This is a genomic window from Acetobacter zythi (genome assembly GCF_963921165.1).
Classification (GTDB): Bacteria; Pseudomonadota; Alphaproteobacteria; order Acetobacterales; family Acetobacteraceae; genus Acetobacter.
This window is the reverse complement of record NZ_CAWUEO010000003.1, coordinates 1-55,144: the sequence shown is the minus strand read 5'-3', so window position 1 is coordinate 55,144 and position 55,144 is coordinate 1. Positions and strand designations below refer to the sequence as shown.

Annotated in this window: 61 protein-coding genes, 1 tRNA gene and 1 riboswitch; of the genes, 52 read left to right on the top strand and 10 right to left on the bottom strand. The window is 61.6% G+C overall.

The features are described 5' to 3' along the window. Positions 1-47: 47 nt before the first annotated feature. Complete coding sequence (locus tag AABE20_RS04365) at positions 48-245, bottom strand: YqaE/Pmp3 family membrane protein (protein WP_086647029.1); 198 nt, start codon at positions 243-245, stop codon at positions 48-50. Between the two features lie 234 nt (positions 246-479). Between AABE20_RS04365 and gyrA the strand changes: the two genes are divergently transcribed. The 4 genes from gyrA (at position 480) to AABE20_RS04345 (ending at position 4,619) form a co-directional block, all read left to right on the top strand. Continuing rightward, complete coding sequence (gene gyrA, locus AABE20_RS04360; protein ID WP_338332024.1) at positions 480-3,284, top strand: DNA gyrase subunit A; 2,805 nt, start codon at positions 480-482, stop codon at positions 3,282-3,284. Then, positions 3,281-3,808, top strand: coding sequence for a pantetheine-phosphate adenylyltransferase (coaD, locus tag AABE20_RS04355; RefSeq protein WP_338332023.1), 528 nt, complete (start codon positions 3,281-3,283; stop codon positions 3,806-3,808). Before gyrA ends, coaD begins: the two co-directional genes overlap by 4 nt. Before the next feature lie 43 nt (positions 3,809-3,851). Continuing rightward, positions 3,852-4,343, top strand: a complete 492-nt coding sequence (locus tag AABE20_RS04350; protein ID WP_338332022.1) for a peptidylprolyl isomerase — start codon at positions 3,852-3,854, stop codon at positions 4,341-4,343. A gap of 200 nt (positions 4,344-4,543) precedes the next feature. Continuing rightward, positions 4,544-4,619, top strand: a tRNA-Lys gene (locus AABE20_RS04345). A gap of 139 nt (positions 4,620-4,758) precedes the next feature. On the opposite strand, the gene AABE20_RS04340 is transcribed toward AABE20_RS04345, so the two are convergent. Further along, entirely contained in the window at positions 4,759-6,288 is a 1,530-nt protein-coding gene (locus AABE20_RS04340; RefSeq protein WP_338332021.1) for a restriction endonuclease, read from the bottom strand. Between the two features lie 382 nt (positions 6,289-6,670). Between AABE20_RS04340 and AABE20_RS04335 the strand changes: the two genes are divergently transcribed. The 5 genes from AABE20_RS04335 to AABE20_RS04315 all read left to right on the top strand — a co-directional run bounded on the left by AABE20_RS04335 (position 6,671) and on the right by AABE20_RS04315 (position 9,255). Continuing rightward, entirely contained in the window at positions 6,671-7,717 is a 1,047-nt protein-coding gene (locus AABE20_RS04335) for a diguanylate cyclase domain-containing protein (protein WP_338332020.1), read from the top strand. A gap of 322 nt (positions 7,718-8,039) precedes the next feature. Continuing rightward, positions 8,040-8,411: a hypothetical protein gene (locus tag AABE20_RS04330; RefSeq protein ID WP_338332019.1), complete on the top strand. Its 372-nt coding sequence runs from the start codon at positions 8,040-8,042 to the stop codon at positions 8,409-8,411. A gap of 26 nt (positions 8,412-8,437) precedes the next feature. Then, positions 8,438-8,917: a hypothetical protein gene (locus AABE20_RS04325; RefSeq protein WP_338332018.1), complete on the top strand. Its 480-nt coding sequence runs from the start codon at positions 8,438-8,440 to the stop codon at positions 8,915-8,917. 3 nt (positions 8,918-8,920) lie between these two features. Then, positions 8,921-9,121, top strand: coding sequence for a hypothetical protein (locus AABE20_RS04320; RefSeq protein WP_338332017.1), 201 nt, complete (start codon positions 8,921-8,923; stop codon positions 9,119-9,121). After that, positions 9,118-9,255: a hypothetical protein gene (locus tag AABE20_RS04315; RefSeq protein ID WP_338332016.1), complete on the top strand. Its 138-nt coding sequence runs from the start codon at positions 9,118-9,120 to the stop codon at positions 9,253-9,255. Before AABE20_RS04320 ends, AABE20_RS04315 begins: the two co-directional genes overlap by 4 nt. Positions 9,256-9,337: 82 nt before the next feature. On the opposite strand, the gene AABE20_RS04310 is transcribed toward AABE20_RS04315, so the two are convergent. Both AABE20_RS04310 and AABE20_RS04305 read right to left on the bottom strand, forming a co-directional pair. After that, entirely contained in the window at positions 9,338-9,652 is a 315-nt protein-coding gene (locus tag AABE20_RS04310; protein ID WP_338332015.1) for a hypothetical protein, read from the bottom strand. A 111-nt stretch (positions 9,653-9,763) separates the two neighbouring features. Beyond that, positions 9,764-10,576, bottom strand: a complete 813-nt coding sequence (locus tag AABE20_RS04305; protein ID WP_338332014.1) for a LexA family transcriptional regulator — start codon at positions 10,574-10,576, stop codon at positions 9,764-9,766. Between the two features lie 54 nt (positions 10,577-10,630). On the opposite strand from AABE20_RS04305, the gene AABE20_RS04300 reads away from it, so the two are divergent. The 31 genes from AABE20_RS04300 to AABE20_RS04150 all read left to right on the top strand — a co-directional run bounded on the left by AABE20_RS04300 (position 10,631) and on the right by AABE20_RS04150 (position 35,278). Next, positions 10,631-11,368: a DUF1376 domain-containing protein gene (locus AABE20_RS04300; protein WP_338332013.1), complete on the top strand. Its 738-nt coding sequence runs from the start codon at positions 10,631-10,633 to the stop codon at positions 11,366-11,368. Then, positions 11,365-11,931: a hypothetical protein gene (locus AABE20_RS04295; protein ID WP_338332012.1), complete on the top strand. Its 567-nt coding sequence runs from the start codon at positions 11,365-11,367 to the stop codon at positions 11,929-11,931. Before AABE20_RS04300 ends, AABE20_RS04295 begins: the two co-directional genes overlap by 4 nt. 88 nt (positions 11,932-12,019) lie before the next feature. Next, positions 12,020-12,625: a hypothetical protein gene (locus AABE20_RS04290; protein ID WP_338332011.1), complete on the top strand. Its 606-nt coding sequence runs from the start codon at positions 12,020-12,022 to the stop codon at positions 12,623-12,625. A gap of 207 nt (positions 12,626-12,832) precedes the next feature. Then, positions 12,833-13,252, top strand: coding sequence for a hypothetical protein (locus tag AABE20_RS04285; protein WP_338332010.1), 420 nt, complete (start codon positions 12,833-12,835; stop codon positions 13,250-13,252). After that, positions 13,188-13,649: a terminase small subunit-like protein gene (locus tag AABE20_RS04280; protein WP_338332009.1), complete on the top strand. Its 462-nt coding sequence runs from the start codon at positions 13,188-13,190 to the stop codon at positions 13,647-13,649. The genes AABE20_RS04285 and AABE20_RS04280 overlap by 65 nt, the downstream gene beginning before the upstream one ends. After that, a complete protein-coding gene (locus AABE20_RS04275) occupies positions 13,646-14,908 on the top strand; it encodes a PBSX family phage terminase large subunit (protein WP_338332008.1) in 1,263 nt (420 codons plus the stop codon). Before AABE20_RS04280 ends, AABE20_RS04275 begins: the two co-directional genes overlap by 4 nt. Next, the gene (locus tag AABE20_RS04270) at positions 14,905-16,542 is read left to right on the top strand and encodes a phage portal protein (protein WP_338332007.1); all 1,638 of its coding nucleotides are present in this window, start codon (positions 14,905-14,907) and stop codon (positions 16,540-16,542) included. The genes AABE20_RS04275 and AABE20_RS04270 overlap by 4 nt, the downstream gene beginning before the upstream one ends. Continuing rightward, positions 16,535-17,755 carry a DUF2213 domain-containing protein gene (locus tag AABE20_RS04265; protein ID WP_338332006.1) on the top strand — a complete coding sequence of 407 codons (1,221 nt, stop codon included), beginning with the start codon at positions 16,535-16,537 and terminating at the stop codon, positions 17,753-17,755. The genes AABE20_RS04270 and AABE20_RS04265 overlap by 8 nt, the downstream gene beginning before the upstream one ends. 18 nt (positions 17,756-17,773) lie before the next feature. After that, positions 17,774-18,316 carry a structural cement protein Gp24 gene (locus tag AABE20_RS04260; RefSeq protein ID WP_338332005.1) on the top strand — a complete coding sequence of 181 codons (543 nt, stop codon included), beginning with the start codon at positions 17,774-17,776 and terminating at the stop codon, positions 18,314-18,316. Between the two features lie 6 nt (positions 18,317-18,322). Further along, positions 18,323-19,384: a DUF2184 domain-containing protein gene (locus tag AABE20_RS04255; protein WP_338332004.1), complete on the top strand. Its 1,062-nt coding sequence runs from the start codon at positions 18,323-18,325 to the stop codon at positions 19,382-19,384. A 5-nt stretch (positions 19,385-19,389) separates the two neighbouring features. Beyond that, on the top strand, positions 19,390-19,833 hold the full coding sequence (locus tag AABE20_RS04250) for a hypothetical protein (protein ID WP_338332003.1): 444 nt from the start codon (positions 19,390-19,392) through the stop codon (positions 19,831-19,833). Continuing rightward, on the top strand, positions 19,833-20,315 hold the full coding sequence (locus AABE20_RS04245; protein WP_338332002.1) for a DUF4054 domain-containing protein: 483 nt from the start codon (positions 19,833-19,835) through the stop codon (positions 20,313-20,315). Before AABE20_RS04250 ends, AABE20_RS04245 begins: the two co-directional genes overlap by 1 nt. 26 nt (positions 20,316-20,341) lie before the next feature. Further along, a complete protein-coding gene (locus AABE20_RS04240) occupies positions 20,342-20,722 on the top strand; it encodes a hypothetical protein (protein ID WP_338332001.1) in 381 nt (126 codons plus the stop codon). Next, a complete protein-coding gene (locus tag AABE20_RS04235) occupies positions 20,677-21,237 on the top strand; it encodes a phage neck terminator protein (RefSeq protein WP_338332000.1) in 561 nt (186 codons plus the stop codon). Before AABE20_RS04240 ends, AABE20_RS04235 begins: the two co-directional genes overlap by 46 nt. 4 nt (positions 21,238-21,241) lie before the next feature. Beyond that, positions 21,242-22,405 carry a DUF3383 family protein gene (locus tag AABE20_RS04230; protein ID WP_338331999.1) on the top strand — a complete coding sequence of 388 codons (1,164 nt, stop codon included), beginning with the start codon at positions 21,242-21,244 and terminating at the stop codon, positions 22,403-22,405. Between the two features lie 2 nt (positions 22,406-22,407). After that, the gene (locus tag AABE20_RS04225; RefSeq protein WP_338331998.1) at positions 22,408-22,842 is read left to right on the top strand and encodes a phage tail fiber protein; all 435 of its coding nucleotides are present in this window, start codon (positions 22,408-22,410) and stop codon (positions 22,840-22,842) included. Position 22,843: 1 nt separating this feature from the next. Beyond that, the gene (locus AABE20_RS04220) at positions 22,844-23,314 is read left to right on the top strand and encodes a hypothetical protein (RefSeq protein ID WP_338331997.1); all 471 of its coding nucleotides are present in this window, start codon (positions 22,844-22,846) and stop codon (positions 23,312-23,314) included. 130 nt (positions 23,315-23,444) lie between these two features. Continuing rightward, complete coding sequence (locus AABE20_RS04215) at positions 23,445-24,497, top strand: hypothetical protein (protein WP_338331996.1); 1,053 nt, start codon at positions 23,445-23,447, stop codon at positions 24,495-24,497. Positions 24,498-24,573: 76 nt separating this feature from the next. Continuing rightward, entirely contained in the window at positions 24,574-25,329 is a 756-nt protein-coding gene (locus AABE20_RS04210; protein ID WP_338331995.1) for a DNA/RNA non-specific endonuclease, read from the top strand. Between the two features lie 168 nt (positions 25,330-25,497). Then, on the top strand, positions 25,498-26,211 hold the full coding sequence (locus tag AABE20_RS04205; protein ID WP_338331994.1) for a hypothetical protein: 714 nt from the start codon (positions 25,498-25,500) through the stop codon (positions 26,209-26,211). Next, a complete protein-coding gene (locus tag AABE20_RS04200; protein ID WP_338331993.1) occupies positions 26,211-26,513 on the top strand; it encodes a phage baseplate plug family protein in 303 nt (100 codons plus the stop codon). Before AABE20_RS04205 ends, AABE20_RS04200 begins: the two co-directional genes overlap by 1 nt. After that, a complete protein-coding gene (locus AABE20_RS04195) occupies positions 26,506-27,549 on the top strand; it encodes a baseplate hub protein (RefSeq protein WP_338331992.1) in 1,044 nt (347 codons plus the stop codon). The genes AABE20_RS04200 and AABE20_RS04195 overlap by 8 nt, the downstream gene beginning before the upstream one ends. Then, positions 27,539-28,180: a Gp138 family membrane-puncturing spike protein gene (locus AABE20_RS04190; RefSeq protein WP_338331991.1), complete on the top strand. Its 642-nt coding sequence runs from the start codon at positions 27,539-27,541 to the stop codon at positions 28,178-28,180. The genes AABE20_RS04195 and AABE20_RS04190 overlap by 11 nt, the downstream gene beginning before the upstream one ends. An 80-nt stretch (positions 28,181-28,260) precedes the next feature. After that, positions 28,261-28,614 (top strand): hypothetical protein, encoded by a 354-nt coding sequence (locus AABE20_RS04185; RefSeq protein ID WP_338331990.1) that lies wholly within the window; start codon positions 28,261-28,263, stop codon positions 28,612-28,614. Continuing rightward, the gene (locus tag AABE20_RS04180; protein WP_338331989.1) at positions 28,601-29,827 is read left to right on the top strand and encodes a baseplate J/gp47 family protein; all 1,227 of its coding nucleotides are present in this window, start codon (positions 28,601-28,603) and stop codon (positions 29,825-29,827) included. Before AABE20_RS04185 ends, AABE20_RS04180 begins: the two co-directional genes overlap by 14 nt. Further along, complete coding sequence (locus tag AABE20_RS04175) at positions 29,827-30,399, top strand: DUF2612 domain-containing protein (protein WP_338331988.1); 573 nt, start codon at positions 29,827-29,829, stop codon at positions 30,397-30,399. The genes AABE20_RS04180 and AABE20_RS04175 overlap by 1 nt, the downstream gene beginning before the upstream one ends. A gap of 2 nt (positions 30,400-30,401) precedes the next feature. Then, positions 30,402-31,445 carry a hypothetical protein gene (locus AABE20_RS04170; protein ID WP_338331987.1) on the top strand — a complete coding sequence of 348 codons (1,044 nt, stop codon included), beginning with the start codon at positions 30,402-30,404 and terminating at the stop codon, positions 31,443-31,445. After that, entirely contained in the window at positions 31,445-31,879 is a 435-nt protein-coding gene (locus tag AABE20_RS04165; protein ID WP_338331986.1) for a hypothetical protein, read from the top strand. The genes AABE20_RS04170 and AABE20_RS04165 overlap by 1 nt, the downstream gene beginning before the upstream one ends. Before the next feature lie 68 nt (positions 31,880-31,947). After that, positions 31,948-32,415, top strand: a complete 468-nt coding sequence (locus tag AABE20_RS04160) for a hypothetical protein (RefSeq protein WP_338331985.1) — start codon at positions 31,948-31,950, stop codon at positions 32,413-32,415. After that, positions 32,402-32,881 (top strand): hypothetical protein, encoded by a 480-nt coding sequence (locus AABE20_RS04155; protein ID WP_338331984.1) that lies wholly within the window; start codon positions 32,402-32,404, stop codon positions 32,879-32,881. The genes AABE20_RS04160 and AABE20_RS04155 overlap by 14 nt, the downstream gene beginning before the upstream one ends. 243 nt (positions 32,882-33,124) lie before the next feature. Further along, entirely contained in the window at positions 33,125-35,278 is a 2,154-nt protein-coding gene (locus AABE20_RS04150; RefSeq protein WP_338331983.1) for an EAL domain-containing protein, read from the top strand. Between the two features lie 105 nt (positions 35,279-35,383). Here the strand turns inward: AABE20_RS04150 and AABE20_RS04145 are convergent, their stop codons facing one another. Both AABE20_RS04145 and AABE20_RS04140 read right to left on the bottom strand, forming a co-directional pair. Then, positions 35,384-36,247: an NmrA family NAD(P)-binding protein gene (locus tag AABE20_RS04145; RefSeq protein ID WP_338331982.1), complete on the bottom strand. Its 864-nt coding sequence runs from the start codon at positions 36,245-36,247 to the stop codon at positions 35,384-35,386. Positions 36,248-36,260: 13 nt separating this feature from the next. After that, entirely contained in the window at positions 36,261-37,190 is a 930-nt protein-coding gene (locus AABE20_RS04140; RefSeq protein ID WP_338331981.1) for a LysR family transcriptional regulator, read from the bottom strand. Between the two features lie 196 nt (positions 37,191-37,386). On the opposite strand from AABE20_RS04140, the gene AABE20_RS04135 reads away from it, so the two are divergent. From AABE20_RS04135 to AABE20_RS04100, 8 genes are all read left to right on the top strand, one after another. Next, positions 37,387-40,347 carry a tetratricopeptide repeat protein gene (locus tag AABE20_RS04135; RefSeq protein WP_338331980.1) on the top strand — a complete coding sequence of 987 codons (2,961 nt, stop codon included), beginning with the start codon at positions 37,387-37,389 and terminating at the stop codon, positions 40,345-40,347. Positions 40,348-40,449: 102 nt separating this feature from the next. Next, a complete protein-coding gene (gene speD, locus AABE20_RS04130; protein WP_165992801.1) occupies positions 40,450-40,917 on the top strand; it encodes an adenosylmethionine decarboxylase in 468 nt (155 codons plus the stop codon). A 106-nt stretch (positions 40,918-41,023) separates the two neighbouring features. Beyond that, positions 41,024-41,896, top strand: coding sequence for a polyamine aminopropyltransferase (speE, locus tag AABE20_RS04125; protein WP_338331979.1), 873 nt, complete (start codon positions 41,024-41,026; stop codon positions 41,894-41,896). Positions 41,897-41,946: 50 nt separating this feature from the next. Next, a riboswitch (glycine riboswitch) is annotated at positions 41,947-42,037 on the top strand. A gap of 165 nt (positions 42,038-42,202) precedes the next feature. Then, complete coding sequence (gene gcvT, locus AABE20_RS04120) at positions 42,203-43,339, top strand: glycine cleavage system aminomethyltransferase GcvT (protein ID WP_338331978.1); 1,137 nt, start codon at positions 42,203-42,205, stop codon at positions 43,337-43,339. Positions 43,340-43,411: 72 nt separating this feature from the next. After that, positions 43,412-43,777: a glycine cleavage system protein GcvH gene (gcvH, locus tag AABE20_RS04115; protein WP_338331977.1), complete on the top strand. Its 366-nt coding sequence runs from the start codon at positions 43,412-43,414 to the stop codon at positions 43,775-43,777. A gap of 165 nt (positions 43,778-43,942) precedes the next feature. Continuing rightward, positions 43,943-46,828: an aminomethyl-transferring glycine dehydrogenase gene (gcvP, locus tag AABE20_RS04110; RefSeq protein ID WP_338331976.1), complete on the top strand. Its 2,886-nt coding sequence runs from the start codon at positions 43,943-43,945 to the stop codon at positions 46,826-46,828. Between the two features lie 555 nt (positions 46,829-47,383). Further along, on the top strand, positions 47,384-47,884 hold the full coding sequence (locus AABE20_RS04105; RefSeq protein ID WP_338331975.1) for a hypothetical protein: 501 nt from the start codon (positions 47,384-47,386) through the stop codon (positions 47,882-47,884). A 133-nt stretch (positions 47,885-48,017) separates the two neighbouring features. Next, positions 48,018-48,683, top strand: a complete 666-nt coding sequence (locus tag AABE20_RS04100; protein WP_338331974.1) for a TetR/AcrR family transcriptional regulator — start codon at positions 48,018-48,020, stop codon at positions 48,681-48,683. 91 nt (positions 48,684-48,774) lie between these two features. On the opposite strand, the gene AABE20_RS04095 is transcribed toward AABE20_RS04100, so the two are convergent. The 4 genes from AABE20_RS04095 to AABE20_RS04080 form a co-directional block, all read right to left on the bottom strand. After that, positions 48,775-49,428, bottom strand: coding sequence for a CHAP domain-containing protein (locus AABE20_RS04095; protein WP_338331973.1), 654 nt, complete (start codon positions 49,426-49,428; stop codon positions 48,775-48,777). A 313-nt stretch (positions 49,429-49,741) separates the two neighbouring features. After that, a complete protein-coding gene (locus AABE20_RS04090) occupies positions 49,742-50,092 on the bottom strand; it encodes a RidA family protein (RefSeq protein WP_165992817.1) in 351 nt (116 codons plus the stop codon). Between the two features lie 95 nt (positions 50,093-50,187). After that, positions 50,188-50,823: a nucleotidyltransferase family protein gene (locus AABE20_RS04085; RefSeq protein ID WP_338331972.1), complete on the bottom strand. Its 636-nt coding sequence runs from the start codon at positions 50,821-50,823 to the stop codon at positions 50,188-50,190. Beyond that, entirely contained in the window at positions 50,823-51,932 is a 1,110-nt protein-coding gene (locus tag AABE20_RS04080) for an XdhC family protein (protein WP_338331971.1), read from the bottom strand. Before AABE20_RS04080 ends, AABE20_RS04085 begins: the two co-directional genes overlap by 1 nt. A gap of 123 nt (positions 51,933-52,055) precedes the next feature. Between AABE20_RS04080 and AABE20_RS04075 the strand changes: the two genes are divergently transcribed. From AABE20_RS04075 to AABE20_RS04060, 4 genes are all read left to right on the top strand, one after another. Continuing rightward, positions 52,056-52,469 (top strand): baeRF12 domain-containing protein, encoded by a 414-nt coding sequence (locus AABE20_RS04075; RefSeq protein WP_338331970.1) that lies wholly within the window; start codon positions 52,056-52,058, stop codon positions 52,467-52,469. A 102-nt stretch (positions 52,470-52,571) separates the two neighbouring features. After that, positions 52,572-53,249, top strand: a complete 678-nt coding sequence (locus AABE20_RS04070; protein WP_338331969.1) for an MBL fold metallo-hydrolase — start codon at positions 52,572-52,574, stop codon at positions 53,247-53,249. Between the two features lie 49 nt (positions 53,250-53,298). After that, positions 53,299-53,817, top strand: coding sequence for a DUF192 domain-containing protein (locus tag AABE20_RS04065; RefSeq protein ID WP_338332056.1), 519 nt, complete (start codon positions 53,299-53,301; stop codon positions 53,815-53,817). Positions 53,818-53,902: 85 nt separating this feature from the next. Then, positions 53,903-54,895, top strand: coding sequence for an NAD-dependent epimerase/dehydratase family protein (locus AABE20_RS04060; RefSeq protein WP_338331968.1), 993 nt, complete (start codon positions 53,903-53,905; stop codon positions 54,893-54,895). Positions 54,896-55,144 lie beyond the last annotated feature (249 nt).

Below are 55,144 nucleotides of genomic sequence, written 5' to 3'. Positions count from 1 at the left end.
TGCGCGCAACGGGTGCTGCGCAACGCATGGCGGGCTGGCCGCCGGGCCTAGCTGCGTGAGGCGCGGCTCATGCGGGCGATTTTCTGGTCCGTTGTGTACTGGCTCAGGGCGTAAACCGACCAGATGGTAGCCGGAATCCAGCCAATAAGCGTGATTTGCAACACAAGGCAGGTTATCCCCGCAAAGGGGCGGCCAATGGTAAAAAACTGCAACCACGGCACAAGCAGGGCAAGGATAAGGCGCATTCGTCGTAAACTCCCATGTTATTGGCCATGATGGCCATAGCTGGCCCCCGGGGGCAAGGCAATCCGCACCACATGCGGGCTTTTTATGCCCCCCACAACCCCGGCCAGCGCTAGGAGTTTGCCGGGTTTGGTGCTAGAAAATACCCAGCACCGCGGCAACCGGTGTTCAGGTGGATTTGGCGCGGAGTGCAGGCAGCAGCCCAGCCCCGCGCAGCATGACAGAACGGATGAACCTTGACCGAGATTTCTGACCAGACCGGATCACCGCAGCCTTCAGACCTTGTGCCCGTGACCATTGAGGAGGAGATGCGCTCCTCCTACCTTGCGTATGCGATGTCGGTCATTGTCAGCCGTGCGTTGCCCGATGTGCGGGATGGCCTCAAACCCGTGCACAGGCGCATTCTGTACGCCATGCACGAAAGCGGGTTTACGCACGACAAGCCCTACCGCAAGTCCGCCCGTGCGGTGGGTGAGGTCATGGGTAAATATCACCCCCATGGCGATAGCTCCATTTACGAGGCCATGGTGCGTATGGCCCAGTCGTGGTCCATGCGTGTCAAGCTGATTGACGGGCAGGGCAACTTTGGCTCGGTGGATGGGGACAGCCCCGCCGCCATGCGTTACACCGAAGCGCGTCTGGCCCGCTCCTCCACCTTTTTGCTGGGTGATATTGACCGCGATACGGTCGATTTTCAGCCTAACTATGATGAGAGCGAGAGCGAACCCACGGTTCTGCCAGCTGCTTTCCCCAATCTGCTGATCAATGGCGCCACCGGCATTGCCGTGGGTATGGCCACCAACATTCCCACCCACAACCCCGGCGAGGTGGTGGACGCAACGCTGGCCCTGATCGCCAACCCGGCCATGACGCTTGAAGAGCTGATGGAAATTGTGCCGGGGCCGGACTTCCCCACCGGTGGCACCATTCTGGGCCGCTCTGGCATTCGCAGCGCCTATGCTACGGGCCGTGGCTCCGTAATCATTCGCGCCAAGGCCGATATTGAGGAAATTCGTAAGGACCGCAAAGCCATTGTGGTGACCGAAATCCCCTATCAGGTCAACAAGGCCACCTTGCAGGAACGCATTGCCGATCTGGTGCGCTCCAAGCAGGTGGAAGGCATTGCCGATATCCGCGACGAATCCGACCGCTCAGGCATGCGCGTGGTGATCGAAATCAAGCGCGATGCAACGCCTGAGGTGGTGCTGAACCAGCTTTACCGCTTTACCCAGCTCCAGACCTCCTTTGGCGTGAACATGCTCGCACTCGATGCAGGCAAACCCCGCCTGATGGGCCTGAAGGACGTGCTGGAGGCGTTTATTGCCTTCCGCGAGGAAGTTATTCTGCGCCGCTCGCGCCATGACCTGAACAAAGCGCGCGACCGCGCCCATATTCTGGTCGGGCTGGTTATTGCCGTTGCGAATATTGATGCCGTTATTGCGCTCATTCGCGCAGCGCCCGATGCCGCCACCGCGCGTGAATCGCTTATGACCGCGGAATGGAACGCCGCCGATGTGGAACCGCTGCTGGCCCTGATCCACGATGAAGGCAACGTGGTGGTGGACGGTAAGGTCCGCCTGACCGAGGCACAGGCGCGCGGCATTCTGGAACTGCGCCTGCAACGCCTGACCGGGCTTGAGCGCGACAAAATCCAGAACGAACTGTCTGACGTGGCGGTGCGGATTAACGAACTGCTCGAAATTATTCGTAGCCGCCCCCGCCGGATGGACGTGCTGTGCGAGGAACTGAGCCTTGCCCGCGCCGAACTGGTGACCCCCCGTGTGACCGACATTGCCGATTACGACGGCGATCAGGATGATGAAAGCCTGATCGAACCCGGCCAGATGGTTGTGACCATCACGCGCGAAGGCTTTATCAAACGCACGCCGCTCGATGTCTTCCGCGCACAGAACCGGGGTGGCCGTGGCCGCACCGGGGCCGGTACGCGTGGGGATGATATTGTGGTGCGCTCCTTTAACGCGCACACGCACCAGTGGGTCATGTTCTTCTCCTCCGGTGGCAAGGTGTACCGCCAGAAGGTGTGGCGTCTGCCAGAGGCAGGCCCCGCCGCCAAGGGCCGCGCGCTGGTCAACCTGCTGCCCGACCTTGGGTCGGATACCATTACCGCCGTGCTGCCTTTGCCGCAGGATGAGGAACTGTGGGAAAGCCTGCACCTTGTGTTCGCCACCGCCAGTGGGGGTGTGCGCCGCAACAGGCTGAGTGACTTCCGCAACATTCGCGTTTCCGGCATGATCGCCATGAAGCTGGATGAAGGCGACAGCCTGATTGGCGTTGCCACCTGCCGCGATGGTCAGGACGTGTTCCTTGCCACCCGCAAGGCGCGCTGCATCCGCTTCCAGATTACGGATGACACGGTGCGTGTGTTCGCCGGGCGCGGGTCGTCTGGTGTGCGCGGCATCCGTCTGGCCGAGGGCGACCGGGTGATCAGCCTTGCCGTGCTCAACCATGTTGAGGCCACGGTGGAAGAACGCTCGGCCTACCTGCGTATGGCCAACGCCAAACGCCGGGCCGAAAACGCGGCCGACACCGAGGATGATGCCGAAATTGCGGTGGTTGATGGGGATGAGGATGAAGGTGCAACCGGCACCGAGGCCCTGACCCCCGAACGCTTCGCCCAGCTTGAAGCCGCCGAAGAAGTGCTGCTGATTGTGAGCGATGGTGGGTTTGGCCGCCGCTCCTCCGCCTATGATTACCGCGTAAGCGGGCGTGGCGGGCTTGGCATTACCAACATGACCTTCTCTGCCAACAAGCGCGGGACGGAAGTCTCGGCGACCCTGCCGGTGCTGCCGGGTACGGATGTCATGCTGGTGACCGATGCAGGCCGCCTGATCCGCGTGCCGGTTGATCAGGTGCGGATTATGGCGCGTCAGGCCAGTGGGGTCACACTCCTGCGCCTGAACGATGCCGAACGCATTACCAGCGTGTTCCCGGTCATGGATGATGGCGAGGACGGCGCGGGCGAGGCAGAAGATGCAGCCCCCCAGCCGTCTGCGGATGATGGTGCCGGTCCAGCCGCATGAGCAGCCCTGCTGCCGCACCCAGACGTGTCGGGCTGTATGCTGGTACGTTTGACCCGGTAACAGTCGGCCATCTGGATGTGATCGAGCGGGCCAGCAGGTTGGTGGACCGGCTGATTATCGGGGTTGCCCGCAACCCCGGTAAAAGCCCGCTTATGCCGCTGGAAGAGCGGATCGAATGTGTGCAGGAAGCATTGCCCGCCATCAAGGCGCGGACGGGGGGGGATATGGCGGTTGTCTCCTTCCATTCGCTTTTGGTGGAGGCGGTGCGGAGCAATGGGGCCACGCTTATTTTCCGTGGCCTGCGCGTTCTGTCCGACTTTGATTACGAAGTGCAGATGTCGGGCGTAAACCGCAGGCTGGATAGCGGGATAGAAACCGTGTTCCTTATGGCCTCGGAGCGCACGCAGTTTATTTCCTCCCGTATGGTGAAGGAAATTGCCAGTTATCATGGCGATATTTCGGAGTTTGTAACACCCTATACCCAGGCGCGCCTGCTGGCCCGTCTGGCCGAACGCACGGGCTGAACCGCGTGTTTGGTCGGGTGTTGCCTTAACAGGAGAGTTTCTGATGTCTACAGAAGATAAAAAAGACCTGATTTACATGCATGTGCCCGCAGGCCGCGTGGTCATCCGCCTGCGCCCTGATCTGGCCCCCAAGGCCGCCGAGCGCCTGCGCACGCTGGCCGAGCAGGGTTTTTACGACAACGTGGCCTTCCACCGCGTGATCCCCGGCTTTATGGCTCAGGGTGGGGACCCCACGGGCACGGGCATGCACGGCTCCGACCTGCCGGACCTGCCCGCCGAATTCACGCGGGAAGCCAAGTTTGAACGTGGCACCATTGGCATGGCCCGCACGGCCAACCCCAATAGCGCCAACAGCCAGTTCTTCATCATGTTCGAACCTTCCCCCCATCTGGATGGCCAGTACACCATTGTGGGTGAAGTGATTGAAGGCATGGAGAACGTGGACAAGATCAAACGCGGTTCCGGCTCCTCGGGTGTGGTGAACGAACCAGACCGTATTGCCAGGATGGTTCCTGCGGACAAGGCGGAAGCCTGATCCCACGCAAACGGCCCGCCCTAACCCGGCGGGCCGTTTTTGTATGCACACCCCACCCCAGTGCGGGCTTATTGGCCCAGGTGTTCAACCGGGTGCACAAAGGTGCCGAAAAATGCCTTTGTATGCTTGACGCACGTCCCTAATCCAGTTAGGAACAGCCCCATCACGCACGGTCCCTGACCCCGCGTGACCCCATGTGTGAGCCGGTAGCTCAGCTGGTAGAGCATTCGACTTTTAATCGAATGGTCGAGGGTTCGAGTCCCTCCCGGCTCACCATTCTTTCCTTAAAAAACAGATGTCTGAGAGTGTTGGCAGAGCCTGTTCGGCCCGTATTCTGCTGTTATGCCCTGTTCAGGCCCATGTTCGGGCTGGTAGCCCCCGCGCTGTAATGGCGAGGGGGGCGAGGCATTGTGCCCTAAAGGAATGGGTGGGTCTGGGCTGCGTGGCGGTAGAGGTCTTCTGCGGCACCACAGAGTTGTGTGTGATGGACCAGCAGAACACCCGTTGCGGCTGCCGCCTGCCGTGCGGACTGCGAAAACGTGGAGTTTGTGGCAACAATTGCGCCCTGCGCACCTTGGAACTTTTGGGCGGCAAAGGCTTGCTGGACGGCATCATTCCCAACGGTTCCCGCATACAGCTTGCATTGGACAACAATCCGCACATTGCCTTTGCGGGCTATAACATCTGCCCCCTGATCTCCACTTTTCTGCGTTGCGTGTGCATCCCACCCAGAGTGTTTGAGAAGTAAGGCGCAGTGCTGTTCGTAATCAAAAGGGTTCATACGGATATCAAAAACCGTAGGGTCGCTTACATAAGGATTGATGGGAACATGGACCGGTAATGGGTCGGCGGAAACCTGCTCAACAAGGTTTATGGCATAGGCCCGCAGTTGTGCGCGGTCTTTTACGTTTGATATTTTGGCGTTTATAAGCCCGTCTATTCTGGTCTGGATAAAATACCCGATCTCCCTGACCCATAGATCTGTTTTAAGTGTGCCGTAGATATCTTGTGTTATCTTCTGGTTTCTCGATATTTGCAGGTTCAGTTTCTGTTTGAATATTTCATCAGAAACAAGGGACCGTGTTTCATCGAACAGTTTGTTTTGCTTTGTTTTTTTATAATAAAAAAATCCGCCAGAAACTAAAGCAGCAAAAAGTATAAGCCACATTGAACTGTTGCTTTGGTTGTTGGGGTGTGAGGTGGCACCGGCCGATTGAGGGGTGGGTTCGGCCTGTTGCTGGCCCACAGGCGGTGGCAGTTTTGCCGCCATGGAGGCAATCTGCTCTGCATCTGCATCAGAAATAAAGCCATCTGCGGGGGAGGTGGTGTTGGCCTGCTGCCATTTGGTAATGGCGGCGCGTGTTCCTTCGCCATAAACGCCATCAGCACGTTGGGCCTGTGTAAGAAAGCCCAGATCAATCAGATTTTGCTGGAGGGCTATGTGCTCATCTATGGGCCTGTTGGCTTCCTCCAAAGGAACGCCGGTTAACCTTGCCTTATATTTGTCGGTCAGGGCGTCCATATGGGCAATGTAGCAGGCCGGGTCTGCCAGAGGGATGTTCTGGGCGCCAGGCTGTTGGGTGGAGTCAAGGCATTCCCCCAAAACGGCATCATCAGCCATGACCTCCTGCTTGAGCGACTTCCAGCCGTCTTTTCCAACAAGCTGGCGTAGGGCGTAATAGGTCTGGTCAAACATGAGTTCATGTCTGGCGGCTTCGCTGTTTTCGCAAAGCATGGTGGCAATGCTGTCTTTTGAATGATCGGCAGAGCAGGAAAAATCGGGACGGTACCCCATTGTGGCAAATGGTGTGGAGGCCGGGGCCGCATACGCCGCCTTGGAGTTAACGCCCGTTTGGTGTGTTCCATTGTGGGATGGAAAAAGCCAACCTAGAATGACAGCACCACCAACAAGCATAATGCCAATGGATGTTACTTTATCCTGCATTTTTTTCTTCAAATAATAGCGCCGGTTATAGGCGGCTTTTCTGTAATCTCTGGCCCAGAAAGGTTTTGAGCTTTTCCGGCCCATGTGTTGTCTCCAAATTGTTTATTTCAAATTGGAAAGAACACTAACCGTACATATGCCCCGGTGCCAGTCAGTATTGCGCCATGCAGCATGCATCCGCAGGCAGGGTGGTCTGTGCCAGAGCGGCAAGGAAGAGCGGCTCCAGCGCCCCTGTTTGGGGTAATTCTCGTATATTTTACTGTGATAAAAAAATTATAGTGTTCTGGTTGGTGGGTGTACTGTATGTATGAAGAATTGAAGGTGTAGTGTTTAGGAAAGATAGATTCAAAAGTATGTATTTTTTGTTAAAAAATTCATTTTCATGATTATAGAACTCATATCTTTTGTATCCGCCTGTCTGGCTTTGCTTGGGGCCTTGTATAAGCGTGACGATGTGGCGTTTACATTTGGCCGTAAAACCCTAAAGGCGTTTATTCCGTTTTTTATGGCCACCAGTATATGGTGCATACATTACATTATTCTATTTCGGACTATGGGGCTGGAGCATAACACGGTCGGCCTGCTTTATCCGTTCCTATCCTATCTGTTTGTGGTTTCCGGGTTTTACTGTGCGGTAAAAGTTATCGACCTTGGTTTTTATTTTTCCAACTATGTGTCGGGCGCAATTATTGGTCTTTTTATTGCTACGGACCATATTGTGGACAAATACGCCCTTGCCCATTCTGGCACGGGGTTGGTGGTGGGGGCGGGGCTGAACGTCCATAGCTTTGTGCTGCTCCTGTCGTTTGTTATGCTCTGGTCCTCCATTGTGGGCTACCTGACCGACTACTTGAAAAATCATGAAATTATTTCACACTTAACAACAATAGCTTACACGGATAATCTGACAAATCTGAGCAACCGGAACGCATTGAACGACCATTTTGCAGATATGCTGGCAAATAATGCCCGGACCGCCACAAACTTTGCCTGCATGATGATCGACCTGAACAAGTTCAAGGACATAAACGACACCTATGGCCACCTTATAGGCGACGAAATTTTGCGGATTATTGGTGGTAAGCTGAAAGACATTTTTGAAAAAACGGAGCACTTTATTGGTCGTTTGGGTGGGGATGAATTTATTGTGCTCGCCAGCTACCACCATGTTGCGCAAATAGAGGCGTTATCAGACACAATTTATCGCCTTGTGGTTGAAGCGCATTGTGTGAACGATATTCCGCTCCGTGTTGGGTGCTGCATTGGCATATCCCTGTTTCCCGAGGATGGCACAACCCAAAAATCCCTTATGGGGCATGCGGATATCAGCCTGTATGAAATGAAGAAAAACCTGCGTGATGGCGTCTGTTTTTATAACAAAGGCGCTGTGCGGACCATTTGTGTGCCAAACGCGCCAGAACCCGTGTGACCCCCTTGCCCAGACCAGTCTGGAGTGGCCGGGCATAAAAAATAAGGTGTACATGCGCGCGGTTTGTGGCATAAGGGGTGTAGTGTTGCTACTTCTGCCCCCATGTGGGGCGGCGTAACAGAATACGCCAGAAGAACCACGCCTTTTCCCCCACGTTACGACCCTGCGCCCCTTTATCCCGTTCCTGTTTGTTGGAACGGGTTTTTTTGTATCTGGCGCATGGACCATTGCTGGTTTTGGGGCCTGTGTGCCCTGCTGCCTTCGGTGTTGCGTGGTGGCGTGCTGGGCTGCACCCAACCAAGCTATAAGGGAGGTCTCCATTATGGCCAATACCGGCCAGAGCGTGCCCATAACGGGCGGCACAACAGGCAACACAGCCAAGGTGGCTGCTATTGTTGCTTTTATTCCCTCATTTTTTGCCATGCTGCCACAAAACATCGCCCTGTTTATTTGTGCGGGCATGGTAACGTGTGCGGCCATAACCGCAGCCGTGCCTGCTCCTGCGCAGGGGCGGGTGCTGGTTGCGTTGTACCAGATTGTGCGGGTTGCGGGGCTGGGGGTGCGGTACGCCGTGCCCTATATGGCGCTGCATCTGAGCAAAACCGCACCGGCGCAAACGGTTGCACTGTCCACGCCGCACAGCGCGGCTGGTGCCGCAGCCCCCAGTGCCGCAGGCAGCGTTCACACAGCTTAAAAACTTTCCTTACAGGATCAATTAAAATGAAAAACTATGCAGGAGTGGCCTGCCTTGCGGCCCTGAGCCTGTTGTGTTCGTGCGCGCAAACCGCGCAGGGCAAGCTGCGTCAGGCAGTGTATGACACAGCTAGTGCGTACCATCTGCTGGCCAGCCCCATGCCCGATGTTATGGCCGGGCACGTGCCCGGTGTCAGCCTGAACGCGGCGCAAAAAACCCTTGCGCGGCAGGCCAGCCAGACTGTGCTGAACGAACTGGCCGCGTTTGACCAGTCCATACAGGCAGGCAGCACATTGACCGAAACAGCCGTTGCGGCCTTGCAGGCGGACTTTGCTTCGTTCTCCGCCTGCTGGAGCGGGCTTACGGCGGGCACAACCCCGGCCGGTTGCGCGGCCATTGCCACACCCGCGTCTGGCGCATCTGGCAGTGGGGCTGCAAGCACGGTGGCTTCCTCGGCCACCCTATCGGTTGGAGATGTAACTTCGACCACAACAGGGAGTCACTGAACCATGACAGCTGCGGAAATTAGCGCCATTCTTGGTGTTGTGGGGACTGTTGTCTCGCTGGCTGAAAAATACGGCCCCGAGGCTTACGATACGGTTTTGAGCGCGCTTGAGCAGAGCAGGAGTGGTACAGGCCCAAGTGATGCGGAAATTGCCGCGCTGTTTGCCAAATGTCAGGCAGATAACGCGGCCATTCAGGCATCATGAGTGTGGATTTTGAGTGCGGCATGGTGCTGGGTGGCGGCTTTGTGGGGCTGGCGGGGCTTGCGCTGGCCGTAGCACTGCGCCTGCTCGCCCAGCGCGATGGAAGCTGGCCGAATGCAGGGCCGGGCGCGGATTAAACGCGTGTTTTGAGCGGGGCTTTGTTATGGGCCACGGGCTTTTGTGGAGCAGTTTTTCCCCAAAAGTCCGTGGTCTGGCCGCTCAGAGCGTGGGGCGTGAGCCGTGCTCCAGCCTGTGCTGCTCCAGCAGGTCGCGCACGGTTTGCACAATCTCGCCAATGCTTTCCTCACAATAGCGGTGCTGGTCGGTGGCAAAGCCCGTGTTGGTATAAAACGGCCATTGCAGGCTGTGGCTGGCGGCGCGCAGGTGCAGAATGGCCTGCTCGTAGCGGGTAACTTCCTGCGCCATGGCGCGGGGGAGTTCATCTGTGCTGAACAGGCCGCGCCGGGCCGCATGGTCATAAGCATCGACCTGCGCCAGGGGGCGGTGGTCGGGGCAGGTCGTGTGCGGTTCCAAAGCGTTCTCCCTCAACTACACGCGGTCAGTATGTGCGTAATAAATGCACAACGCAAGCTGGATAACACGCATATGTGTGGTGGAGGCGGCGGGCTTATGGGCTGTCTGGCGTTACTTCCATGTCCATTTGCCCACAACGCGGCCGTTAATGCTGATTTCGTCCAGAGTCAGCTCGTAGGTGGAATAGGCGGTGTTAATGCTCATGATCCGCACCCGGCGGGGTTCCTCCATGCCGGGGATCAGTTCCAGACGTTTGAGCACAAGGCCGAACCCGTCCCACAGCACATACACGCCGGGGGGGGAGGGAATGCGGTGGGCTGTGTCCACCAGCACCCGATCGCCCGACTGGTAGTCCGGCTCCATGCTGTCCCCCGCCACACGCACAATGGCCAGCGTGTCTGGCGTTTCGGAAAAAGCGGCCACGTAACCGCGCGGTAGCGTCCAGTGTTCCACCGGGCGCAGCCCGTCCTGCGGGGCGCAGAGCACGGGCACGCAGCCCGGCCCGGCAGAGGTGATCACATCGTATTCCGGTATGGCAATGCGGCCCGCACCTGCTGGCGGCAGGGCCTCGGCCGCAGGTGCGGGCGGGGCGGAGCGGGGGGTCATTCTGGCGCGGGGGGTCATTCTGGCCACAAGGCCGGATTCGCCAGCACTTACGCCAGCAAGGTTCCACACCTCGTTGGCGGTAATGGGCGGCTCCCCCCGGCCACTCAGCAGCGGCACCATGGCTTGGACCATGGGCAGGGGCAGCACATCCTTTTTGTACGAGGTCTCATACATGCGGTAGGAGGAAAACTTCTCTCCGTACCCCAGTTCGCGCGCAAACTCACGAATCGTGTACCCGGCCCGCTCGCGCAGGGCTTTAAGCCTGTCCGTGATCCGATTCTGGTTCATGTCTGCATTGTGGGCAAAAGTGTCGTGCATGTCAGTGCGTAAAAACCGCTTGCAGTTTGTATTTTTTATACGCACATTATGTGCATGAACAACGCACATATCAGCCTGCCGGATGCGGCGCAAGAGCCGCACAGGCCTTTTCCGGCCCCTCTGACCCCACCGCAGAGCGATTTGCGGGGTCTGCCCTTTATGCCGCTCGATACCTGCCGCCTGCTCGATAGTGACCTGTTCGCCCTGAGCACGGGCGATGGGTTCAAATGCGCCGTGGCCCTGTGGTGCAAGGCGTGGCAGCAGGTGCCTGCGGGCAGCCTGCCCCATAATGAGCGGGTTCTGGCCCATCTGTCTGGTGCTGGGGGGCGCTGGCCGGGCCTGCGGGCTATGGCCCTGCATGGGTGGGTGGTCTGCTCGGACGGGCGGCTTTACCACCCTGTTATCGCCCAAAAAGCCAATCAGGCATGGAAGGCCCGTCTGGCCCAGCGCGCCCGCGCCGCCCGCCGCTGGGGGCGTGAGCCGGAGGACGCCTCCATACCGGCTGCGGAGGAAGGCGCTGCATGCCACGGCACAGCCCACGCACATGCAAGGGAGAGTGAGAGGGAGAGTAGCTCACTCCGTTCGCTGGAGGATGGCAATAAGGGGCTGGCGCATGGGCAGGGCCTGCGTGGCCGGGTGCGTGCGCGTGGGGGGCGTGGGGTGGGCCGCGCTCCGCATCCGCTGGAGGAGCAGGCGGCACGGTTAAAGCAGCGTCAAGCAGCCCCCACCCCCGGAGCAGAAGACCCGGCAGAGCGCTTGCACACCCAAGACAGTGCGGAGCCGGGGGTATGAGCGCGCGTGCCCGCACCCCTGTGCGTCTGCCCGGCATAAGCCCGGCACTTGCTGCGCGGTTGGAGAGTTTTCGCCCCGGCGGGTTTGCGCCCCCGGCCCATATTGTGGCCGAGGCACAGGCCATATTGCCTGCCTATGGCCATGCCTTGCGCCCGCTGCCTGAGCCGGAACTGGCCTGTATGGTGGAGGAGTTTGCCGAAATGCTGAATGCGGGCGTGGTTAACCCCTTGCCCGGTGTTGCGTTGCAACTGCGCTGCGTGGCGCTGGTTGCAGCCTGTGCCGGGGTGCCTGCGCTGGCATGGAGTGGGGCCACCGTGCGCCGCGCCTTGGTGGCGTTTACGTTTTTTCCGTCCGCCGCCCAGTTGGTGGCCTTGCTGGAGGAACAGTGCGGCATGGCCCGTGCCACCCACAGCCGGTTGCGCCTGCTGGTGGAGGAGGCCCAGCAGCGCGCAGCGCGGGAACAGGCACAGGCGCTGCGCTGGGCGCAATGGGAGCAGCGGCACGCGGCGCGCCCTGTGTACAACCCTGTGGATAATGTGGATTGTATGAAAAACCCGCTCTGAGCGCGCCATGAGTCACAAAAAGTTGAACCGTTTACGGCCCCTTTCCCCCACTGGTGCGGAAGGCGGGGCATGCAAGGATTTTATACAAATGAGCACATCCCACACGCAGGTTTCCAAAAAGCAGGGTGCGGCCCCACCTGCTGGCCTTCTGGTGGCGCAGGGGGCTTGCGGCCCAACACCCGAGCGGATGGAAAAATCCGTGTTTGTAGCAGATGCGTCCAGCCCCGGCGGTCCGTTGCGGGTACTGGGCACGGTGCAGGCGCTGCTCAATGCGCGTGACATAACGCAGGATGCGGCCAATGCGGCGGAACGCTGGTATAGAGACTGGGTTTTTGCCTATATGGGGCATATTGAATACCCCACGCACCACACCCCCAATACCCTGACCCGGCATGATGATGTTTCGTGGCAGATGACGCGCGCACACGCAGCCGGGCGTGTGGCCGATGTGCGCCATGCTCTTGGCCTGTGCGCGGAGGTGCGGTTGAAGCTGATGCTGGTGGACGAACTGTCATTTATGCAGATGGGACGGGTTATTTTTCCGCATCTGTCGGATGCGCGGGCGCGGCTTAAAATATCCGCCCAGTGTGCCATGCTGCTTGAACAGCTTGACGGGTTTTATGATGGTCTGCGCCGTGCCAGACAGCGCGGCAAGGAGCAGGCGCACCAGCGTGCCGGGGCGGAGGGGTTCTAAAAAACTGGCAGAATAACAGGGGATTGCCAAAAATATTTGGCTTTGTGTGTTTTTTCCACTTGCCATGTGCGCGCAGCCCGCGTATTGGAATACCTACATTGGAATTCCTGCGCCAGACCGCTGCAAGCCGCCCCACCGGGCGGCTTTTTTTATGGGCTGGGCGCTACGGCGGCATAAACGCCGCCTTCCCTGTTTTTTGGAAAATCTATGACCCAGTCAATCAGCTATGCCGATGTGGTGCGCCTGCGCCGCGCGGATGCGGTGTGCGTTGGTGTGCAGGGCGGGCATGCGCTGCTCTGCTTTTTGGTGCCAGAGGCGGAAAATACACGCCACAGGGCCGATGTTGCCCTTTCGTGGTGCGAGAGCGCACAGGCCAATCTGCCGCCAGAGGTGCGCGTGCGCTGTGTTGTGAACGAACGCAGCGTGCGTGGGCTGGTGGTGGGGCAACTGCCGCCCCCGGCCATGCAGCGCATTCAGGCCATGCTCATGCGTGAGCGCTCCAGCCAAACGGTGGAAAGGGGCTGGCCGCACAGGACCACCCCCCACAGTAAGGCCCTTAGCCATGCCTGCATGCAAAAAAACACCAGACCCCAGCAAGGTCATGCCAGAACCGGCTATTACGCCTGAGCTATGGGAGCATATTTTCAGTCAGGTGGAGGAGGGGCAGACCCTGCGCCAGATCAGCACGGCTCCGGGCATGCCCACGTGGGAGCAAATGCGCCACAGCCTGCGTGCCAGCTCCATCCTTGCCAGCCGTTACGCCCGTGCGCGTGTGCTGGCCGCCGAAGCGTTTGAAGACCGGCTGCTCCAGGAAGTGCATAGCATTAACGGGGAGGACACCGCCGCCATGCGCCTGCGGATTGATACGCTCAAATGGATCATGTCCAAACGTGCGCCCGCCCGTTACGGCGAAAAAACGGGGGCCGAACAGCAGGCGGATGCTCAGGCCCCGCCCGATGGCAGGCCACGCACCATCCGCCGCGTGATTGTGGACCCACCCGCACGGGTGGACAAAGGACAATGAGCCGACCAAGCCTGAAAATTCCCACAGCACGGGTGTTCGCCCCCCTGCTGGCGCCATGCCGTTACAAGGGGGCGTATGGGGGGCGGGGGTCTGGCAAGTCGCATTTTTTTGGCGAATGCGTGGTGGAGGAGCACCTGCGTCTGGCGGGGCACCGCACGGTGTGTATCCGCGAGGTGCAGAAGTCCACGCAGTTGTCCTCGCGCCAGTTGATTATTGATAAAATCAGCCAGTTTAACCTGAACCGGTATTTTGATGTGCAGGACAGGGCCATTCGCACACCCGGTGGTGGGCTGATTGTTTTTCAGGGCATGCAGAACCACACAGCGGAAAGTCTGAAGTCGCTCGAAGGGTTTGACCGGGCATGGGTGGAGGAGGCGCAGTCCATTTCCGCCCAGAGCTGGCGCATGCTCCGCCCCACCTTGCGTAAGGCCGGGGCGGAAATATGGGCGTCGTGGAACCCCCATGCCCCGACCGATGCGGTGGATGCGTTCTTCCGTGGTGCAGGTTCGGACCGGGCGGACCTTGTGGCGGTTCGGGCCAACTGGTCGGATAATCCGTGGTTTGCACAAGGCACATTGGCAACAGAGCGGGCAGAGGACCAGCGCACCCGCCCGGATGAATACGGCCATGTGTGGGAGGGGGACTATCAGAGTTTTTCCGCAGCCCAGATTTTTTTGGGCCGTGTGTGTGTGCAGGACTTTGCCACCCCGGAAGATACGCGGTTTTACTACGGTGTGGACTGGGGTTTTGCCAAAGACCCACTGGCGGCCCTGCGCTGCTTTGTGGTGGGGAACACGCTTTATATTGATTACGAGGCAGGGGGCGTTGGCGTGGAACTGGATGCCATACCCGCCGTGCTGGAGCAGATCCCCCACGCCCGGCTATGGCCGTGGAAGGCCGATGGCGCACGGCCGGAAACCATAAGTTTTCTGTCTCGCAGCTATGGTTTTCGCATGAGTGCCGCCAAAAAATGGCCCGGCAGTGTGGAGGACGGCATAGCCCGGCTTAAAGCGTTTGACACCATTGTGGTGCATCCGCGCTGTAGGCGGGTGGCGGAGGAATTCCGTTTATATTCCTACAGGGTTGATAAAGATACGGGGGATGTCCTGCCCATTGTGGAGGACGCGCACAACCACTGGATTGATGCGCTGCGCTACGCGCTGGATGGGGTTATTCACAACCGGCGCACCATGCCCCGCTTTAACGCCGGAACACTCCGGCACATTCTTCATGCCAGCAAGGGCGGACAAAACGGATGACAGACTGGTGGACCCGCCTGTGCGGGCGTTTGGGCGCAGGGCCTGCGCAGGGTGGAATGGCGCGTACAGAACCGGTGCTCCCGCATGCCAGCCCCTCTGCCCCCCCTGCGCGCGGTAGGGGCAAAAGGCGTCTGGGCCTTGGGGCCATGCTGGGCTGGGGCAGCAGTTCGGCCCTTACACCCATGCCCGGTGTGCATGACCGTGCGGCGGCGTTGTTCCAACCCTACCAGCCCCCACGCGGGGTGCGCGGGGTTGGCGCGCTGGCCATGGATGCAGGGCTTGGAGCCTATGCAACCGAGCAGTATGGCATGGCCTCCAGCTTTGTGGAGCAGGGGTTGGCCTTTAAGGGCTACCCCACGTTAGCCGCCATGATGCTGCGGGCCGAGTTTAGAAAACCCGTGGAAATTATTGCGCGTGAGGCCACACGGGCATGGATCCGCTTTCGCTGTAATGGCACACAGGCCGATGCGGTGCAGACTGCGGCGCGCCTGCGTGCGGTGGAGGTGGAGTTTTTGCGCCTGCATGTGCGCGATGTGGTGCGCCGCCAGATTGTGCATGGGCTTGGCTTTGGCGTAGGCCACATCTGGGTGGGTCTGCGCGGCGTGCCGCTCAATGATGCGGGGCAGGCCGTACCCCTGCGCCCCACCCCGCACGGCATGGCGCGCGGCCAGCTTGAACGGCTGGTGAACATAGACCCCATATGGACAACCCCCAACAGCTACAACGCGGATAACCCGCTCCGTGCGGATTACTACCGCCCGGCGGACTGGTGGGTGCAGGGGGTGCTGGTCAACAGCACGCGCATGCTGAGTGTGGTGCCGTTTGAAGTGCCGGATATTCTCAAACCCGCCTTCAACTTTGGTGGTCTGGCCTTACCGCAGATGCTCGAAACCTACGTGCACAATTTTTTGCGCACAAGGCAGTCCGTGTCGGACATGGTGAGCAACTTTGCCACCAAGATTTTGAAAACCGACATGAGCGGCACCATGCAATCCGATACCGGCGCGCAGTATGCCGAAATTGATGCACAGAGTGTGACTGCGCGTGTTGCGGCCATGAACGCATGGCAGAGCAACAACGGCACCTTTGTGCTCGACCGCGAGAGTGAGGATTTTGATATCAAGTCAGCCCCGCTCAGTGGTCTTGCGGAGTTGCAGGCCCAGTCGCAGGAGTTCATGGCCGGTATTCCCGGTATTCCGCTGGTCAAGCTGTTTGGCATCCAGCCGCAGGGGCTTAATGCCTCCTCGCAAGGCGAGATCAGGGTTTTTTATGACGAGATCGCAGCGTTTCAGGAAGCCCACATGGCCCCCGTGCTGCGGGTGCTGTTCCACCTTGTCCAGCTTAACCTGTGGGGCAGCATAGACCCCGATCTGGACTTTGAGTTCGTGCCCTTGTGGCAGATGTCCGAACAGGAGGCGGCGGCGGTGGAAAAAACCAAAACCGACATGGACACAGCCAACATCCGCTCGGGCAAAATAACCCCGCACGAAGCCCGCGCGCGCGAGGCGGCGGATGCACACAGCCTGTACCGCACCGCAGGGCTGGCCCGCTCCATAACAGAGGGCAATATGGCCGGTGCGGACAAGGGTTTTGTTAAGACGCCACAGGCAAAAAGAGCAGAACAGCATGAATGACACACTCGCCCATGACCGCATGGGATCGGTCCGTATGACCGATGAGGACGGACGCCTGCATGTGGCCACAACCCCCATAAGCAAGGCAACCGTTAACGCCTATTACGGGCGCGAAATACCGGGGGCGGACGCATTGGGGCTGGACCCCAACAGGCTTTACAACCTGCTGCGCGACCCGGCCGAACTGGCCCGTGCGGCCCCCAGCTTTAACGCCCTGCCCGTGCTGGCCGAGCATGCCCATGTTACGGCCAATGCCCCACGGGCCGATCTGGTAGTGGGCACCACGGGCACCAACGCCCGTTTTGCCAGCCCCTACCTGACCAATTCCCTGGCGATCTGGAACGCCGGGGCCATTCACAACATCCGCTCGGGCGCGCAGCGCGAACTCTCCTGCGCGTACCGCTACACGCCGGTCATGGAGGCAGGCCAGTTTGAAGGCCAGCCTTATGACGGGCGCATGACCAACATTCGCGGCAACCACGTGGCCCTTGTGCCCAGCGGGCGTGCCGGGCCGGATGTTGTGGTGGCGGATGCCAAACCAAAGGATATTGCAATGGTTCCAACACATGCTGCCCCCACGGCGGGGCAGGTTTTTGCCCGCCTTGGCACGGCTTTTGCCTCTGGCGCGCTGGCCATGACCGCAAGCCTGGCCGAACTTGGGGCATGGCTGCGGCACAACGGTATGGCCGATGCCCCCACGGGGGCCGAACACGGCGGCATACCTACCGTCCCTCCCGGTGCCGCTGGCACGCACACGCCGCCCGCAGGCAAGGCCGCCGCTGCGCCCGCTCCGGCCACGCCCCCTACGGGCCAGAATGCCAGCCCCTCTGCCGCAACGCCGGACAACGCACCTGCCACACCCGGGCAGGCCGCCACCGCGCAGGATAGTGCGGTGCAGTCCGCCGTAACCGCCGCCCTTGCCGCCGAGCGCACCCGTGCCGCCCACGCGCAGGAAGCCCGCACCCTTGTGCGCCCGCTGGTGGGCGATGTGCTGGGCATGGACAGCGCAACAGACATCCTGCGCTACGCCCTGAACGAGCAGGGTGTTGGCACCGATGGTGTGAACGAACCGGGGCTTAAAGCGCTTGTACTGGCCTGCCTTGGTGCGGCCTCACCTGTTGCGGGTGCTCCTTCGGGTGGCCCCGTGGGCGCGGCCGATCATGCGGCCCCCCTTGCAACCCGCTTTGGCGTTTCTGCGCCGCGCAAACTCTAAAACAAGGAGGCAAAAACAATGCCTTTCCCCAATACAGTGCATTATGGCTGGCCTGCCGGGTTCCCCGGTGCATGGGCCAGCCAGAACCCCCAGCGCATGGTGGTGCCCGGAGCCAACGGGTTTAGTGCGGGCGCGGGTGGTGTGGCCATTGCCGCTTTTGCCTGGGTGCAGGCCAATGGCACAACGGTTTTGAACACGCCAGACCCTGCAAACCCCAAGGCAGCGCCAACGGGTTTTGTGGTGCGTACCCAGCAGGGGCAGGCCACGCAGTACATGCAGCAGAACACCATGACCATTGCACAGGGCTTTATGGTGGGGCTGGCCGAAGGGGGCGATGTGTTCGCCCTTGCCACCACGGCGTCCGCCACGGGGCAGGCGGTCTATGCCGCACTGGCCGATGGCACGCTCCAGTGCGGGGCGGCAGGTGCGGCCCCCACGGGCACGGTGGATACGGGCTGGACCGTGGCGCAGGGGGCGGCGGCTGGCCTGCCCTTTATTATGACCGGGCCGCTGGCGGGTGCGCGCAGTGTGGCCTCCTCCACCTCGGGCACAGGGAACTAACAGAGCATGAACACATTTTTTCGTAACGATGCACCAGCCCTTGCGCGGGACTGGGGTATTCACCTTGGTGGTGTCAGCCGTTATTTTTCCGAACTGGCGCACGATGCGGCCCTGCCTGCCAACGTGGCGGTGACCGCACCCAACAGCGGCATTCCCGCCCTGTTTACCACCTATACGGACCCGGTGGTCATTCGCGCGCTGGTCACGCCCACCCGCTCGGAGGCCATTTATGGCAGTGCCCGCAAAGGCGACTGGACAACCGATACCGCGCAGTTTCCCGTTGTGGAACTGTCCGGTTACGCCGCGGCGTATGACGATTATTCCCCCGCAGGCACGGTGGATTCCAACGCCAACTGGGTGCAGCGCCAGTCCTTTTACTACCAGACGTGGACCCGCTGGGGCGAGCGCGAGGTGGAGCGTATGGGAGCTGCCAAGATTGACTGGGTGAACCAGAAAAACCTTGCCTCCGCCTCTGTGCTGAACCGTAACCAGAACCAGATCAACCTGTTTGGCATTGCCGGGCTGGAACTGTACGGCGCACTCAACGACCCCAATCTGCCGCCCGCCATTGCGCCCACACCCAAATTTGCGGCATCGGGCACGGCGGCGGCAGGGAACACATGGGTGGATACAACAGACCCCGTGCAGGTTTATGCCGATATTCTCAAGGCTTTTGGGGTGCTGTCCACACAGATGGGGGGCAACCTTACGCTGGAATCCCCCCTTACGCTGGTTATTCCTACCGAGCGGCAGCAGTGCCTGCTGTACACCAACCAGTTTCAGGTCGCCCTTGGGGACCTGCTGAAAAAGAACCTGCCGAACCTGACCATCCAGACCCTGCCAGAAGCCGGGGTAACGCTGGGTGGCGGGCAGGCGGCAACCACGCTCATGCAGTTGTTTGTGAGCGAGGTGGAAGGCCAGCAGGCAGTGACCACCGCCTTTACCGAAAAACTGCGCGCCCATGCGGTGGAACGGTATTCCTCCAGCTTCAGGCAGAAAAAATCGCAGGGCACATGGGGGACCATCTGGTTCTACCCGCAGGCCTGCGTGACCATGGCAGGGATTTAACACCAATGGCAGCAGCCCCTTCCAACTCCCCCCGTGGGGCCAGCACGGTTACGGTTATCTGCCGCATGCCCGCAGGGCTTGTGCTGGACCTGTATGACACGGCCGCACTGGCCGCGCGCGCCAGTGCGGCCAACCCGGTTATGGCCCCGCCCAAACCGACCGCCAGCGTGCGTTTGCATGGGGCCAAGGCGGACCCGCGCTACCATGTGCGTGACAACCTTCTGCTTGGCATGGGGGGGCGCACGCAGGTGGATGCCGCCTTCTGGCAGGCATGGTGCGCGCAGAACCCCAATTTTCTGCCGCTCAAAAACGGGCTGATCTTTGCCCAGCCCACCGAGCGCGATGCCGGGGCGGAACTGGCCGAACGTGGCCAGCACCCCAGCGGGCTGGAGGGGCTGGAACCGGCCAGCCTGCCCGGTGTAACGCCCTTTGCACGGGACGTGGCCTGATGTCGGGCACCGCCACATCGGGCGGGGCGGCATCGGGTGGGGGCACAGCAGATGCGGCCACGCCGGGTGTGGTTGTGTTTGACTACGCGGCATGGTCCGCCCGCTTTGGCACGCTTGCGGCCAGTGTGGGGGCCGCGCAGGCACAGGCCTGTTTTGAGCAGGCCACACTCTACCTGCCCAATACCCCGACAAGCCCTGTGCGCGACGTAGGCAGGCGCGCCCTGCTGCTGGGTCTGCTGGTCGCCCATATTGCAACCCTTGCCCTGCCGCAGGAGCAGGGGGGCAATGGCGGGCTGGTCGGGCGTGTGGCCTCGGCCAGCAGGGGGAGTGTGTCGGTCTCAACCGATTATGCCCCCCAGACCGAGCGGGCGGCATGGTTTGCCCAAACCCAGCACGGGGCGGCCTTTTGGGCTGCCACGCGCGGGTTGCGGCAGGCGCGCTACCTGCCCGGTGGGCCGCAGATACCGCGCATATGGCCGTAATTTTTGTATAACCGGAGTATGCCACCATGCAGCTTTTTGCACTGGCTGGTCGGCTGAGTAGCGCTGTTAACCCCTGTGTTGCGGCAACCCTGCTGGCCAGCACGGGCAGCGTGACCAACCCCGATGGCAGCCAGACCCCCACCTACACCCCGCTGGCTTTGCGCATAGAGGTGCAGGCCGTGGCGGGGGCGGACCTGCAACAGGTGCAAAACATTACCCAGCAGGCGGACAGGCGCGTGGTGTACCTGCCTGCCGCCGCCCGCGCGCTGAACAGACCGTTGCAGTGCGGGGGCGATATTTTGCAGTTTTATGGCGCGGACTGGCTGATCACCCAGTCCCTTGAGGAATGGGGGGAGGGGGAATGGTCCAAGGTTCTGGTAACCCGGCAGAGCAGCCCACCTGCGTAATAACCCCAACCGAAGGGCAGATTTACGGGGCGGTGCGGAACTGGCTGCTGAGTGTGCTGCCCGCCTGCGTGCAGGTGGTGCTGGGCCAGCAGAACCGCGTGGCCCCACCCCTTACACCCTTTGTCACCATGACGGTGGTTGAGCGCACACGCCTTGCCACCAATAGCTGGGCATACACCCCCACAACGCGGGAGGTGAGCGAGCCTGTCCTGCTGGGCATGCAGCTTGGCATTTTTGGCGCAGGGGCGGGGGATTACGCGCAAACCCTTGCCACCCTATGGCGTGACCCGTTTGCGGGGGCGTTTTTTGCGGGCGGGCCGTTCCAGCTTGCTCCGCTGGATGTGGAGGCTCCCATCCAGTCCGGCTTTAGGAACGCAGAACACCAGTATGAGGAAAACTGGAGTGTAACCCTGCACATGCAGGTCACATTCCGCCTGAGTATTGCTCAGGATTTTGCAACAACCCTGTCGGTCATCGCCGTAAGTGCCGATGCAACCGATGCGCCAGAGGAGTAACGCTGTGGCTGGCATTCCCATTTCCACCATTGTCAAGGTCACCCCCGGTGTGCTGGGTGCAGGCGGCAGCCTGAACGCGCTGACCGGCCTTGTGCTGAGCACCAACGCAGCCGTTGTGCCCGCAGGCACCACCAAGGACTTTACCACCGCTGCCGATGTGGGCGCCGCATTTGGCATGGAGTCCGTAGAATACCAGATGGCCTGTGTGTATTTTGCAGGCTACACCAATGCGGTCATGACGCCCGCGCGCCTTTTGTTTGGTGGGTACACCACCCCCGCAACAGGGCAGAGTGTGGCCGAGCAGATGACCACCCTGCGCGCCACCAATGCCGCATGGAACGCTGTAGCCCCCGCGTTTGAACCCGATCTGGCGGACAAGCAGGCCCTTGCCCAGTGGGTGGCAGGTCAGGGCAACACCCTATGGGCCGTGCTGTGGGATACAGACGCGCAGGCCACCACCCAGAACAGCACAACCGCGTTTGGTGTGTGGCTTAAAAACCAGAACCTGAGCGGCGTAAGCGTTGTATACAACGACCCGCTGGCCGCAGCGCTGTGCATGGGGTGGATGGCGTCCCTCTCCTTTGGCACAACGGCTGGGCGGCAGACGCTGGCCATGGTGCAGGATGGTTCCGGCCTTGTAACCCCCGCGGTGGTGGACGGTACAACGGCTGCAACACTGCTTGATAATGGCTACAATTTTTACGGGGCGTACGCCAATGCCTCCACCACGTTCCAGTTCATGCGCCCCGGTTGTGTGTCTGGTCCGTTCCTTTGGGCGGATAGTTACGTCAACCAGATCTGGCTCAATGCCAGCCTGACCTCGGACCTGATCACCCTTTTGCTCAATACCGGGCAGATCCCGTACAATACGGAAGGGGACACATTGGTGGCCGCCAGTGTGCAGGGCACCATTACGCAGGCACTGGGCTTTGGGGTCATTCAGCCCGGTGTGGCGCTGAGCACGGCGCAAAAGCAGCAGATTAACAACGCAGCCGCCGTGGCCACAGCGGCGGAGAGTGTGGTCACACGTGGGTGGTATTTTATGCCCAATGTGTCCACCGCCCCCGCGTCCTTGCGGGTGGCGCGCACAACCCCGCCCGCACGCCTGTGGTACGCAGACGGGCAGAGCGTGCAGGCCATAACCCTGAACAGTGTTGAGGTGCAGTAACCATGGCGCTCGATATTTCGGCAGCCAATGCCATTTTCACCATTACCGTGCCCGGCCTTTACAACGCGCCTGTCACGCTCAAAAACTTTGCCACAGACCGTGCGTGGGATGTGGCGGAGCAGAACTGCGCCCAGACCGAGATGTCGATCGATGGGTACCTGAACGCAGGCTTTGTGCCCGAACCCGTGGACCAGAACATTGTGCTTTCCGCCGCGAGCGAGAGCGTGATTGTGTTTGAAGCCATTATGACCGCGCAGCAGACCGCGCGCACGCTCTACCGCCTGGGGGCGGAAATTACGCTTACCTCCACAGGGCGCAAATATACCATGGTCAATGGTGTGCTGCGCGCAATGGCCCCCATGCCCTCGGCCGGGCGTATGCTGGCGGACCGGCATTTTGGTGTGCGCTGGCAGGCCATTTACCCGGCGGGGCTGTAACATGGCGTTGCGTCAGAGCAGCGTGTGTGTGCCCATGGAAGGGGCAGACCACGGGAAGGTGTTTGTCATTACCCGCATGTCCGCCATGGAGGCGGACCAGTGGGGGCGGCACTGCCTGCAGGCGGCCATTGCCTCGGGGGCGGATATTCCGGGGCTGGAGGAGGACGCGGGGCTGGCGGGGCTGGCCGCTGTGGGGCTTGGCATTTTTGGCGCCATGGACCCCGAGCGGATGGACAGCCTGCTGGCCCGGCTTATGCGCTGTGTAAGCGTGCAGCCCGACCCGCGCAATCCGGCGGTGCGCCGCCCGCTTGATGAGAGCGATCTGGAGGAAATTCCCACCGTTGGCTGGCTCCAGAAGGAAGCATTTGCCCTGCATGTGGATTTTTTCAAAGGCGTCGGCCCGTTGTTTTCCCTTCTGTCGGCACTGCTCCAGACGGAACCCGGCGCGCCGCCGCCCGCTGCCCCAATGTAAGTGAGCGGCACGCGCTGGTCATGATGGAAGGTCTGGCCAGCCTGCATGAACTGCAAAGTGTGTATGACAGCGAGGATTTTGAAAACCTGCTGGAAATGGCTCTGGTCAAACGGTTTAACAGGTAAAAACAATGGCAACGCTCACACAGTGCCTGATAGCCACATTGTTGCGCATGCACCCCAAAAGCGCGGATGCGCCGCAGGGGCGCCATGCCGGGCCGGTGCTGGCGCGTGCGGTTTTGTCCGTTCTGGCGGGGGCGGCGCCAGAACGCGCGGTAAAGGGGAGGCGGGGCGCTGTTGCGGCCCTTGTGGCCACCATGCTGCCCGCCCGGCAGACCCATATGGAGCGTGGCGGAGGGGTGGTTCCTGTGGTGCGCCTGCGGGGGCATGGGCGGGCGCTGGCCCGTATGGCGGCAGGCCATGCGCCAGCCCCCTACCCGGCGCCACCACCGGAGGGTGCGGACGGCACCGGGGCTGTGCAGGCGCACTTTTTGCAAAAAGTGCTGCAGGTTTCCACACCCCGCGCGGTGCAGGGGCAAAGTGTTCCCACGGCCAGAGTGCTTGATGCCGGGGGGGCACCTGCCCCGCATAGGCCGGTGGCGCAAGGGCAGGCGGGCGTGTGGCCCCAGCACGCCACACCCCCGGCCCAGACCACAGGCGCGGGCCACAAAACGGACGCCAGCAGGCCAGCCCCCCACCCGGGCGACATAATGGCGGGTGTGCTGCCACCACTCCCCACGGGGGCGCATGTGCTGGCCCTGTTGCTTGGGCAGGCGGAGGTGGGGCAGGGCCATAAGGGTGCCGGGTCCGGGGCTGCGCACAGGGGGCGTGGCTTACGCGCACCCGCCCGCCCCGTATGGCGCCATGCCGGGCTTATGGCGCGTGTTCTGCACCACGGAGCCGTTGGGGGGAGCGTCAGGCAGGGTGTGGGGCTGGGGGGGGCGGAGGGGGCGGAGCCAGATGTGGCCCCGCCCTGTGCGCCGCACTACCTGCATGCCACCAGCCGTGCCGTGGGGGTGGCCAGCACGGTGCCCCCCCTGCGCGCTAGCCCCGGTTCCACCGTGCAGGCCCAGATTACGGTTAACGCCACAAGTGCTACGGCACAGGCTATTGGGGATGAGCTTGCACAGCGGATGGATACGCTGCGCATGCAGGCGCGGCAGGCCAATATGGGGCAGTTCTAGGCTTTTTGGGTGTTCTGGGCTGGGTGTGTCTGGCGCGGCTATTGCGCGGGGGGCAAACTGGGTTATGGTTTGCCCCATGCGTCTGTTACTGGCTTTTGTTGCATGGTGTTGTGTTGCTGCTCCCGCATGGGCGGAAGAGGAGCGGTGTAACGCGTTTGGGGTGAACGCCCAGTTGCCAGTGCTGACCAGCACCCGGCTGGAGCAGGGCACGGCGCTGCTGTGCAACCGGGGGTATGCGGCCCTTGTTTCCACCGTATCGCACGGGCCATTATGGGCGGCCGAACATTTGCGCGCGCAGGACATGGCGGCTGCGGCCAAGCTGCCCCGCACGGGGCATTTTTATGCCGACCCGCGCTGGCCCGGTGGTTCGGGCCTGAGCGATTACAGGCGTGCAAAACCCTATGACCGGGGGCATATGGCCCCCAGTGGCGACCAGCCAACCCTGCAGGGGCAGCAGGAAACCTACGCCCTGTCCAACATTGTTCCGCAGGCTTCTGCGCTGAACAAGGGCATATGGGCGCGTATGGAGCGCAAGGTACGCCTGCTGGCCCGGCGCGAGGGCGAACTGTATGTGGTGACTGGCCCTGCTTTTCACCTGCGGCCCATTGCCACGCAGGGGCATGACCATGTGTATGTGCCCAGCTCGGTCTGGAAGGCGGTTTACTCCCCCACGCGCAACAGGGCCGGGGTGTATGTGTGCAAAAACCGCCCCGTGCACCCCCATTGTGATCAGGTGAGTGTGCAGACCCTTATTCGCAATGCCGGTGTGGACCCGTTCCCTGCCGTGTCCGCGCAGGTCAAGGCGCAGGTGTGGCGGTTGCCCTCCCCCTAGTGGCCACAGGCTGGCCCCTTGGGTGGGTTTGGCACAACACAGCATATCAGCAGCATTGGAGCGGCCCTACATGGGCCGCTTTTTTTTGTTCCGGCCCAAGGCCCGCGCAGGCGGTGTGGCCGCGCCCCCAACACAGACTTTTTTTTCTTTAAGGTGGAGTTTGCCATCATGCCCATGCTTCCCATCAGTCTTCCCGCCGTGTGGGATGTGCCCGTGGCGGCCGGGGTGCCGGTTCTGCTGGGCCAGTCGGTTGGGGCGGGGGTTTCGGCCTCGGCCTCCACGGCTGTTGCCACCCTGCTCAACGGCGCAATTCTGGCGCAGGCGGAGCGGCAGTGGGGTATTTTTACACCCGATAACAAGCCGGTCCTGACCTCTGGGCATGTGCGCGGCCTTGGTGTGCAAAGCCAGTGCCACATTGCCAGCGCCCCGCAGGAGGATGGGTCTTTCCTCTCCTATAACAAAGTGCGAATGCCCGGCCTGTATGAGGTGGAAATGCTGTGTGATGGCTCCAGCATGGAACTGGGCAGCGCCAGTGTTCTGGGCGATCTGCTCAGCACGTTTGGCATGCCCGGCCTGTCTGGCGCGTTGCAGACACGCGCCCTGTTTGTGGCGGCGCTGGACGCACTGGTGGCCGACCTTGGCCTGTACCACATTGTTATGCCCGAGGCGGTTTACACCAATGTGAATGTAACGGGCTACCGCATCCGCCGCGAGGTCCGGCTGGGGGTTAGCATGCTGCTGGCGGAACTGAGCGTGCAGGAAGTGCGGCTTGGGGCCACCACCACACAGACCAGCACGGCCACCCCGCAGGGGCAGGCGGTGCGCAATGGGGGGCATGTGCAGGCGCTTGCCTCCAACATGGATGTAACGGGGTTCCAGTAATGGCGGTTGTTATTCCCTTGAACGCTGTTGCGTATCAGAGCCTGCGGGTTCCCCTTTCGGGCCATGCGCTCCGGCTGGACGTGCAGCAGCGGAGCACCGGGCTGTATGCCGCCATGTGGGTGGATGACGTGCCCGTGCTGGCAGGTGTGCTGTGCCAGGACCGCACATGGCTTGTGCGCCACAGCGCCACCCCCCTGCCCGGAGACCTTGCCTTTGCCGATACGCAGGGCACGCAGGACCCGGATTACACCGCTCTGGGCAGCCGCTTTGTGCTGGTTTACGCGGAGGACGCCAATGGTTGAGAACACGCAGGCTGGCACGCAGGCAGCCACTCTGGCCAACCGGCAGGTGGATGTGGTGTTCACGCTGGCGCAGGACGGGTTTGGTGCAGCAGGGGCAGAAACAATAACCCTGAGCGGCTACCGCGTGCGTTGCCAGATTGTCAGCACCGGGCTGGAAAGCGGCATGGCCTGCGCCTTGCGGTTGGAAGGGCTGGCGCAGCCATTGCTCAACCGGCTTTCGCTCATGCAGGCGGGCATGGCGGCGCAAACGCGCAATACGGTTACCATTATGGCAGGCAATGCCGCAGGGCAGGGGGGGAGCACCCGCCCTGTTGTGTTTTGTGGTGGTGTGGTCGAGGCTTTTGTGGATTACGCCAACAGCCCCGATGTGGCGTTTGAGGTGCGTGCCCTCTCTGGCGCATTGCCTGCCGCACTGCCCGTGGCCCCTACATCGTTCGGGGGGGATGTGCCGGTAGCTACGGTCATGCAGGGGCTGGCAACCAAGGCGGGGCTGGGTTTTGCCAATTATGGCGTGCAAACCCTGCTGCGCGGAGGGGTGTATTACAAAGGCTCCGTGGCCGAGCAGGTGGATAGCTGCGCGCGGGCTGCGCGTATTTCCTACCAGATTGGTGTTGGGGTTCTGGCTATCTGGCCTGCGGGCATGGTGGCGCAGGAGCAGGGGCAGGCCTTGCCCGTAAGTGTTGCCACAGGGCTTGTGGGGTACCCCAGTTACAGCCAGTACGGGGTGCAGTTCCAAAGCGTGTTCAACCCCAACATTCGGTTCAGGGATACGGTCTACCTGCAAACAGGCACGTCCGCACAGGCAACAACGGGTGGGGCGTCCACCAGCCCGCAGGCTGGCGCGCAGGTAGGCACGCAGGGCAGCACCGCGCAGGCCAGCACCCTACAGGCAACAGGTGGCGCCCCCCCCGCCTGCGGGCTGTGGGTCGTGCAGAACGTGCGCCACGACCTACAGACAGAACGGCCCGATGGGCCATGGTTCACAACAGTGGAGGCGGCAAGGCCAGACTTTGCCGGGCAGGCTTTTGCAAGATAAACTGGTAGGCTCCCTGCGGGCCGAGGACGGGGCAAGTGCGTTTAACGCCACCAACGCGGCCATTCGCCGGGTGCTGGCCATGCTGGGGGCCACAGCCCTTGTGCAGGTGCGCGCCGTGCGGGGCACGGGGCTGGAGCCTGTGGGCATGGTGGATGTGCAACCCATGGTGCACCAGCAGGACGGCGCAGGCCGCACCACCCCGCACGGGCTGATCCACAACGTGCCGTATCTGCGCCTGCAAGGTGGCAGGCGCGCACTGATCTGTGACCCCGCAGTGGGCGATGTGGGGGCCATTATTGTCTGCGGGCGCGATATTGCCAGCGTAAAGGCCACACGCCAGCCAGCGGCCCCCGGCTCCTACCGCCAGCATGATTACGCGGATTCCCTGTATATTGGCGGGTTTTTGAACGCCGCCCCACAAGAATACGCAGGGTGGGTGGGGGAGGATTTTGTGCTCAACACCACAGGCCGCTTTGTTGTGAATGCTACGAGCTGCCAGATCAACTGCACCATGGAGGTGCAGGGCGGGGTGCGCGCCCAGGGCGATGTGCAGGCAGGCCAGATTAGCCTGCAAAGCCACACCCATACCGGCGTGCAGCCCGGCGGAGGCAAAACGGGCGCCCCGCAATAGGGTGCAACCTTGTGAAAAATTCAGAACTTTTTGTTATGACTCACCGCCCGTTCGAGGCGGTTTTTTTGTGTTGAGGGTCCATGAACACGCTGCTGCTTGACCGGACAACATGGGACCTGCTGCCCGACGCCAGCGGCAACATGGCCGTGGCGTCCGGGTCTTATGCCATATGCCAGAATGTTTCTTCCGCCATAAGGGTTTTTACGGGCGAGTGTTACTACAACACGGCAACGGGCCTGCCCTACCGCCAGCATATTCTGGCCCACACACAGGCGGCCCCGGTTTTTCGCATGCAGGCGGAGCAGGCGGCCAGCGCGGTAGCCGGTGTGGCTGCGGCCCGGTGCGTGCTGACCGGTATTTCCGCAAACCGCCAGTTGTCTGGCTATGTTCTTGTATCCACCACACTAGGAGATGTGCAGCATGTCGGGTTCTAACACCGTGGGCACAACGTCCGTTCCCGCTCCCACCATGACCGATGCAGGCTTTGTGGCCCCGGCGGAGAGCGATATTCTGGCTGGTATTCTGGCGGATATGAACGCAGCTTTTGGCAATGTGCTCAATACCGACCTGTCCACCCCGCAGGGGCAGCTTGCCATGTCGCTTACCGCCATTGTGGGCGATGCGTATGACCAGATGCTTGCCCTGTTCAATGGTGTGGACCCCGCGCGCGCATGGGGCCGCATGCAGGACGCTATTGGCAACCTGTATTTTATAACCCGCAAGCCTGCTACCGCCACAGTGGTAACCTGCCAGTGCGTGGGGGCTGCGGGCGCCATTGTGCCCCAGGGCACGCTGGTGCAGGACGGAAGTGCGAACACCTACGCAGCCAATGGCCCCATTACGCTGGACGGAACGGGGTATGGGTCGGGCACGTTCTCCTGCACGGTTATGGGGGCGGTGGAATGCCCGCCGGGCAGTATTGGGGTGTACCAGTCGGTTGTGGGGCTGACCAGTGTGACCAACGCTGCCGCCGGGGTAACCGGCCGCGCGGTGGAAGGGCGGCAGGCGTTTGAGTTGCGCCGCCAGCAGACCGTGGCGCACAACGCCATGGGGCCGCTGGATGCCCTTGCGGGCGAGGTGTTGTCCACCCCCGGTGTGACCGATGCCTATGTGTGCGAGAACAGCGCGGCCAACCCGGTGAGTGTGGGGGGTGTAACCCTGCCCGCGCACAGCCTGTATGTGTGTGTTAATGGTGGGCTGGACGCGGATGTCGCCCTTGCCATCCTCCGTAAAAAACCCCCCGGCTGCGCAAGTGTTGGCAACAGCCGCGTGGTGGTGGTGGACCCCAATGCGGCCTATGCCACACCGCCGGAATATACGGTGCAGTTCACGCGCGCGCAGGCTGTGCCGGTTTATGTGGCGGTGGTGCTGGCGGGTGGGGTCAATGTGCCCTCCACGGCGGTTACGGACGTGCAGGCCGCCATTGTGGCCGGGTTTGCCGGGGCTACGGGGGCCGAGCGCGTGGCCATTGGCGGCACGGTTTACGCCAGCAATTTTTACACCAGTGTGAGCGGTGTGGGGGACTGGGTTAAAATTGTGGGCATAACCGTGGGCCTTGCCGCCCAGCCCACGGTCCCTACGGTGGCGCTGACTATTGAGCAGATCCCCGTTGTCTCGACCGCCACAATCAGTGTGCAGGTGGTCTGATGCAGAATGTGCAGCAGACTTTTTTGTCCCAGTACGCCAATGCGCCGCGCATGCAGGCATTGGTTGCAGGCTGGAACCAGATGCTCGACCCCGCCCCCCTGATTGACCAGTGGTATCAAAAGGTCTGGAACCTGCAAACAGCGCAGGGCTATGGGCTGGATGTGTGGGGCCGCATTGTGGGTGTGTCACGCGTATTGAGCCTTTCTGCCCAGTCCTATCTGGGGTTTTACGAAGCCTCGGACCTGACGGAGCAGGGCTTTGGGCAAACGCCATGGTACCGTGGGGTGGACGCAACCAACAACTACCGGCTGGCTGATGATGGGTACAGGCAGCTTATTTACGCCCGCGCTCTCGCCAATATTTCCGGCGGTTCAGTGCTGGAAACCAACCAGATTCTGACCACCCTGTTTGCAGGTCAGGGCGATGCCTATGTGCGCGACAATGGGGATATGAGCATGACCTACGTGTTCAGGTTTGTGCCCACGGATGTGCAGGTCAGCATTATTCAGAACAGCGGCGTGCTGCCCCGGCCTGCGGGTGTTTCCGTCTCCTACTCCATTCAGAGTGAGTAATCATGAAAAACACAGATGACCGCAAGCTGTTTGGCACGCCCATTGGCGCAGGCGCTGCTGCAGGCAACATTGCCACCATCCCCCCAACACAGACCACGGCGGGCGATGGCACGGCCTCGGTCGCCCTTGGCTTTCCGCCCGAGACCTTTATTGCACGCGCAGCAGGGGGGGAGCCACCGCGTGGGCAGGACATGAACGGCCTGCTCAACCTGCTTTCCTCCGCCACACAGGTGTTGCAGGCAGGCTACCTTGGCCCGTTTGATGCGGCTTTTGCGCAGTCCATTGGTGGCTACCCGGCGGGGGCCATTGTTGCGGGGGCCGCCCCCGGCGCATTTTGGGTGAGCACAACGGATGCCAATGTTTCCACCCCCGGCGCGGAGGGCGCTACGTGGCAATCCCTGTTCAACGGATACGCCACTCAGGCGTGGGCCAATGGGCAGTTTTTGCAACTGGCACTTGCCACACTCCAAAGTGTTACCGGCCCGGTAGCCTTTGGTGGCCGCATGCAAGTTCCGTCCATATCCGCATTTACAGGTCTGGACGCGCTGAACGCGGTTACGGCAGAGGGGCGGTATGTCCGCTCCGTGCCCGCAGCCGGTGGCACAAATGTTCGCATTGTGGATGTGCAGGAAGATGCCGCCGGGAATATGATTGCCACAAGGGCAGACGGCACAACACAGAGTTACACGCCCGGTTCTGCCGGTATCATCCCCGCAACATCCACCTTGGGGGCTGTCTATTGGACAAGGCAGGGGGATATCCTGACCCAGTCCTTCCAGATCGTTGCTGCTTATAGCGGTATGTATCAGGCATTCCCTTTTGCTTACAGGGCTGGAACTGTTCCAAACCTGACCGCAACAGCAGGTGCGACAGCAAACGGCTATGTAGCACAGGTGCAGGTTGCAACCCCGCAGTACCCCAATCAGAGCGCGACAACCAATGTCGGGATTTTGTTAAGCATGCCGTGCTGGTCCGGGGGTGGCACTTCGCATGTCGTATCATCCTTGCCCGTTGCTCTTAATCTGACGATTGTGGGAGAGGTTTAATGTCCAACAGCTACCCGAACAGATATTACGCGCAATACGACACCAGTGCCGCCCAGCCAACGCCCGTTCTGGGCTGGCTGGATATGAGCATTTATTCCGACACAACCGGCTTTCCGCCCGCATCCGCCCTGCTGCCGATTACACAGGCGCAGTTTGCCGCGCGCACGGCGGGGCCATATGGCGTGAGCAATGGCGCGCTGGTCCTGTACGTGCCCCCTGCTCCTGTTATTCCGCTCACAACGCAGGCGCAAACCGCGCAGGCATGGGTGCAACAGCAGGCCAGCCTTGCGGCCGCTATGGGGGAAGTGTTTACAGCGGATATGAAAGCTTACGTGTTGGCCATTAACGCCATTGCAAGTGGTGCGGACACCACCAGCACGGCGCTGCCCACCCAACCTGCGGATGTGCTGGCGGCCAGCCCCGCCACCGCCTGAGCCGCATCAGGCCCACGCCCAGACCTGCCGCCCGCAAGAGGCGGTTTTTTTATGCCCGGATCAAACGAATGACCCAGACCCAGTGCGCAGAATCCTGCGCGGCTGATGAAGACCTGCGCGTAATTGTAGACAGCCATGCCCGCCGCCTTGATGGGCTGGAGGACGATGTGGATATCCTCAAGTCCGGCCAGTCCGCCATGATGGAACGTCTGATTTCCATTGAGGCACAGGGGCAGGAGCGCGAGCGCAACCGCGCGGCACAGGCGCAGGACACACGCAATGCGCTAACAGCCCTGACCCAGCAGCTTGCCGAACAGACCGGCGCGCAGAAGCACCAGAACCAGCTTGCCGAGGACAGCCTGCGGCGGTGGCGAAAACTGGCAATTATAACAGGGCTTTTGTGCACGCTTGGCTCCGCCTTTGGGTCTACCGTGCTGTCCCATAAGGAGGTCGCCAGAACCCTGTGGGGGCAATGGCTGCACCTGCGCGCGCCGTGGCCCCAGCCTGCGCGGGAGGCCCCCCATGCGGGGGCTTGATCTGGGGCAGTTCAAGGCGCTGCTTGTGCGCCCGGCATTGGAGCATATGGGCTTTGGGGGGAATGCCGCGCTCAATTTGTTAACCGGCACGGCGCTGGTGGAAAGTGGGCTTGTATGGCTCCGGCAGAATGGTGGCGGTCCCGCTTTGGGCCTGTGGCAAATGGAGCCTGCAACACATGATGACTGCTGGCGTAATTTTCTGGCTTTTCGGCCTGCACTGGCAACGGCTTTGCGCCAGCTTGGGGGGGAGGGGGCCGGGGTAGGCCGTGCGGATCTGCTGGTGGGCAATCTGGCGTATGCCTGCGCCATGGCGCGCATTGTGTACGCCCGCGCACCAGCCGCTTTGCCTGCGCCTGCGGATTCCGCAGGGCTGAGCGCGTATCATAAACAATTTTATAATACTCCGCTGGGGGCTGCGGACTCGCAGCGGAATGTGGCCCTGTTTGCACAGGCCGTTGCCGCGTAAAGCTTGGGCGCACACAGGGCTATGGGGGTCTGGGCCGAGGGGTGTGCTGGTGTGTGCAGAGTCAGCAGGGTGAAAAAGGGGAGGATGGAAGAGGAAGAAAAATCCGATGAAGGGTCAAGCATATTTGGAGAAAATAATAATAAGTTCATAAAAAAACAGTTATATTTCATGTTGTTGTATGGGCGATCGGTTGTTAAGAATTTTCCCGTCCTGACCTTGCGGGCTGGATGAAGGCTAAAAAACATGACGTTGCGTTTATTAGAGGTGGAAGTGCCCGCGTATTCCAACCAACGCCAGATGCGAGATATTGCCAGCAAAGTAGCCCCCGTGCGCGCTACGGAGGCGGGGTCGCATGTTCTTGCCATTTTTCAGGACAACGCCGAACTGGCGGGCATTCCCGTAGTGGACGAGTGTAACCGCCCCATAGGCATTGTGCAGCGGCGGGACTTTTTTTTGCGGCTTGGCCAACGCTTTGGGTACGAAGTGTACGCCAACCGCCCGATCTCCCTGCTGATGGAGTGCGAACCCATACTGGTGGATGCGAACGAAAAAGTTCCCGACTTTGTGGCGACAATCCTGAACATCCGGTCCCTTAACCAGATTAACGAATTCATTATAACCGAAGGTGGTCAGTATTACGGGCTGGGTTCGGCGCTCAGTCTGACGCGTTCCCTGCACGCACAGGCCATCGATACAATTAACGAGCTTAACAAGATTGCGGGCGAACTTCGGCAGGCCAACAAAACCATCATGCGCGATAAATCCTTTATTTCCGGTATAGTGGACAATATCCCCACCGCCATTCAGGTGCGGGATATTAAAACGGGTGACATTATTGTGCATAACAAGGCAGCGGAGGAGTACGGCCTGCACACCGCAGCCCCCCACGCGAGCGGGCCTTTTAATGCGCCCCTGCAACTGGAAGGCGGGCTGGCGGAAGACCCGTTTCTGTACCAGCAGCCCGCAGCGGTGGAGGAAACACTGGTCGACCGGGAGGGCCGCTCCCGCGTTGTCTCCCGCCATGATCTGCTGATCGCCGATGATGACGGCAATATGCGCTGGGAACTATGCGTTGCTGACGATATTACCGAATACCGCGACGCCCAGCGCCGGATTGAGCGGCTTGCACACTATGACAGCCTGACCGGCCTGCCCAACCGCTACTACCTTGGCATCCGCCTTGGCGAGCTGTCGCAGGACCTGAGCAACCCGTTTGTGCTGCTTTATATTGACCTCGACTACTTCAAATCCATCAACGATATGTACGGCCATAGCGGGGGGGATGAACTGCTGATCGCCGCCGCCGCCCGGTTAAAGGCCTGCTGCCGCGAGGATGACTTTGTCGCCCGTCTGGGGGGGGATGAGTTTGCGGTCATCTGGCAGCATTACGGCCGTCTGGACGAAATAGAGACCCGGCTGGAGGAACTGGTGGCAAGCCTTGGGCGGCCCTACCTTATTCAGGGGGCGGAGGCCAAGTCCGGGGCCAGTATCGGGGCTGCGGGTTTTCCGCTTCAGGCGGGGGATGTCACCACCTTGTTGCAATACGCGGATATGGCGCTCTACCGCGCCAAGGCCCTTGGCCGCTGCCAGCACAAGCTGTTTGATACCGATCTGAGCTACGAAATTCTTGAACGCGCGGAACTGGTTTCCGCCTTGCACCGGCTGGTGGAAGGGGATGGGCTGTTGCTGCACTACCAGCCCATTTACGGCATTAACGCGCGCAAGGTGCAGTCTTACGAGGCGCTGGCCCGCTGGAACCACCCCGAGCGTGGAATGATCCCGCCCGATGTGTTCATCCGTCTGGCGGAGGAAACGGGGCTGATCCACCAGTTGGGCGAGCGGATCCTGCACATAGCATGCAGCGAGGCCCTGAACTGGCCTGCGCATATCAATGTTTCGGTCAATGTTTCCCCCCTTCAGCTTAAAAACCGTAAATTCCCTGAAATTGTGAAAAATGTTCTCAATCAGACCGGGTTTGATGGCCACCGTCTGGAGGTGGAAATAACCGAAAGCGTGCTGATGGATGAATACGAGCACAAAAACGTTATTCTGAGCGAGCTAAAGGCCCTTGGCTGCAAGATCAGCATGGATGATTTTGGCACCGGCTATTCTTCGCTCAGCTATTTGTGGAAGTTCTCGTTTGATAAAATCAAAATCGACCGCAGCTTTATTCAGGCCCTGCCAGACCCCACAGCCAAGGAAATTATTCAGGCCATTCTGGGCATTGCCAGCATTCGCGCCATGACCGTGACGGTGGAGGGGGTGGAAACCGCCGCACAGTTGCAAATGGTCAGCAACATGGGCTGTTCGGAAGCGCAGGGCTATTACCTTGGCCGCCCGCAGCAGCAGGCCCTTGCCGCCACGCGGGATATGGAAATGGCTCTGGCGTGGGAGTGAGCCAGACCATGCGGGCCTGATTGCTGCCGGGTGGTGCGCGCGCCCGGTCGGAGTGCCGCGACCGGGGGCATGCAGGGGTGGGTGCGTTTGTGTAATGCCCGCTGTTTAGGCGTTGGGGAGCAAGGCCTGTGCAAAATAGGTTGCCAGATCGGTGGCTCCTTTGTGGGGGTGCTGGGGGCAGTTGTAAGTCTGGTCGGTAAATATGGCGGTCATGGTGGCGTAGGACCTGGCTGCCATATGCGAAAATCCGTTAGCCAGATAATAATTTTCCCAGTCAGATTTGGGTATGCTCTGCACCGTAACAGGCGGGTTGGGTGCCGCATTCAGGCAGGCGGCCACGTCTGTCGGGCTGTAAGGGGTGGGGCCTTCAATCGCATATAAACCAGTCTCGGTTATGGGGGCTGCCAGCAGGTGCGCGCCAAGCTGGCCCACATCCTGCGGGGCCACCATGGGCACGCGTTGGTGGGCGGGTACAAGGCTTGGCAGCAGGCCGGTCGTGCGGGCGGTGGCCATAAGGGGGAGCCAGTTGCTCATGTAGTAGGCGGCGCGCACAATGCAGCACGGCGTGGCAAGGGCCTGCACGGCCTGCTCAAGCTCGTACAGCACACCAAGGTCCGCGCAATGTGCCCCCGGTTGCGCACCATAGGTAGACTGCACAACAATTTTTTCCAACGTCACCTTTTGCAGTGCCGCCACAATGGCGTGTGCGCTGGCGCGTTCTACTTTGTCCGTATCCAGTGCGGGGCTTGCTGGCGGGTTAAGCACAAAGGCGCGGTGGGCCTGCCCCAGCAGGGTTGCCAGTGCGGGAGTGTTGCACACGTCCACAATGGCAACTGTGGCTCCGCGCTGCTCCCATGTTGGGGCCTGTGTTGGGCTGCGCAGGGCTACGGTTACGGCCCGCCCACGTGCAAGCAGGGTTTGTGCAACAGCGGCACCCACATGGCCGTTGGCCCCCAGAACAACATCCATGCGCAAATTCCCTTCAGGGTGTGTTGTCCAGTGCCTGTTCCCACGGTGGGGTGGGGGCGTAGCACTGGCTTAGGTAGTCGATCATGGCGCGGGTTTTAAGCGGCAGGTTTATGCCCGGTGCGTAAACCGCATGCAGGTCCGGCCCCGCTATGGGGGGCAGGTCCAGTGGTAGTGCGCGCAGGCGGCCGGTGCGGAGTTCCTCGCTCACAACAAAAACGGGCTGGTACACAATGCCCCCGCCCGCCAGAGCCGCCTCGCGCAGGACATCGCCATTATTGGCGCTGAGCGGGCCGGAAACGGATATGGTTTTTTCGCCCTTCTCGCCAAAGCTCCAGCGGTTGGCGCTGTTGACGCCGCTTAGCGTATAGCCAAGGCACTGGTGCTGGGCCAGTTCCTCCACCTTGGTGGGGGTGCCCGCGCGGGCCAGATAGGCGGGGGCTGCGCACACCACCATGCGAATACTGGCCAGCTTGCGGCTGCGCAGGGTGCTGGAGGGCATTTTGCGTATGCGCAGGGTCAGGTCCCAGCCTTCGTCTATCAGGTCCACGGTGCGGTCGTTCAGGCCCAGCTCCACGCTGACATGGGGGTAAAGGCGGCTGAACTCGGGCAGGTAGGGGGCCACGTAGCGTATGGCAAAGGACACCGGCGCATTCAGCCGCAGGTGGCCGCGGGGTTCGCGCCGCTGTTCGCTTACGGCAAACTCCATCTCCTCCATGTCGGCCAGAATGCGCTGGCTGCCTTCCAGAAACAGGCGGCCCGCCTCGGTCAGCGAGAGGTGGCGTGTGCTGCGGCGGAACAGGGTTACACCCAGCCGGTCCTCCAGCGTGGTCACATGCTTTGTCACCATGGTGGGAGAAAGGGCGAGTGCGCGGGCCGCCGCACTAAAGCTGCCAAGCTGCTCCACCTTAACGAAAACCTGCATACTGGTAAAACGGTCTGGCATGGGGCCGCTCCTGTGGTGGCGGGGCTGGAGTGTTTGGAGCAGAACACACCGTATGTTCTAGCAGCCCATGTTGGTTTTTGTCATGCTGGGGTAAACACGGGGCATGGAACGGACGCCACCGTAGCAGCACCGCCGGGGCATGGCGGATGTGTGGCGCGCCAGAATTGTTGGGTAACACAGGGGGCAGGCAGGGAACGTGGCAGACAGCAGGCAGGCAGACCGGCGGGCAGGTGCCAGTGGCGCGCGGAGCAGGCGTATGCCCGGCCCGGCCATGCGGGGCGTTGGCGCCGGTGCATGGCCGCTGGCGGGGCAGGCGGGGGGCGGGTGTGCGCGTGCTGTGCAGGCCCATACTGCGCTGGCCCGCACTGTGTTGGACCGCGCCGTGCCGGTTTGGGGTGTGCTGGGCCGGGCCATGCTGGCCAGTGCTGTGCTGTGCGCCCTTGGTCCGGGTGTGCGGGCGGCCCCCCTGCGGGCCAGCAACACAGCCCCCCCCGCCGTGCAGGATGTTGCCCGTTCGGACGGGCTGCACGCCCTGCCCGTAACCGGTGTGCAGGCAGATGCCCTGCCCGGTGTTGCCGATGTTGCGCCGGGGCTGTTTTTGCCAGCCGATAGCACCACTGCTCTGGCGGCGTTCTGGTCCGGGCCGGAGCTTATGGTGGTGGTCGACCGCGCCCTGCCAGCCCTGTTCCACCTGCCCGGAGAGGGCGGCATGTTCGACCGGCGCGAGAGCGTGGCCCTGAACGGCGCCACCCTGCTGCGGCTTTACCTGCCAGACCACCCGCATATTGTGGTGGTGCGCCAAAAAGCGGGCTGGCTGTTGTGCGTGGCCCATAGCAGCGGGTGCGGCGCTGCGGCGGACAAGGCCGCTCGTGGTGGCGCAGCCCATGCCACGGCTGGTTCTGCTGGCGCGCCGGGGGGCGCACAGGCCGGTCATGCCGCCGGTGCGCCAGCCGGTGCCCCTTCTGGCCCGCCCGTGGTGCGGCTGGTGGCGCAGCCCGCGCGCGTTCTGTTTGCACAGGCGCAGCCCGGCCGCATTGTTACCCTGCCAGACCCCGCAACCGGGGGCAGACTGTTTGTGGCCACCACCCGGCAGGTGGAAGCCCCGTTGCAGCCCCGCTCGGCCGTTGGGTATGCCGTGCGCCCCGCCGTGCTTGGGGTGGTGGTGGCGGCGGATTCGGCCCAACTGTTCCTGCAACCCACCCCCAGTGGCCCGGTGCTGGAGGCCATAGCCGCCCAGCCCGTGCCGGTTGGTCTGCCAGCCCCCCCACCCAGCGCCAGTGTGCGGCAGGGGCAGGACTGGTTCTGGCTGGGGCTGAGGGACGAACCCACATCCCAGCTTTTGCAAAAATGGCGCAAGGCGCGTGACAGTCTGGGTCAGGCGGGGGGAGACCCCACAACAGTTCTGGCAGGCCAGCCAGAGGCGGTGGTCATTACCATGTGGGCCATGCGGGTGGCGGCAGCACAGGCGGCATTTGCCGCAGGCTACCCCCAGCAGGCATGGGATCTGCTGCGTGACCTGCCCGTGCAGGCGGCAGGCCATGATGGCGGCGTTGGGGCCTATCTGGGCGGCATGGTGCATGGCGGCTGGCCGGGGCCGGGCGTGCAGGCCCTACGTGCCTGTGCCGCCCTGTTAAGTGGTGATCTGGTGGGGGCTGCCCCACTGGCCAGTGCGGACTGGGCCTTTGGGCCGGACATGGTTTTGTGGCGTGGGGCGTATTTTATGCTCAGCGGTGCGGACAGCCACCCCACATCCGTGCTGCTGGCGCGCGGCTATGCCCGGCTGGAGCAGTACCCCGCACCCGTGCGTGCAAACCTCATGCTCCGGGTTACGCGGTATCTGGCGCAGTTTGGCGGGCCGGATGAACGCGCGGTTATGGGCACCTTGCCAGATGATGCGGACTATAACCTTGCCCGCATTATGGTGCAGGCCCGCAGCGCGGATGCGGACACCGCACGCGTGGCGCTGGAAAACCTGACCGCCTCGGGGAACGACCGCATGGCCGACCGCGCTCGGGCGGAACTTGTGGGCTTTTTGCAAGCCCATGACCAGATCGGCCCGGACATGGCGGCACAGGCCTATGCCCAGCTTCTGGCCGCACAGGTGGCGGAGGGCGGGCGGGCCGACCCCGCTTTCGGGCAGGGCGGTGCGGACCTTGTGCCCATGTTGCGGCTTGCCTACGCGCAGGCTCTGGCGCAGGCAGGGCAGGCCGTGCGTGCGGCGGGTGTGTTGAGCGGGCTTGGGGTTTCCGAGCAGGTGCCGCAGGACAGGCTGGATGCGGCATGGCGCACGGTGCTGTTTGGTCTGGTGTTTGGCCCGCCGCATACAGGTGATGGGGCGGGCGTGGGGGGCAGGGCCGCCCATACTGGCAAGGGGGCTGCGGCGCACGGTGGCCACGGCAAAGGCCGTGGCGGCCCACCCCCCGCCACGGCGGATATGGAGCGCGCCCAGCAACTGGCGCTGGCGCGCGCCAGCATGGGGCAGGTGCCCGATGACCCGGTCAAGGCCAAGCTGCTGGCAGGGCTTGGGCGGCAGCTTATGGCGCTGGGGCAGTTTGCGCAGGCCATACCCGTTTTGCAGCAGGCCGATGTGCTGGCGATAGAACCACTCCTGCGGGCCGATATTGAGGAGCAGCTTGCGCAGGCTGCACTCCAGAGCAACCAGCGCCCGCTGGCCCTGCGCGCACTGGAGCGCAGCGCACTGGCCGACCTGCCAGCCGACCTTGCCGCCCGCCGCAGGTATGATGAGGCCCGGCTGGCCGCAGCCAGTGGCAACCGCGAGGGCGCGCAGGCCCTGCTGGCCGAGGATGAATCGGATGAGGGCCTGTCCGTGCGGGGGGCTTTGTACGAGCAGGACCAGCAATGGGAGCAGGCCGTGCTGGTGGTGGGTCGCCTTGCCAGCCGCACCTTGCCAGAGGAGGGCGAACTCAGCCCCGCACAGCGCGATCTGGTGATTCGGCTGGCAACGGATGCCACCGCCGCAGGGGATGCGCAAACCATGCGCAGCCTGCGTGCGTGGGTGGGTGCGCGCTCCCTTGGGGCGGAACGGCAGGCGCGGTTTGCCGCCCTTCTCAGGCAGGTGCAAAAAGCGCCCGTTGTGTCTTTGGGTGTGGTGGGCGTGCCAACGGTGTTTGACAAATCTGTTAAAGACCCAAAATAGTTCTTGCACCGCAGGGGTAAAAAGCCCTAGTTAGCGCGCTCTTGGCCCAAGGGGGCGATTAATTTCGCCCAACAGGCTGTCTACTGGTTTGGGGGTACGTCAATGAACGCACTTGCTCAACTGGGGATGGTCTCGGAACTCCCGAGCAATAACCAGGCAATTTCTGTTCCGGTCGCATTTGAAGATGATGACCGTAAAGATTATTTCGTCGAAAAAGACGGCGAAAAATTTGCAGGGACACACCTGCTGGTTGATATGTGGGGGGCCACCAATCTGGACAACCCCGCAAAGATCGACAGCACCCTGTGTGAAGCGGCTCTGGCGGCAGGGGCAACAATTCTGCACAGCCATTTCCACCATTTTACACCCAATGGCGGTGTATCTGGCGTTGTCGTGCTGGCGGAAAGCCACATTTCCATCCACACATGGCCCGAACGCAACTTTGCTGCGGTCGACATTTTCATGTGTGGGGCATGCGACCCGCATCTGGCCATTCCGGTCATGCAGCGCCTGTTTCAGGCGGAGCAACTGGATGTGAGCGAAGAACGCCGCGGTCGCGTACAGGGCTAATGCCCACGCGGGTAAACCGCAACATTCCTCTCTATCGGTATGAAACGGCAGCTTTGCTCAGGCTTTGGGCAAAGCTGCCGCGCCGCGTATGGCAAGGATGGCTGAGATGGCTGAAAACTGGATCGAAGAAACCCTGTACGACAACTGGGGCCAACGCTTCCGTGTTGTTAAGGAACTGGCGCGCGTTACAAGCCCGTTTCAGGATATTGTAGTATTTGAAAGCGATTCTCACGGTCGTGTCCTGCTGCTCGATGGCGTGGTGCAGATTACCGAACGTGATGAATTTGTTTATCAGGAAATGCTGACCCACGTTCCCCTGTTCACGCACAAAGCGCCGCGCAAGGTGCTGATTATTGGTGCGGGTGATGGTGGCGTGCTGCGCCGTGTGCTTGAACACCCCGGTGTGGAAAAAGCCGTTATGGTGGAAATTGATGGCAAGGTCATAGAACTTGCCAAACAGCACATGCCCTCCATTGCCGGGGATGCGTGGACCAACCCGCGCGCGGAAGTGATTGTGGGTGATGGGATTGATTACGTGGCCAAGGCAGCCGATGGCGCCTTTGACGTGATTATTGTGGACAGCACAGACCCCATTGGTGTGGGCGAAGTTTTGTTTACTGACAGTTTTTACGAACATTGCGCCCGTGTGCTCAGTGCCGAGGGGCTGATTGTCAACCAGTGCGGCGTGCCCTTCATGCAGGCCGATGAACTGTTTGAAACCAGCGAACGCCGGGCCAAATACTTCCCCCATGTGTCCGCCTATGTGGCGGCCGTGCCGACCTATGTTGGCGGGTTTATGACACTGGGCATTGCCTCCAAGGGGCCAAACCCCGCAGGGCAGGATACCGCCGTGGTGCGCGCCCGCGCCGAACAGGCTGGCATTTTGGGGAAAACCCAGTACTGGACGCCAGAAATCCATACTGGTTCTTTCAATCTGCCCCCCTACATTGCCAGGCATCTGCCCACCAGCAAGGCGTAAGCCACCCCGCGACCGTGATTGACTTGGTGTGCAAATAATGTCACGGTCGCACCCGCGCAGAGGGAGAGACCAGCCCCAAAAAGCTGGCGCCGAAGGAGCAACCGCCCCGGAAACTCTCAGGCAAAAGGACCCTGCGCTCTAAAACTTCTGGAGAGAGGTGCGCTCGCACCCGCCGACGGGATAGCGATCTCAGGCAAAAGCACAGAAGGGGCAGCGGACGGTCCGGTCCGAAGCTCCGTGTTTTTGCCTTGTGTCCAGCATCAGGGTACGCGCGGAATTTGGGCCTTATTTTGTAAGGCGGCGTGCATGGGCACCGATTCTTCTCTCCTCCACACTCCTCTCCATACCCTTCATCAGGATTTTGGCGGCAAAATGGTGCCCTTTGCGGGGTATGCCATGCCGTTGCAATACGCAGATGGCATTATGGCCGAGCACCGCCATGTGCGCGAGCAGGTGGGCCTGTTTGATGTGTCCCACATGGGGCAGGTGCGTATTCGTGCGCGCTCTGGCAATGTGGAGGACGCAGCCCGCGCGCTGGAACGGTTGGTGCCAGCCGATATTGTCGGGCTTAAAGCCAACCGGCAGCGTTATACGCAGTTCACCAACACATCGGGCGGTATTCTGGACGACCTTATGGTTATCGCGCAGGAGGACTGCCTGTTGCTGGTGGTCAATGCCGCGTGCAAGCAGGCCGACTTTGCCCATATGCAGGACAATCTGGCCGACTGTCTGGTTGAACCGCTGGAAGACCGCGCCCTGCTGGCCCTGCAAGGCCCGCTGGCGCAGGACGTGTTGAGCAGCTTTGACGCCGATGCCGCAACCATGCGCTTTATGGATGTGTGTATGCTCGAAATTGATGGCGCACGCTGCATCGTCTCGCGCTCGGGCTATACGGGGGAAGACGGGTACGAAATCTCGCTCTCCGCCAAGGATGCGGACCGCGTTGCCCGCCAGTTGCTCCAGCACCAGCAGGTTAAGCTGATCGGCCTTGGCGCGCGCGACAGCCTGCGGCTGGAAGCCGGGCTGTGCCTGTATGGCTCTGATATTGATGAGACCACAACACCCGTGGAAGCCGCACTGGAATGGTCCATTCAAAAATCCCGCCGCACGGGTGGCGCGCGGGCCGGGGGTTTTCCGGGGGCCGACATTATTCTTGACCAACTCGAAAAAGGCGTAACCCGCCGCCGTGTGGGCCTGCTGCCAACCGGGCGCGCCCCCGTGCGCCACGGTGCCCCCCTGTACGCAGACCCCGCTTTGACCGACGCGGTGGGCGTGGTCACATCCGGCGCTTTTGGCCCCACGCTGGAGGCCCCGGTCGCCATGGGGTACGTGGCCACACCGCATGCGGGCGTTGGCACGGACCTTGTGGCCGAACTGCGCGGGCGTGGCGTTGCCACCCGTGTTGCGGCCCTGCCTTTGGTGCCTGCGCGCTTCAAACGCTGAGTTTTCCTCCCGATCAACCACGAACTTTTTCAAGCAGGCCCCGGTGCTGGGGCCTTACGGAGTATCAAGGCAATGACCCTGTATTTTACAAGCGAACACGAATGGCTGCGCGTGGATGGTGATACGGCAGTGGTGGGCATTACCCAGCACGCAGCGGACGAACTGGGTGAACTGGTGTTTGTGGAAACCAAACCCGCAGGCACGCAGGTCAAGGCGGGCGAAGCCGTAGCGGTTGTGGAATCGGTCAAGGCCGCATCCGACATTTACGCCCCCGTGGATGGCGAGATTGTGGAAGGCAACGCAGCCCTTGCCGACGACCCCTCCACCGTCAGCTCCGACCCGCAGGGTGCAGGCTGGATTGTGACCTTCCGCCTGAGCAACCCCGCACAGCTTGAAGGGCTGATGGACGCCGCCGCTTACGCAGCGTTTGTGGGTTAAGTAAACCCCGCCCGCTCTGGCTCCATTTGGCACCCGCCCGCCACAAAGGCGCACGCCGCAAGCCCGCGCCACCCTGCCCCGCCCAAGGTTGCGGGGCAGGGGGCGGGTATGGAGCCATTCCCTGTTGTTTTGCGTTGACCCGCCTGTATCAGGATCGTTCCTTGCATGTTCTCCCAAGTTGAAAACCTGCCCGCTTTTGCAGGGCTTCGGGCCGATGGCGCAGCCTTTGCCAGCCGCCATATTGGCCCCACGCCAGACGAGCAGACCGCCATGCTGCATACGGTGGGTGCCAGCTCCCTTGATGAGCTGACAGCCCAGACCCTGCCAGCCGCCATTCGCATCGGTCAGCCGCTTGGACTGGGCGAGGGCTGGACCGAAACACAGGTGCTCGACCATCTGCGCGCACTGGCGGGGCAGAACCGCGTGCTCACCAGCCTGATCGGACAGGGCTATTACGGCACGGTGCTGCCAGCGGTTATCGGGCGGAACATTCTGGAAAATCCGGCATGGTACACGGCCTATACGCCCTACCAGCCCGAAATCAGTCAGGGGCGGCTGGAAGCCCTGCTGAACTTCCAGACCATGATCACCGAACTGAGCGGGCTGGACATTGCCAATGCCTCCTTGCTGGACGAGGCCACGGCAGCGGCGGAGGCCATGGCGCTGGCCAAACGGGTGGCCAAATCGGCTTCCAACACGTTTTTTGTGGATGCGGACTGCCACCCCCAGACCATTGCCGTGCTCAAAACCCGTGCCGAACCCATGGGCTTTGCCATTCAGGTGGGTAACCCGGCAACAGAGCTGAACGCAGCAGACGTGTTTGGCGCTCTGTTCCAGTACCCCGGCTCCTCGGGGCAGATTACCGACCCCCGCGCGGGTATTGATGCCCTGCACGCAGCAGGCGCCATTGCGGTTATGGCGGCAGACCCGCTGGCCCTTACCCTGCTGACCTCTCCGGGGGAGCTGGGGGCGGATATTGCCATTGGCTCCACGCAGCGTTTTGGCATTCCCATGGGTTTTGGCGGCCCACATGCGGCCTACATGGCCGTGCGCGATGCCTACAAGCGCAGCATGCCCGGCCGCCTTGTTGGTGTTTCGGTCGATAGTGAGGGCCGCCCGGCCTACCGTCTGGCGCTGCAAACGCGCGAGCAGCACATCCGGCGCGAAAAAGCGACATCCAACATCTGCACAGCACAGGTGCTGCTGGCCGTTATTGCAGGCATGTATGCGGTGTATCATGGGCCGGAAGGGCTGAAGGCCATTGCCCGCAGGGTCAACGGGCTGACCGCCACACTGGCTGCGGGCCTGCGCGCGCTTGGCGTGAATGTCCAGACCACCGCGTTTTTTGATACGCTTACACTCGACGTGGGCAATGCCGCCCCGGCCCTGCTGGCCCGTGCGTGCGAACTGGGCATGAACCTGCGTAACGCGGGCGTTGGGCGCATTGGCATCAGTCTGGACGAGACCAGCACAATCAAAACCGTGCTGGATGTGTGGTCCGTGTTCTGCACCGACCGTGACCGCATGGGCCATATGGCGCTCAAGCTGGCACAGCAGGGTTCCACCGTGCCGGATGCACTGGTGCGCCAGTCGGCGTTTATGCGGCAGGCGGTCTTTGGCGCATGCCGCTCCGAGACAGATATGCTGCGCTACCTGCGCCGCCTGTCCGACAAGGATCTGGCACTCGACCGCACCATGATCCCGCTGGGTTCCTGCACCATGAAGCTGAACGCCACGGTGGAAATGCTCCCCATTACATGGCCCGGCTTTTGTGACCTGCACCCCTATGCTCCGGCCGATCAGGCACAGGGCTACCAGAGCCTGCTGGCCGACCTTGAACGCTGGCTGTGCGCCATTAGCGGGTATGATGCCGTGTCCTTCCAGCCCAATTCGGGCGCGCAGGGGGAGTACGCGGGCCTGCTGGCCATTCGTGCCTATCACCGCGCCCGTGGGCAGGGGGCGCGCAATGTGTGCCTTATTCCCGCCTCTGCCCATGGCACCAACCCGGCTTCCGCCCAAATGGCGGGCATGAGTGTTGTGGTCGTCAAATGCGATGGCGAGGGCAATATTGACCTTGCGGACATGCAGGCCAAGGTGGAAGCCCATGCGGCCGACCTGTCCGCCGTGATGATCACCTACCCCTCCACCCACGGTGTGTTCGAGGAGAACATGCGCGCCATTTGCGATATGGTGCATGCCGCAGGGGGGCAGGTGTATGTGGATGGCGCCAACATGAACGCACAGGTCGGCCTTGCCCGCCCGGCGGATTATGGGGGGGATGTCAGCCACTTCAATCTGCACAAGACCTTCTGCATTCCCCATGGTGGGGGTGGTCCGGGCATGGGGCCAATTGGTGTGCGCGCGCACCTTGCTCCGTTCCTGCCCGGTAACCCGGCGGATGCGGACGTGGGTATGGCGGTCAGTGCCGCGCAGTTTGGTTCGGCCTCCATTCTGCCAATCTCGTGGGCGTATATCCGCCTGATGGGCGATGAAGGGCTGAAGCGCGCAACGCAGGTGGCTATTCTGAATGCCAACTACATTGTTAGCCGCCTGTCCGATGCGTATCCGGTGCTGTACCGGGGGGCCAAGGGGCGGGTGGCGCATGAGTGCATTCTGGACCTGCGCCCGATCAAGGACAGCACGGGTGTGAGCGTGGATGACATGGCCAAGCGGCTGGTGGATTACGGGTTCCATGCGCCCACGGTCAGTTTTCCCGTTGCGGGCACATTCATGATCGAACCCACCGAATCCGAAGGAAAGGCCGAACTGGACCGCTTTTGCGATGCCATGCTGGCCATTCGGGAAGAGGTGCGCGCGGTGGAGCAGGGCACGGTGACCGCCGAGCAGTCCGTGCTGCGCCATGCGCCCCATACGGGTGCGGCGGTTACGGCCGAGGCATGGGACCACCCCTACAGCCGCCAGCAGGCGTGCTTCCCCCCCGGTGTAAACCCGGCCACCAAATACTGGCCCAACGTCGCCCGGATCGACAACGTGTACGGCGACCGCAATCTTGTGTGTTCCTGCCCCGATATTGCGGAGTGGATGGAATAACACCACAGCCCGCCGTAACGGCTGGGACGTGGCGTGCACAACAGGGCAGCCCGGGGTTTTGGCTCCGGGCTGCCCTTTGTGTTTGCAGTCCGGCTTTTTTACATGCGCCAGTGACGGGCTACCGGCGGGTCCGTTGAGAGTGGTTGTTGGCGGGTCTGTGCGCGGCTGGTTCTTGGTGTGGCCTTGTGGCGTGGAGGGTCCGTTGCGTGCGCCTGTTGTGCGCCGGATGGGGGGCTTGGTGGCTGGTTCAGAGGTGGTTTGTGGTGTGCGGGTTTGCGTTTGACACAAATAGACGTGCGACATAAAACGAGACTGTTCCGTTTTGTAAAATTCCCGCCAGCATATGTGTGCGCGGTGGAAGTTTTGCCGCCCCCATGCCAGAGGATGCCAGATTCCGTGCCAGTGTTGGCTGATTTACTCCAATATTCCGTGCCTGCACCCCCCTGTCTGGCTGTGCCAGCGGAGCACGTGCCTTGTGCCCGGCCACGGGGTTTTGCGCGCATTGTTCGTGCCATGCAGGCCCAAATGCACGTATGGGGAGGCTTTTGCGCGCCTATGTGCAGCAAGGTTGTGGCAGGCGCGCTGGCGGCTACCCTCTGGCTTGCGGCCCAGCCCGTAATGGCCCAGTCCCCCCAACCCCAACCCCAACCCCAACCCCAACCCCAACCCGGTGTGCAAAGGGCGGATTGCGGGCCAGATGATGGATGGCTGACATTGCGGGTGGAAGAACTGGGGGCGGTGGTTGGCTACCAGTGGGGGCGGGGTACGCTCGAACTGGGCGGGCATACCTACCACATTGTGGCGCGCGGGGGTGGCGTGCTGGCGGTAGGGCAGGCGTATTTTCAGGCCGCAGGCTGTGTGCGCAACATTACCCGCCCCGAAGATTTTAGCGGCACGTACTGGACCACCGGCGGTGCGGCGGCTGTTGGGCAGGGGCGCGGGATTATGCTGATGGAAAACGCGCATGGCGTGGATGTGCATCTGTCCGAGCAGGCGCAGGGGGTTCTTATGTCCTGGCAGGTCGCGCGGCTGGATATGGAACTGGTGCAGGACTGACCCTGCCGGGTAAGGGCCAGAACCGCCAGATGTTGGGCCATATAGGGCTGTTGCCGGGTTTCCTGCTGCGGGCGGAGGGGCTATTGTGGAGCCGTCGCTTTTTTTGGCAAACAGCAGCGGGTCAACAGGGTTTATGGCGGACGGAGTAGCACATACGGGCGGTCGCCCATCGCACGAAGCGGCGGAGGAGCTGGACCGTACGGTTATTACTGTGGCCACAGCCGAGTTCATGCGCGCAGGCTATGCGGGCACATCTGTTGAACATATTGCCAAGGTTATTGGCTGTTCCAAGGCCACGATTTACCGGCGCTACCCATCCAAAAAAGAGCTGTTCAGAGCCATTGTGCATGAACGTTGCCAGCATATGGTGGGCATTTTGCAAGCCCAACAGGGCAGCATGGCCAACCCGATGGACGCCATGAAGGATATGCTCCGGCGTTTTCTGGATTTTTTGCTGGTGCCCGAAACGGTGGAAACCTACCGTATTCTTATTATGGACTGCCAGCAGTTTGCCAGCATTACGGCAGATCTGGACAAAGCCATAGACCCCTTGCACCAGCGGATGAACATGCTGCTGGGCCAAGCCCTTGGCTGGCCGGACACGCCCGAAAACCGGGCCGAAATTGCCGTGCTGGAAATGAGCCTGCGTGGGCTGGTTACAGGCTGGCCGCTGCACCAGATGCTAAGCGGGCACACGCCGTTTGCAACAGAAGCGGCAAAAAATCATTTTTTCGAGGCAAGCTGGAACGTGCTGGAAAGTGCCGTACGCATGCGCGCACTTTCTGGCCCGCCAGCATAAGGCGGCCATACGCCCATAAGGCAAAAAAAATCCCCGATCAGTTGAACTGACCGGGGTGCAAACCCACCTGAAATGACATGGGACGTGCTGGTTATTTGGCCGTAGCAACAGGCTGCGCCCCTGTGGGGGCCTGCGCCAGCTGGGTGGCCGGCATTTTGCTGGCCCATGCGGTCATGACTTCCTGCTTCAGGCTGGCTGGGGCTGCGTCCTTGCCTGCCGAGCGGGGGTAGATAAACCCGTATGTGGGGTAGATGGAACCGTAGCTGTTGGTGTTGCTGTTCAGGGCAACACGCACAGCCGACCAGTCATTGTTGGGGGAGACATCAATGACCGACACATTGCGGCTAATGCCTGCCTGCGCCCAGTGGGACTGGTCAATAACAATGGTGCGGCTGTCCACAATGTTGCGCACAACGGCAACATGGCCCAGCGGCATGCGGCGTGTGGCGCGGAAGTTGAGAACACTGCCAGCCTTGGGTTCCAGCCCACGTTCATAAACACCCGCAGCATTGTGCCACCAGTCCCGCGCATTGCCACGCAGCACCACATCGGATGCGGACTTGGCGTAGGCCACGCACTGGATCACATGGCCGGAGCTGCGGTGGTGGTGGGTGGATGCGGCATGCACGTTACGGTGGGTAACATGGCTGGTGCGCGCCTGCGCGGAACAGGTGAGAAAGGAGGCAGAAACAAAGGACACAACGGCCAGCGTAAGTTTTAGCTTTTTAGACCGTCCATCCTGCATCGTGTCTGCCTTTCCCTGGCTTGCTTTAGTTTAGGTCAGCTGCATGTTCTGTGATCAGGTATAAACATCAATGCAGATCAGGCAAGCGCTGTTTGCGCGGCAAAAACGCGAAAGTGACTGTTTGCCAAAAAGAACCCGGTTGAAAATCAAAAATAGGAATTAATTCCTATCATCTGTCACGGGATTGCCTTAATTCGGTCTGGCAGGGCGCATTTGCAGAACAGGGGATAAAAGCCGGGCTGATTCTGATTCGGCGTATCTGTGGCTAAAAAACCACGCCTTGCACAGTGCCAGCCCGGTTGGTCAGGCAGGCTTATTTGGTGGTCACAAGCATGATTTCAACCAGCATGCGCGGGTCGGCCAGAATGCCCTGCACACATGCGCGGGCGGGGGCCATACCTTCGGGCAGCCATGCGCTCCACAGGGTGTTCAGCTTGTCACGGTCGTTAATGTCTTTCAGCCAGATCTGGGCCTGAAGCAGACGGGTGTTGTCCGTGCCGTGCTGTTCCAGCAGGGCGTCCAGCTGGGCCAGTACGTCGCGGGTCTGGCCTTCCACGTCCTGGTCCAGATCGCGGGCGACCACACCCTGAGTGTAAACAAAGCCGTGGTATTCCACTGCGGCGGACAGAATCGGGTTGGGGTTGGTACGCAGGATTTTGCTCATGAACAAACACTTCCTTGGGGATCATCAGGACTAAGGCCGCCAGCGCATACAACGCGCGGACGGCCCCATAGTTTTCGGAGCGATCGGGCCTGCGGTCAACAGGGGCCGGGCTGCATGCGTGCAAACTGCTCCAGCCTGTCGGGCGTATCAAAGTCTTCCAGCAGGTCGGCGGGGGCGGGCAGCAGGCGCACGGCAGGCCCCAGCGCGCGCAGGAGTGTGCGCCCGCCCTGATCGCCCGTTACATCCAGCAGGGCCGTAAACTGCGTGCTGGACCAGACAACCGGGCTGCCGGGTCTGTTGTGCCGTTGTGCCGCCACAACGGCGGCCTGCGTGGTGTGCTGCTCATACAGCAGGGCGTTCAGCAGGTGGGTGGGCACAAGGGGCATATCCCCCAGACACACCAGCAGGCTACCCGCCCGTGCAACCTGCGCGGCCCGCACACCCGCATGGAGCGAGGCCGAAAGCCCCTTGGGGGCGTCCGCCACAGTTTGTGCGCTCAGGCGTGTGCCGTATTCGGGCAGGGTTTGGGGCAGGGCGGCCAGATCGGGGCGGTTGGGGGGGAGCAGCACCAGCACATGCTCCGCAGCGCAGCGCAGGGTGTTGCGCAGGGTACGCACCAGCATGGGGCAGCCCGAGGCATCGGGGGCCAGCAGTTTGTGCCGCCCCCCTGTGCGCGAGGACTGGCCCGCCGCCAGCACAATGGCCAGCGTGCCTGCCAGTGTGCTGGCCATTAGGGGTACTGCCAGCCGCGTGCCTGCGCCAGCGGGGCCTGCCTGCGCACGGCAATAATGTCGGCCAGAATGGACAGGGCTATTTCCTCCGCCCCCACGGCCCCTATGGCCAGCCCTATGGGGCCGCGTATGCGGGCCAGCTCGGCCTCGGTAAAGCCCAGATCGCGCAGGCGTTCCATACGGCTGGCCTGCGTTTTGCGCGACCCCAGCGCCCCTATATAGAAGGCGGGGCTGCGCAGGGCTTCCTCCAGTGTCGGGTCATCCAGCTTGGCGTCATGCGTTAGGGTGGCAATGGCGGTCATGCGGTCTATGCCCAGTGCCTGCATGGCCTCGTCGGGCCAGTCGGTCAGCAGGGTTTGCCCCGGGACAAGGCCGGGAAAACGCTGCTCCGTGGCAAGGGCTGTGCGTGGGTCTATAACAATGGGGGCAAGCCCCACCATGCTGGCCATGCGGGCAAGGGACTGGGCAATATGCACCGCCCCCACAATAAGCAGGCGCGGGGCTGGCACCAGCGGCTGCACAAACCAGACCCGGCCCGTGGCATCGGCCTCGGCCCCGCTGCGGCCGTGTTGCATGCGCGCATTGGCTACGTTGCAAATTTCGGGCGGGCAGGCACCAAATTGCACAGTGCTGCCCTGCCCGGTTTGCACAACAAGGGCGTGTTGTGCGCCATCTGGCAGGCGGACCAGAGCTGCGGCCTGGCGGTTTGCCATGCACGCACAGGCCTGTTCCAGCAGGGCAAGGGGCAGGGTTCCGGTGGGGCAGGCGGGGGTATTTATGGCCTCGACCTGCACGTCCAGCCGTCCGCCACAGGCCAGCCCGACCTCCCACGCGCGGGCGCTGCTTACGCCGTATTCCAGCGTTTGTGCGGGGCTTCCGGCCATAATGTCCTGCGCGTGGGTCATTACATCGGTCTCAACACACCCACCGCTGACCGAGCCTTCCACCGCACCGCCCGCACTCATGGCCATGCTGCTGCCAGCCGGGCGGGGGGAACTGCCCCACGTGCCGGTTACGGTGGCAAGGGCTACAGGCTCACCTGCCCGTGCCCAGGCCAGTGCGTGGTCCAGTGGGGTCAGGAGTTGGGGAGGGGGGGCTGGAACTGTCATGATCCTTCCCTATATCACTGTGCATACAGACTGCCCATTGGCAGCAGAACAGGCCAGAAGCCGCGTGACTGCACAGCAACAATGGGGACGGGCTGCACGATTTTGAAATGAGGACATATTTTTATGACTGAAGAAAGAGACGGCCTGATTGTTTACGTTGCGGCAGATGGCGGCAAAGTCCGCTTTTTGCATGACGTGCAGGGCGAAATGCGCGACGTAACCGACGTAAAGGCCGAAGGGCACGAAGATACCCCCGGCAAGCTCCCGCCCGAAACCGACCCCCGCACAGCCGCCAAGGAAGGCTTTGCCCGCAATGTGGCCGACCGCATTAACGCCATGGTCGCCCACGGCGCCAAGGTGGACGGCTTTGTTATTGCTGCACCTGCCCCCATCATGCACGATATTCGCGCACATCTGAGCAAACCCGCCGAAGCCAAGGTGATCAAGACGCTGATCAAGGACCTGACCAACATTCCGGCCCATGATCTGCACAAGCATTTTGACATCCCGGCAACGGGCTGGGTTCTGCCGGGCTAAAAAAAGCCGTAAGCCTAGTGATAAGGAAGCTGCCAGATGGTTCCGTCTGGCAGCTTTTTTTTGGCATACTGGCCAGAATTACGGCGCAAAGAGAGGTCGCATATGCAGGTTTCCTACCCCGGCATGCAGCTACGCATCGTTCCGGTTACGCCTTTTCGGCAGAACTGCTCCATCCTGTGGCACGAGGGCACGGGCGGGTGCATCATGGTCGATGTAGGGGGGGATGCGGACGTGCTGCTGGATTTTGTAGATCGCAAGTCCCTGAATGTGGAAGCCATTGTGCTCACCCACGGCCACCTTGACCACGCAGGCGGTGTGGCCGCCCTGTGCCGTGGGCTGGAGGCGCAGGGCAAGCCCCGCCCCGCCGTTATCGGGCCAGATGAGCGCGATGCGTTTCTGCTGTCCTCCATAACCGATCAGGCGCGCCATTTTGGCCTTTCGGGGCTGGAGAACGCCTCGGTCGACCGCTTTGCGCGGGATGGGGAGGTGCTGGATTATCTGGGGTGCCAGTTGCGCGTGGTGCATGTGCCCGGCCACACGCCGGGGCATGTTGTGCTGGTGGACGAGCGCGCCCGCTTTGCCTTTGTGGGCGATGTGCTGTTCCGTGGCTCCGTGGGCCGCACGGATTTTGCCTATGGCAACGGCGCGCAGCTTATACAGGGCATACGCGACAAGCTGCTGCCGCTTGGCGATGATATTGTGATAGTCCCCGGTCATGGTGGTTTGTCCACGCTGGGTGCGGAGCGAACGGGCAACCCGTTTTTGCAATACGAACATTGAGTGCAGGAGAAAACAGGACGTGAAGAACAAACAACTGTTCGGGCTGCTTATGGCAGCGCTGGTGGGCAGTGCGGGCGTGGCGTGGGTGCCCGCTTTGGCCGATGATGCCGAACCCACACAGGCCCAGCCGGTCCTGCCCAAGGAGCCGCTGAGCATTGTCTCGGCCTCGGGCAGGCATGTTTTTTCCGTTGAACTGGCCAAAACCCCGCGTGAACAGCAGGTGGGCGAGATGTTCCGCACACAGGTCCCGGCCGATGGGGGCATGCTGTTCCCGTGGGGCGCGCCCCAGCAGAGCGATATGTGGATGGAGAACACCCTTGTCCCGCTCGATATCGTCTTTATCGGCCCGGACCTGCGTGTGCAGTCCATTGTGGAAAACGCGGTGCCGCAAAGTCTGGCCCATATCAGCAGCCACGGCCCGGCGCTGGCCACACTGGAACTGGCGGGGGGTGTAACCGCCAAACTGGGCATTATGGTGGGGGACAAGGTAGATGCGGCCTCTCTAGCCCCTGCGGCCCCTGCTGGCTCCTTGCCACAAACAGCCCAGCCAACCACAAAAACGCCCTGACGCGCGGCTGTGGCTCCGCTAGAAGCGCCCTAACACGGCACCGGGCTGGCGGAGCTTTGGTGCGCTTAGCTCACGAGGCGTAATTTTGGCATTTTTGGTAACTGGTGCGGCCGGGTTTATTGGCTTCCACGTTGTTCGGGCCTTGCTGGAACGGGGGGAGCGGGTGATCGGGGTGGATAACCTGACACCCTGCCTAGACCCGAACCTGAAGAAGAGCCGCCTGCTCCTGCTGGAGCAGTATCCCGGCTTCCATTTTCATGGTCTGGACATCAGCCAGCCCGACGGGCTTATGGCCCTTGCAGGGCGCGAGCCGCATATTCGCGGTATTTTCCACTTTGCTGCACAGGCGGGGGTCCGCTACTCGCTGGAAAACCCCTACCTGTTTGCAGATGCCAACGTACGGGGCCATGTGGGGGTTCTGGAGTTTGCCCGCAGGCTGCCCCGGCTGGAACATCTGGTTTACGCCTCGTCCTCCTCCGTTTATGGCCGCAACAACAAACTCCCCTTTTCCGAGACCGACCCCGTGGACCAGCCCGGCTCGTTCTATGCGGTCAGCAAGCGCAGTGCGGAGCTTGCCTCCTCCACCTATAGCTACCTGTATGGCATTCCCCAGACTGGCTTGCGGTTCTTTACCGTTTACGGCCCGTGGGGGCGGCCAGACATGGCCTATTACAGCTTTGCCCGCGCCATTATGGAGGGGCGGCCCGTCCCCCTGTATAGCGGCCGCGCGCTTGCGCGTGATTTTACGTATATTGCTGATGTGGTCTCCGCTGTGCTGGCGGTGTTTGACAACCCCCCCGCACCCAATACGGCCCGTGTGCTCAATGTGGGCGGCCAGCGGCCCCAGAGTGTGCGCAAGCTCATAGCGGTGCTGGAGGAGGTGCTGGATACCAAAGCCCATATTCATGACCTGCCACGCCCCGCAGCGGACGTGGAAAAAACATGGGCCGATATTACCGCCATCCGCCAGTTGACTGGCTGGCAGCCCCAAACGGAGCTGATAGACGGCATGGCCTCCTTTGTGCGCTGGTATCGGTTTTATGGCGCAGGGGCCAAGCATGGACATTTTGTAACGTAATTAGTTTTTATGATTTGTGTGATTTTTCTGGGTTTAGCGGGTGTATGAATCGGAGGAAGTGTTGGTTTTCTGGGGGTTTAGGTGTTTTTTTTGGTAGGGGTTGACGTTAGGGTGCCTGGGGGTATAGAAGCTGCTTCACCGAGACGAAGCAGTCTTGGCGGGGGTGAGAGTTTCTGCTAAGTTCTTTGGCTCTTTGGTCATTGACAAGAGAATATGAGATAGAGAGGGATATGCTGACGGCGTGTTTTT

Coding starts and splice junctions, on each gene's coding strand:
- AABE20_RS04365 (WP_086647029.1), bottom strand. CDS start 245: ATGCGCCTTATCCTTGCCCTGCTTGTGCCGTGGTTGCAGTTTTTTACC.
- coaD (WP_338332023.1), top strand. CDS start 3,281: ATGAGCAGCCCTGCTGCCGCACCCAGACGTGTCGGGCTGTATGCTGGT.
- AABE20_RS04350 (WP_338332022.1), top strand. CDS start 3,852: ATGTCTACAGAAGATAAAAAAGACCTGATTTACATGCATGTGCCCGCA.
- AABE20_RS04340 (WP_338332021.1), bottom strand. CDS start 6,288: ATGCAGGATAAAGTAACATCCATTGGCATTATGCTTGTTGGTGGTGCT.
- AABE20_RS04335 (WP_338332020.1), top strand. CDS start 6,671: ATGATTATAGAACTCATATCTTTTGTATCCGCCTGTCTGGCTTTGCTT.
- AABE20_RS04330 (WP_338332019.1), top strand. CDS start 8,040: ATGGCCAATACCGGCCAGAGCGTGCCCATAACGGGCGGCACAACAGGC.
- AABE20_RS04325 (WP_338332018.1), top strand. CDS start 8,438: ATGAAAAACTATGCAGGAGTGGCCTGCCTTGCGGCCCTGAGCCTGTTG.
- AABE20_RS04320 (WP_338332017.1), top strand. CDS start 8,921: ATGACAGCTGCGGAAATTAGCGCCATTCTTGGTGTTGTGGGGACTGTT.
- AABE20_RS04315 (WP_338332016.1), top strand. CDS start 9,118: ATGAGTGTGGATTTTGAGTGCGGCATGGTGCTGGGTGGCGGCTTTGTG.
- AABE20_RS04305 (WP_338332014.1), bottom strand. CDS start 10,576: ATGCACGACACTTTTGCCCACAATGCAGACATGAACCAGAATCGGATC.
- AABE20_RS04300 (WP_338332013.1), top strand. CDS start 10,631: ATGAACAACGCACATATCAGCCTGCCGGATGCGGCGCAAGAGCCGCAC.
- AABE20_RS04295 (WP_338332012.1), top strand. CDS start 11,365: ATGAGCGCGCGTGCCCGCACCCCTGTGCGTCTGCCCGGCATAAGCCCG.
- AABE20_RS04290 (WP_338332011.1), top strand. CDS start 12,020: ATGAGCACATCCCACACGCAGGTTTCCAAAAAGCAGGGTGCGGCCCCA.
- AABE20_RS04285 (WP_338332010.1), top strand. CDS start 12,833: ATGACCCAGTCAATCAGCTATGCCGATGTGGTGCGCCTGCGCCGCGCG.
- AABE20_RS04280 (WP_338332009.1), top strand. CDS start 13,188: ATGCCTGCATGCAAAAAAACACCAGACCCCAGCAAGGTCATGCCAGAA.
- AABE20_RS04275 (WP_338332008.1), top strand. CDS start 13,646: ATGAGCCGACCAAGCCTGAAAATTCCCACAGCACGGGTGTTCGCCCCC.
- AABE20_RS04270 (WP_338332007.1), top strand. CDS start 14,905: ATGACAGACTGGTGGACCCGCCTGTGCGGGCGTTTGGGCGCAGGGCCT.
- AABE20_RS04265 (WP_338332006.1), top strand. CDS start 16,535: ATGAATGACACACTCGCCCATGACCGCATGGGATCGGTCCGTATGACC.
- AABE20_RS04260 (WP_338332005.1), top strand. CDS start 17,774: ATGCCTTTCCCCAATACAGTGCATTATGGCTGGCCTGCCGGGTTCCCC.
- AABE20_RS04255 (WP_338332004.1), top strand. CDS start 18,323: ATGAACACATTTTTTCGTAACGATGCACCAGCCCTTGCGCGGGACTGG.
- AABE20_RS04250 (WP_338332003.1), top strand. CDS start 19,390: ATGGCAGCAGCCCCTTCCAACTCCCCCCGTGGGGCCAGCACGGTTACG.
- AABE20_RS04245 (WP_338332002.1), top strand. CDS start 19,833: ATGTCGGGCACCGCCACATCGGGCGGGGCGGCATCGGGTGGGGGCACA.
- AABE20_RS04240 (WP_338332001.1), top strand. CDS start 20,342: ATGCAGCTTTTTGCACTGGCTGGTCGGCTGAGTAGCGCTGTTAACCCC.
- AABE20_RS04235 (WP_338332000.1), top strand. CDS start 20,677: ATGGTCCAAGGTTCTGGTAACCCGGCAGAGCAGCCCACCTGCGTAATA.
- AABE20_RS04225 (WP_338331998.1), top strand. CDS start 22,408: ATGGCGCTCGATATTTCGGCAGCCAATGCCATTTTCACCATTACCGTG.
- AABE20_RS04220 (WP_338331997.1), top strand. CDS start 22,844: ATGGCGTTGCGTCAGAGCAGCGTGTGTGTGCCCATGGAAGGGGCAGAC.
- AABE20_RS04215 (WP_338331996.1), top strand. CDS start 23,445: ATGGCAACGCTCACACAGTGCCTGATAGCCACATTGTTGCGCATGCAC.
- AABE20_RS04210 (WP_338331995.1), top strand. CDS start 24,574: ATGCGTCTGTTACTGGCTTTTGTTGCATGGTGTTGTGTTGCTGCTCCC.
- AABE20_RS04205 (WP_338331994.1), top strand. CDS start 25,498: ATGCCCATGCTTCCCATCAGTCTTCCCGCCGTGTGGGATGTGCCCGTG.
- AABE20_RS04200 (WP_338331993.1), top strand. CDS start 26,211: ATGGCGGTTGTTATTCCCTTGAACGCTGTTGCGTATCAGAGCCTGCGG.
- AABE20_RS04195 (WP_338331992.1), top strand. CDS start 26,506: ATGGTTGAGAACACGCAGGCTGGCACGCAGGCAGCCACTCTGGCCAAC.
- AABE20_RS04185 (WP_338331990.1), top strand. CDS start 28,261: ATGAACACGCTGCTGCTTGACCGGACAACATGGGACCTGCTGCCCGAC.
- AABE20_RS04180 (WP_338331989.1), top strand. CDS start 28,601: ATGTCGGGTTCTAACACCGTGGGCACAACGTCCGTTCCCGCTCCCACC.
- AABE20_RS04175 (WP_338331988.1), top strand. CDS start 29,827: ATGCAGAATGTGCAGCAGACTTTTTTGTCCCAGTACGCCAATGCGCCG.
- AABE20_RS04170 (WP_338331987.1), top strand. CDS start 30,402: ATGAAAAACACAGATGACCGCAAGCTGTTTGGCACGCCCATTGGCGCA.
- AABE20_RS04165 (WP_338331986.1), top strand. CDS start 31,445: ATGTCCAACAGCTACCCGAACAGATATTACGCGCAATACGACACCAGT.
- AABE20_RS04160 (WP_338331985.1), top strand. CDS start 31,948: ATGACCCAGACCCAGTGCGCAGAATCCTGCGCGGCTGATGAAGACCTG.
- AABE20_RS04155 (WP_338331984.1), top strand. CDS start 32,402: ATGCGGGGGCTTGATCTGGGGCAGTTCAAGGCGCTGCTTGTGCGCCCG.
- AABE20_RS04150 (WP_338331983.1), top strand. CDS start 33,125: ATGACGTTGCGTTTATTAGAGGTGGAAGTGCCCGCGTATTCCAACCAA.
- AABE20_RS04145 (WP_338331982.1), bottom strand. CDS start 36,247: ATGGATGTTGTTCTGGGGGCCAACGGCCATGTGGGTGCCGCTGTTGCA.
- AABE20_RS04140 (WP_338331981.1), bottom strand. CDS start 37,190: ATGCCAGACCGTTTTACCAGTATGCAGGTTTTCGTTAAGGTGGAGCAG.
- speD (WP_165992801.1), top strand. CDS start 40,450: ATGAACGCACTTGCTCAACTGGGGATGGTCTCGGAACTCCCGAGCAAT.
- speE (WP_338331979.1), top strand. CDS start 41,024: ATGGCTGAAAACTGGATCGAAGAAACCCTGTACGACAACTGGGGCCAA.
- gcvT (WP_338331978.1), top strand. CDS start 42,203: ATGGGCACCGATTCTTCTCTCCTCCACACTCCTCTCCATACCCTTCAT.
- gcvH (WP_338331977.1), top strand. CDS start 43,412: ATGACCCTGTATTTTACAAGCGAACACGAATGGCTGCGCGTGGATGGT.
- gcvP (WP_338331976.1), top strand. CDS start 43,943: ATGTTCTCCCAAGTTGAAAACCTGCCCGCTTTTGCAGGGCTTCGGGCC.
- AABE20_RS04105 (WP_338331975.1), top strand. CDS start 47,384: ATGTGCAGCAAGGTTGTGGCAGGCGCGCTGGCGGCTACCCTCTGGCTT.
- AABE20_RS04100 (WP_338331974.1), top strand. CDS start 48,018: ATGGCGGACGGAGTAGCACATACGGGCGGTCGCCCATCGCACGAAGCG.
- AABE20_RS04095 (WP_338331973.1), bottom strand. CDS start 49,428: ATGCAGGATGGACGGTCTAAAAAGCTAAAACTTACGCTGGCCGTTGTG.
- AABE20_RS04090 (WP_165992817.1), bottom strand. CDS start 50,092: ATGAGCAAAATCCTGCGTACCAACCCCAACCCGATTCTGTCCGCCGCA.
- AABE20_RS04085 (WP_338331972.1), bottom strand. CDS start 50,823: ATGGCCAGCACACTGGCAGGCACGCTGGCCATTGTGCTGGCGGCGGGC.
- AABE20_RS04080 (WP_338331971.1), bottom strand. CDS start 51,932: ATGACAGTTCCAGCCCCCCCTCCCCAACTCCTGACCCCACTGGACCAC.
- AABE20_RS04075 (WP_338331970.1), top strand. CDS start 52,056: ATGACTGAAGAAAGAGACGGCCTGATTGTTTACGTTGCGGCAGATGGC.
- AABE20_RS04070 (WP_338331969.1), top strand. CDS start 52,572: ATGCAGGTTTCCTACCCCGGCATGCAGCTACGCATCGTTCCGGTTACG.
- AABE20_RS04065 (WP_338332056.1), top strand. CDS start 53,299: ATGGCAGCGCTGGTGGGCAGTGCGGGCGTGGCGTGGGTGCCCGCTTTG.